The sequence below is a fragment of the Caulobacter endophyticus genome (assembly GCF_029543245.1).
GTDB classification, from domain to species: Bacteria; Pseudomonadota; Alphaproteobacteria; order Caulobacterales; family Caulobacteraceae; genus Caulobacter; species Caulobacter endophyticus_A.
The window spans coordinates 1-56013 of the sequence record NZ_JARQWV010000012.1 but is presented as its reverse complement, the minus strand read 5'-3'; the positions used below and the strand labels follow the sequence as shown (position 1 = coordinate 56013).

General features: G+C 69.2%; 51 protein-coding genes and 1 pseudogene (1 of these 52 only partly in view). 22 read left to right on the top strand and 30 right to left on the bottom strand.

Annotation, left to right across the window (positions count from 1 at the left end):
* The 6 genes from P7A99_RS13000 to P7A99_RS12975 form a co-directional block, all read left to right on the top strand.
* On the top strand, positions 1-907 hold the 3' portion of the coding sequence (locus P7A99_RS13000; protein WP_431307672.1) for an SH3 domain-containing protein. 44 nt of this gene lie to the left of the window's left edge; only the last 907 of its 951 coding nucleotides appear in the window; the start codon falls outside the window, past its left edge; the stop codon is at positions 905-907.
* Between the two features lie 97 nt (positions 908-1004).
* Positions 1005-1847 carry a thymidylate synthase gene (locus tag P7A99_RS12995; protein ID WP_277794258.1) on the top strand — a complete coding sequence of 281 codons (843 nt, stop codon included), beginning with the start codon at positions 1005-1007 and terminating at the stop codon, positions 1845-1847.
* A 39-nt stretch (positions 1848-1886) separates the two neighbouring features.
* On the top strand, positions 1887-2405 hold the full coding sequence (locus P7A99_RS12990) for a dihydrofolate reductase (protein WP_277794257.1): 519 nt from the start codon (positions 1887-1889) through the stop codon (positions 2403-2405).
* Positions 2402-2776, top strand: coding sequence for a hypothetical protein (locus tag P7A99_RS12985; RefSeq protein ID WP_277794256.1), 375 nt, complete (start codon positions 2402-2404; stop codon positions 2774-2776). The genes P7A99_RS12990 and P7A99_RS12985 overlap by 4 nt, the downstream gene beginning before the upstream one ends.
* Positions 2777-2790: 14 nt before the next feature.
* Positions 2791-3867, top strand: coding sequence for an NAD(P)H-dependent flavin oxidoreductase (locus tag P7A99_RS12980; RefSeq protein ID WP_277794255.1), 1077 nt, complete (start codon positions 2791-2793; stop codon positions 3865-3867).
* Positions 3868-4001: 134 nt separating this feature from the next.
* Positions 4002-4913 (top strand): SMP-30/gluconolactonase/LRE family protein, encoded by a 912-nt coding sequence (locus P7A99_RS12975; RefSeq protein ID WP_277794254.1) that lies wholly within the window; start codon positions 4002-4004, stop codon positions 4911-4913.
* 176 nt (positions 4914-5089) lie between these two features.
* Here P7A99_RS12975 and P7A99_RS12970 read toward each other — a convergent pair whose 3' ends face one another.
* The 5 genes from P7A99_RS12970 to P7A99_RS12950 form a co-directional block, all read right to left on the bottom strand.
* Positions 5090-6181, bottom strand: a complete 1092-nt coding sequence (locus P7A99_RS12970; RefSeq protein ID WP_277794253.1) for an NADH:flavin oxidoreductase — start codon at positions 6179-6181, stop codon at positions 5090-5092.
* Between the two features lie 134 nt (positions 6182-6315).
* Positions 6316-7374, bottom strand: coding sequence for a histidinol-phosphate transaminase (hisC, locus tag P7A99_RS12965; RefSeq protein WP_277794252.1), 1059 nt, complete (start codon positions 7372-7374; stop codon positions 6316-6318).
* Positions 7375-7448: 74 nt separating this feature from the next.
* The gene (locus P7A99_RS12960; RefSeq protein ID WP_277794251.1) at positions 7449-7739 is read right to left on the bottom strand and encodes a putative quinol monooxygenase; all 291 of its coding nucleotides are present in this window, start codon (positions 7737-7739) and stop codon (positions 7449-7451) included.
* Between the two features lie 130 nt (positions 7740-7869).
* Positions 7870-8169 carry a hypothetical protein gene (locus tag P7A99_RS12955; RefSeq protein ID WP_277794364.1) on the bottom strand — a complete coding sequence of 100 codons (300 nt, stop codon included), beginning with the start codon at positions 8167-8169 and terminating at the stop codon, positions 7870-7872.
* Positions 8170-8293: 124 nt separating this feature from the next.
* Positions 8294-8989, bottom strand: coding sequence for a J domain-containing protein (locus tag P7A99_RS12950; RefSeq protein WP_277794250.1), 696 nt, complete (start codon positions 8987-8989; stop codon positions 8294-8296).
* Between the two features lie 293 nt (positions 8990-9282).
* On the opposite strand from P7A99_RS12950, the gene P7A99_RS12945 reads away from it, so the two are divergent.
* Positions 9283-10110 (top strand): hypothetical protein, encoded by an 828-nt coding sequence (locus tag P7A99_RS12945; RefSeq protein WP_277794249.1) that lies wholly within the window; start codon positions 9283-9285, stop codon positions 10108-10110.
* Between the two features lie 62 nt (positions 10111-10172).
* Here the strand turns inward: P7A99_RS12945 and P7A99_RS12940 are convergent, their stop codons facing one another.
* From P7A99_RS12940 to P7A99_RS12895, 10 genes are all read right to left on the bottom strand, one after another.
* Entirely contained in the window at positions 10173-11621 is a 1449-nt protein-coding gene (locus P7A99_RS12940) for a GH1 family beta-glucosidase (RefSeq protein ID WP_277794248.1), read from the bottom strand.
* A 241-nt stretch (positions 11622-11862) separates the two neighbouring features.
* Positions 11863-14538, bottom strand: a complete 2676-nt coding sequence (metH, locus tag P7A99_RS12935) for a methionine synthase (RefSeq protein ID WP_277794247.1) — start codon at positions 14536-14538, stop codon at positions 11863-11865.
* On the bottom strand, positions 14535-14936 hold the full coding sequence (locus P7A99_RS12930; protein WP_277794246.1) for a DUF4259 domain-containing protein: 402 nt from the start codon (positions 14934-14936) through the stop codon (positions 14535-14537). Before P7A99_RS12930 ends, metH begins: the two co-directional genes overlap by 4 nt.
* A 2-nt stretch (positions 14937-14938) precedes the next feature.
* The gene (locus P7A99_RS12925; RefSeq protein ID WP_277794245.1) at positions 14939-15943 is read right to left on the bottom strand and encodes a D-alanine--D-alanine ligase family protein; all 1005 of its coding nucleotides are present in this window, start codon (positions 15941-15943) and stop codon (positions 14939-14941) included.
* Between the two features lie 14 nt (positions 15944-15957).
* A complete protein-coding gene (locus P7A99_RS12920) occupies positions 15958-17034 on the bottom strand; it encodes a homocysteine S-methyltransferase family protein (protein ID WP_277794244.1) in 1077 nt (358 codons plus the stop codon).
* Positions 17031-17891 carry a CAU/MBL1b family subclass B3 metallo-beta-lactamase gene (blaCAU, locus tag P7A99_RS12915; protein ID WP_277794243.1) on the bottom strand — a complete coding sequence of 287 codons (861 nt, stop codon included), beginning with the start codon at positions 17889-17891 and terminating at the stop codon, positions 17031-17033. Before blaCAU ends, P7A99_RS12920 begins: the two co-directional genes overlap by 4 nt.
* Positions 17888-18841 (bottom strand): methylenetetrahydrofolate reductase [NAD(P)H], encoded by a 954-nt coding sequence (gene metF, locus P7A99_RS12910; RefSeq protein WP_277794242.1) that lies wholly within the window; start codon positions 18839-18841, stop codon positions 17888-17890. The genes blaCAU and metF overlap by 4 nt, the downstream gene beginning before the upstream one ends.
* Positions 18838-19815 carry an ArsR/SmtB family transcription factor gene (locus P7A99_RS12905; protein WP_277794241.1) on the bottom strand — a complete coding sequence of 326 codons (978 nt, stop codon included), beginning with the start codon at positions 19813-19815 and terminating at the stop codon, positions 18838-18840. Before P7A99_RS12905 ends, metF begins: the two co-directional genes overlap by 4 nt.
* Before the next feature lie 153 nt (positions 19816-19968).
* Positions 19969-20334: a VOC family protein gene (locus tag P7A99_RS12900; protein WP_277794240.1), complete on the bottom strand. Its 366-nt coding sequence runs from the start codon at positions 20332-20334 to the stop codon at positions 19969-19971.
* A gap of 25 nt (positions 20335-20359) precedes the next feature.
* Positions 20360-21319: a 2-hydroxyacid dehydrogenase gene (locus P7A99_RS12895; protein ID WP_277794239.1), complete on the bottom strand. Its 960-nt coding sequence runs from the start codon at positions 21317-21319 to the stop codon at positions 20360-20362.
* Between the two features lie 255 nt (positions 21320-21574).
* On the opposite strand from P7A99_RS12895, the gene P7A99_RS12890 reads away from it, so the two are divergent.
* Positions 21575-22015, top strand: a complete 441-nt coding sequence (locus P7A99_RS12890; RefSeq protein ID WP_277794238.1) for a hypothetical protein — start codon at positions 21575-21577, stop codon at positions 22013-22015.
* 69 nt (positions 22016-22084) lie between these two features.
* On the opposite strand, the gene ettA is transcribed toward P7A99_RS12890, so the two are convergent.
* The gene (gene ettA / locus P7A99_RS12885; RefSeq protein WP_277794237.1) at positions 22085-23752 is read right to left on the bottom strand and encodes an energy-dependent translational throttle protein EttA; all 1668 of its coding nucleotides are present in this window, start codon (positions 23750-23752) and stop codon (positions 22085-22087) included.
* Between the two features lie 217 nt (positions 23753-23969).
* Here ettA and P7A99_RS12880 point away from each other — a divergent pair, with 217 nt between their 5' ends.
* Complete coding sequence (locus tag P7A99_RS12880) at positions 23970-26258, top strand: TonB-dependent receptor (protein WP_277794236.1); 2289 nt, start codon at positions 23970-23972, stop codon at positions 26256-26258.
* A 159-nt stretch (positions 26259-26417) separates the two neighbouring features.
* Positions 26418-27530, top strand: coding sequence for an alkaline phosphatase D family protein (locus tag P7A99_RS12875; protein ID WP_277794235.1), 1113 nt, complete (start codon positions 26418-26420; stop codon positions 27528-27530).
* Positions 27531-27575: 45 nt separating this feature from the next.
* On the opposite strand, the gene P7A99_RS12870 is transcribed toward P7A99_RS12875, so the two are convergent.
* Complete coding sequence (locus P7A99_RS12870; RefSeq protein WP_101716585.1) at positions 27576-27833, bottom strand: low temperature requirement protein A; 258 nt, start codon at positions 27831-27833, stop codon at positions 27576-27578.
* Positions 27834-27928: 95 nt separating this feature from the next.
* Here P7A99_RS12870 and pip point away from each other — a divergent pair, with 95 nt between their 5' ends.
* Positions 27929-28918: a prolyl aminopeptidase gene (pip, locus tag P7A99_RS12865; protein ID WP_277794234.1), complete on the top strand. Its 990-nt coding sequence runs from the start codon at positions 27929-27931 to the stop codon at positions 28916-28918.
* A 140-nt stretch (positions 28919-29058) separates the two neighbouring features.
* On the opposite strand, the gene P7A99_RS12860 is transcribed toward pip, so the two are convergent.
* On the bottom strand, positions 29059-29652 hold the full coding sequence (locus P7A99_RS12860) for an HAD family hydrolase (RefSeq protein WP_277794233.1): 594 nt from the start codon (positions 29650-29652) through the stop codon (positions 29059-29061).
* A gap of 91 nt (positions 29653-29743) precedes the next feature.
* On the bottom strand, positions 29744-30925 hold the full coding sequence (locus P7A99_RS12855) for a low temperature requirement protein A (RefSeq protein WP_277794232.1): 1182 nt from the start codon (positions 30923-30925) through the stop codon (positions 29744-29746).
* Positions 30926-30992: 67 nt separating this feature from the next.
* Here P7A99_RS12855 and P7A99_RS12850 point away from each other — a divergent pair, with 67 nt between their 5' ends.
* The 5 genes from P7A99_RS12850 (at position 30993) to P7A99_RS12830 (ending at position 36442) form a co-directional block, all read left to right on the top strand.
* Complete coding sequence (locus P7A99_RS12850; RefSeq protein ID WP_277794231.1) at positions 30993-31511, top strand: hypothetical protein; 519 nt, start codon at positions 30993-30995, stop codon at positions 31509-31511.
* A gap of 270 nt (positions 31512-31781) precedes the next feature.
* Positions 31782-33191: an O-antigen ligase family protein gene (locus tag P7A99_RS12845; RefSeq protein WP_277794230.1), complete on the top strand. Its 1410-nt coding sequence runs from the start codon at positions 31782-31784 to the stop codon at positions 33189-33191.
* Entirely contained in the window at positions 33188-34054 is an 867-nt protein-coding gene (locus tag P7A99_RS12840; RefSeq protein WP_277794229.1) for a 50S ribosomal protein L11 methyltransferase, read from the top strand. Before P7A99_RS12845 ends, P7A99_RS12840 begins: the two co-directional genes overlap by 4 nt.
* Positions 34055-34144: 90 nt before the next feature.
* Positions 34145-34597: a hypothetical protein gene (locus P7A99_RS12835; RefSeq protein ID WP_277794228.1), complete on the top strand. Its 453-nt coding sequence runs from the start codon at positions 34145-34147 to the stop codon at positions 34595-34597.
* 42 nt (positions 34598-34639) lie between these two features.
* Complete coding sequence (locus P7A99_RS12830) at positions 34640-36442, top strand: aminopeptidase P family protein (RefSeq protein WP_277794363.1); 1803 nt, start codon at positions 34640-34642, stop codon at positions 36440-36442.
* Positions 36443-36619: 177 nt separating this feature from the next.
* Here the strand turns inward: P7A99_RS12830 and P7A99_RS12825 are convergent, their stop codons facing one another.
* From P7A99_RS12825 to dapA, 4 genes are all read right to left on the bottom strand, one after another.
* Entirely contained in the window at positions 36620-37039 is a 420-nt protein-coding gene (locus P7A99_RS12825; protein WP_277794227.1) for a DUF2147 domain-containing protein, read from the bottom strand.
* A 98-nt stretch (positions 37040-37137) separates the two neighbouring features.
* Positions 37138-38298, bottom strand: a complete 1161-nt coding sequence (locus P7A99_RS12820; RefSeq protein WP_277794226.1) for an acyltransferase family protein — start codon at positions 38296-38298, stop codon at positions 37138-37140.
* Between the two features lie 249 nt (positions 38299-38547).
* The gene (gene smpB / locus P7A99_RS12815; RefSeq protein WP_058349779.1) at positions 38548-39006 is read right to left on the bottom strand and encodes an SsrA-binding protein SmpB; all 459 of its coding nucleotides are present in this window, start codon (positions 39004-39006) and stop codon (positions 38548-38550) included.
* Positions 39006-39890 carry a 4-hydroxy-tetrahydrodipicolinate synthase gene (dapA, locus tag P7A99_RS12810; RefSeq protein ID WP_277794225.1) on the bottom strand — a complete coding sequence of 295 codons (885 nt, stop codon included), beginning with the start codon at positions 39888-39890 and terminating at the stop codon, positions 39006-39008. The genes smpB and dapA overlap by 1 nt, the downstream gene beginning before the upstream one ends.
* 244 nt (positions 39891-40134) lie before the next feature.
* Between dapA and P7A99_RS12805 the strand changes: the two genes are divergently transcribed.
* Positions 40135-42255 carry a lytic transglycosylase domain-containing protein gene (locus tag P7A99_RS12805; protein ID WP_431307671.1) on the top strand — a complete coding sequence of 707 codons (2121 nt, stop codon included), beginning with the start codon at positions 40135-40137 and terminating at the stop codon, positions 42253-42255.
* 222 nt (positions 42256-42477) lie between these two features.
* On the opposite strand, the gene P7A99_RS12800 is transcribed toward P7A99_RS12805, so the two are convergent.
* From P7A99_RS12800 to P7A99_RS12785, 4 genes and pseudogenes are all read right to left on the bottom strand, one after another.
* Positions 42478-43455, bottom strand: coding sequence for an alpha/beta hydrolase (locus tag P7A99_RS12800; protein WP_277794224.1), 978 nt, complete (start codon positions 43453-43455; stop codon positions 42478-42480).
* 64 nt (positions 43456-43519) lie between these two features.
* On the bottom strand, positions 43520-44326 hold the full coding sequence (locus P7A99_RS12795; RefSeq protein WP_277794223.1) for a TrmH family RNA methyltransferase: 807 nt from the start codon (positions 44324-44326) through the stop codon (positions 43520-43522).
* A gap of 64 nt (positions 44327-44390) precedes the next feature.
* Positions 44391-44465 (bottom strand): annotated as a pseudogene (locus P7A99_RS25210) (hypothetical protein); the annotation flags it as partial.
* Positions 44466-44530: 65 nt separating this feature from the next.
* Complete coding sequence (locus P7A99_RS12785) at positions 44531-45787, bottom strand: MFS transporter (RefSeq protein ID WP_277794222.1); 1257 nt, start codon at positions 45785-45787, stop codon at positions 44531-44533.
* A gap of 234 nt (positions 45788-46021) precedes the next feature.
* Here P7A99_RS12785 and P7A99_RS12780 point away from each other — a divergent pair, with 234 nt between their 5' ends.
* Positions 46022-47086 (top strand): LacI family DNA-binding transcriptional regulator, encoded by a 1065-nt coding sequence (locus P7A99_RS12780; RefSeq protein ID WP_277794221.1) that lies wholly within the window; start codon positions 46022-46024, stop codon positions 47084-47086.
* A gap of 17 nt (positions 47087-47103) precedes the next feature.
* Here the strand turns inward: P7A99_RS12780 and P7A99_RS12775 are convergent, their stop codons facing one another.
* From P7A99_RS12775 to P7A99_RS12765, 3 genes are all read right to left on the bottom strand, one after another.
* Positions 47104-48732, bottom strand: coding sequence for an ABC-F family ATP-binding cassette domain-containing protein (locus tag P7A99_RS12775; RefSeq protein WP_277794220.1), 1629 nt, complete (start codon positions 48730-48732; stop codon positions 47104-47106).
* Positions 48733-48903: 171 nt separating this feature from the next.
* Positions 48904-50451: a globin-coupled sensor protein gene (locus P7A99_RS12770; RefSeq protein WP_277794219.1), complete on the bottom strand. Its 1548-nt coding sequence runs from the start codon at positions 50449-50451 to the stop codon at positions 48904-48906.
* Positions 50452-50575: 124 nt separating this feature from the next.
* On the bottom strand, positions 50576-52111 hold the full coding sequence (locus P7A99_RS12765) for a glucan biosynthesis protein (RefSeq protein ID WP_277794218.1): 1536 nt from the start codon (positions 52109-52111) through the stop codon (positions 50576-50578).
* A 221-nt stretch (positions 52112-52332) separates the two neighbouring features.
* On the opposite strand from P7A99_RS12765, the gene P7A99_RS12760 reads away from it, so the two are divergent.
* Genes P7A99_RS12760 through P7A99_RS12745 form a run of 4 tightly spaced genes read left to right on the top strand, consistent with a single transcriptional unit; the run spans position 52333 to position 55845 of the window.
* A complete protein-coding gene (locus P7A99_RS12760) occupies positions 52333-53448 on the top strand; it encodes an ABC transporter permease (protein WP_277794217.1) in 1116 nt (371 codons plus the stop codon).
* Positions 53445-54266: an ABC transporter ATP-binding protein gene (locus tag P7A99_RS12755; protein ID WP_277794216.1), complete on the top strand. Its 822-nt coding sequence runs from the start codon at positions 53445-53447 to the stop codon at positions 54264-54266. Before P7A99_RS12760 ends, P7A99_RS12755 begins: the two co-directional genes overlap by 4 nt.
* Positions 54266-55204, top strand: coding sequence for an MlaD family protein (locus P7A99_RS12750; protein WP_277794215.1), 939 nt, complete (start codon positions 54266-54268; stop codon positions 55202-55204). The genes P7A99_RS12755 and P7A99_RS12750 overlap by 1 nt, the downstream gene beginning before the upstream one ends.
* The gene (locus tag P7A99_RS12745) at positions 55201-55845 is read left to right on the top strand and encodes an ABC-type transport auxiliary lipoprotein family protein (protein ID WP_347276692.1); all 645 of its coding nucleotides are present in this window, start codon (positions 55201-55203) and stop codon (positions 55843-55845) included. Before P7A99_RS12750 ends, P7A99_RS12745 begins: the two co-directional genes overlap by 4 nt.
* The last annotated feature ends 168 nt before the right edge of the window (positions 55846-56013 follow it).

Genomic DNA, 56013 nt, shown 5'->3' with positions numbered 1-56013 from the left:
CGTCGCGACTCCGGTGGAGGCGCTCGCCCAGGCCAAGCCGACCAAGGCCCAGCAATTGCAGACCCAGGCCCAGGCCGAAGTGCCGCGTTGCACGCGCAAGCTGGGCACCCTGTCGATCATCGACGGCGACGATCCGCGCGGCTGGACCCAATACAACCTGGCCTCGCCGCAGAAGCTGCTGCGCGCCATCGTCCAGAAGTCGGGCTGCTTCAACCTGGTCGACCGGGGCGCGGGCCTGAACGCCGCCCAGATCGAGCGCAACATCGGCGGCAACCTCGGCCTGCAGCGCGGCTCCAACGTCGGCCAGGGCCAGATCAAGGCGGCCGACTACGTGCTGGTGGCCGAAGTGCAGGCCAGCGACAGCAACGCCGGCGGCGGCGCCGTGGCCGGCGCCATCGGCGGCCTGATCGGCGGTCGCGCCGGCGCCCTCGTCGGCGGCATCAAGACCAAGAAGCTGGAAGCCAACACCGTCCTGTCGCTGACCAACGTCCGCACCACCGAGACCGTGGCCGTCCAGGAAGGCTACGCCGTGAAGAACGACATCGGCTGGGGCGCGGGCGGCGGCATCGGCTTCGCCGGCGCGGTCGGCGGCGGCTACGAAGACACCGAGATCGGCCGCATCATCACCCTGGCCTTCATCAACAGCTATTCGAAGATGGTCGGCGAGTTGGGCCTGGTGGGCGACAGCGCCCAGGCCGCCCAGGCGGCTCCGACCAAGTCCTTCGTGGCCACCCGCGTCGTCAACATGCGCGCCACCCCGGTCGCCGCCGGCAAGCTGATCCGCGCCCTGCCCGCCGGCGCCATCGTCTACCCGACCGGCAAGAAGCAGGACCTGTGGTGGGAAGTGGCCGACGAGAACGACAACGTCGGCTGGGTGCTGAACACGGGTCTGGAGCCGGGCAAGTAAGCCTCTGCGCCATCTGAACGAGAACGCCCCGCCGGCTCGCCGCGCGGGGCGTTTTTGTGATTGGCCACCGGCTCGATTCGTCGCGATTGTGCGGCCCATGACCACCGCCGTCCTCGACGCCCCGAAAGCCGCCTCCGCCGATCATCCCGAGCGGCAGTATCTCGCCCTGTTGGCTGACATCCTGCAAAACGGCGTCGAGCGCGGCGACCGCACGGGCACTGGCACCCTGGGCGTCTTCGGCCGCCAGATCCGCTTCGACCTTTCCAAGGGTTTCCCGGTCCTGACCACCAAGAAGCTGCACCTGCGCTCGATCATCATCGAGCTGCTGTGGTTCCTGAAGGGCGAGACCAACATTGCCTATCTCAAGGACAACGGCGTGCGCATCTGGGACGAGTGGGCCGACGAGAACGGCGAGCTCGGCCCTGTCTACGGCAAGCAATGGCGCTCGTGGGCGGCGCCCAACGGCCAGTCGATCGACCAGATCGTCAATCTGGTCGAGGGCCTGAAGACCAACCCCAACAGCCGCCGTCACATCGTCAGCGCCTGGAACCCGGCCGACGTCGAGGACATGGCCCTGCCGCCCTGCCACTGCCTGTTCCAGTTCTTCGTCGCCGACGGCAAGCTGTCCTGCCAGCTCTATCAGCGCAGCGCCGACGTGTTCTTAGGGGTCCCGTTCAACATCGCCAGCTACGCCCTGCTGACCCTAATGGTGGCCAAGGTCGTGGGCCTGGAGCCGGGCGAGTTCGTGCACACCTTCGGCGACGCCCACCTCTATCTGAACCACCTGGACCAGGCCCGCGAGCAACTGACCCGCGAGCCCTACGCCTTCCCGACGATGAAGATCGCCGACAAGACCGATCTCTTCGCCTTCGAGTACGAGGACTTCACGCTGGAAGGCTACGAGGCCCACCCGCACATCAAGGCGGCGGTCTCGGTCTGACCTTCCGCTAGCGACGGCGGGCCGCTAAGACTCGCCGTCATGACCGCTCCCATCCTCACCGTCGGCCCCGTGGCCCGTTCGCTCAACGGCGTCATCGGCCGCGACAACGACCTGCCCTGGCGCCTGAAGTCGGATCTTCAGATGTTCAAGGCCGCCACCCTGGGCAAGCCGGTGATCATGGGCCGCAAGACCTGGGACAGCCTGCCGCGCAAGCCCCTGCCCGGCCGCCTCAACATCGTGCTGACCCGCGACCACAAGTTCGAGGCCGAGGGCGCGGTGGTCTGCGACACCTGGTCGGAAGCCGTGCAGATCGGCAAGGAGCAGGCCGCCGAAGACGGCGTCGAGGAGATCTGCGTGATCGGCGGCGCGGCGCTGTTCGAACTGGCCATGCCCCGCGCCAAGCGCATCTACGTCACCGAGGTGCAGGCGGAGGTTCAGGGCGACGTGCACTTCCCCGCCTTCGACGAGAACGCCTGGACCGAGGTGCGCCGCGAGGAACACCCCGCCGGCGAGGGCGACGACTTCCCGTTCGTCTTCCGCGTGCTGGAACGCAAATGACCGCCCTGCTGGCCGCTCTCGTCCTGGTCCAGGCGGCGTCCGCGACGTCGCCCCAGGCCGTCGACGCGCGCCAGCACGCCCGCGACAAGGCCGCCGAGATCGTCGTCCTGCAAGTCAAGCATGTGGGCGTGCCGCGCGGCGTGCGCGGCCGTTGCTTCGTGGCGGCCACCGTCGTCCGCGCCGAACCGGGGGTGAAGCTGAAGGTCGGCCGCAACCTTCGCCTGTCGGTGCCCTGCGCCGCCCCCGGCGCCAGCGGTTCCGACGTCGAGAACGGCGTCGACCAGGCCGCTCTGCAAAGGTCCAGCTACGGCCGAGCGTTCTTCGACGAACGCCTGAAGCTGATCGCCTACGATCTCTTTGACCTGAACTGACCGCGGAGCCCCGCATGAGCGCCTGGACCGACCGCCGGCTGATCGACCTGCTGGGGATCGCCGCCCCCGTCCTCCAGGCCCCGATGGCCGGCGCCACCACCCCGGCCATGGCCATCGGCGCGGCGCGTGGCGGCGGCCTGGGTTCGCTGGCCTGCGCCCAGTACACGCCCGACCAGGCCCGGGCGGCGGTGGCCGAGTTTCGCGCCGCCGTCGACGCGCCCCTGAACCTGAATTTCTTCGCCCACACGCCGCCCGCCGCCGATCCCGTCCGGAAGCTGGCCTGGCGGGCGCGCCTGGCGCCCTACTATGTCGAGGCAGGCCTCGACCCCGCTCCTCCGCCGCCCGCCGGCGGCCGCGCGCCCTTCGACGAGGCCTTCTGCGCCCTGGTCGAGGACCTGCGCCCCGAAGTGGTCAGCTTCCACTTCGGCCTGCCCGAGACCGCGCTGTTGGATCGTGTGAAGGCCACGGGCGCGAAAATCGTGTCCTCGGCCACCACCGTCGCCGAAGCCGTCTGGCTGGAGGCCCACGGCGTCGACGCCGTCATCGCCATGGGCGCCGAGGCCGGCGGCCATCGCGCCACCTTCCTGCCCGGCCATGGCGAGGCGATCGACAACCGCCTGGACAGCGCAAGCCAGCCCGGGCTCTTCGCCTTGCTGCCCCAGGTGGTCGCCGCCGTCGCCGTTCCGGTGATCGCCGCCGGCGGCATAGCCGAGGCCCGCGGCGTGGCGGCCGCCCGGGCCCTGGGCGCGGCCGGCGTTCAGGTCGGCACCGCCTACCTCTTCACGCCCGAGGCCAAGATCCCGCCTGCCCACCGCGCCGCCCTCGACGAGGCCCGCGACGACAACACCATGATCACCGACGTCTTCACCGGCCGCCCGGCCCGGGGCGTGGCCAACCGGCTGATGCGCGAGGTCGGGCCGATCGGCGGCGCGGTGGTGCCGCCCTTCCCGCTGGCCGGCGGCGCCCTGACGCCGCTGCGCCAGGACGGAACCAACGCCGACTTCACCAACCTCTGGGCCGGCCAGTCGGCGCGCCTGGCCCCGCGCGGCCTCAACGCCGAAGACCTGACCCGGCTGCTGGCTGACGCCTGAGTAGGTTGCGGCCTCGTTCAAACGATCGTTTACTCCACTTCCAGGCGTCCAGAGAGACGCCCATCAAGCGTGACAGCCGAAAGTGTGAGCGGTTTCGACGCCCGTCACGCGCAAGGAAATGGGAGCGAGACGACATGGACCTGACCCTCGTCGCCGAAGGCCTGCAGTTTCCCGAAGGCCCGATCGCCATGGCCGACGGCTCGGTGCTGCTGGTCGAAATCCAGCGCCGGACCCTGACCCGGATCGCGCCGGACGGTACGCGCAGCACCGTCGCCGATCTCCCCGGCGGCCCCAACGGCGCGGCGATCGGCCCCGACGGAGCGGTCTATGTCACCAATAACGGCGGCAGCTTCGAATTCTTCGACATGGGCGGCCTGAACATCCCCGGCCCCACCCCCGCCGGCTACGAGGGCGGCTCGATCCAGCGGGTGGATCTGGCGACCGGCGCGGTCACCACGCTTTACGAGGCCTGCGACGGCAGGCGTCTGGTCGGGCCCAACGACCTCGTCTTCGACCGCCAGGGCGGCTTCTGGTTCACCGATCATGGCTGCTCAACGCCGGACGGCCGCCGATACGGAGCGCTCTACTACGCCAGGACCGACGGCAGCCACATCGTGCGCCTTCGCGACCACCTGATCTCGCCCAACGGCGTGGGCCTGTCGCCGGCCGAGGATGTCGTCTACGTGGCCGACACCATGCTGGGGCGGCTGTGGGCCTTCGACGTCGTCGCGCCCGGCGAACTGACTCCGCCCGCCCCGCTACAGCCGGGCCGCGTGGTCTGCAACCTGCCGGGCTACCAGCTCCTCGACAGCCTGGCGGTCGAGGCCGACGGCCGGGTGTGCGTGGCCACCATCATCAACGGCGGGATCACCGCCTTCTCGCCCGACGGTTCGACGCAGCACGTGGCCGTGCCGGACGTGATCACCACCAACCTCTGCTTCGGCGGGGCCGACATGCAGGACGTGTGGATCACGGCGTCGGGCACGGGGAAGCTGTGGCGCGGACGATGGGAACGGCCGGGGCTGAAGCTGAATTACCGGGCCTGATCCTTCTCCCCTTGCGGGAGAAGGTGTCAGCGAAGCTGACGGATGAGGGGTCGCACCCACGAAAAACGCCGCGACGGCTGATCGGCTGTCGCGGCGTTTGATTTCTGAGAGACCCCTCACCCGACCTCGCCCTGCGAGGCCACCCTCTCCCGCAAGGGGAGAGGGATCGCAATCGACTAGTACAAAACTCCCAGCGCCTCGCGCGAGAAGCTCTGCAACTCGTCGTTCCGTTCCTCGCGGATTTTCACCACCCACTCGGGGTCCTGCAGCAGGGCGCGGCCGACGCCCACGAGGTCGAACTCGCCGCGGTCGAGGCGCTCGAGCAGGCCGTCGATCGAGGCCGGCTGGCTGCCCTCGCCGCCGAAGGCCGCGATGAACTCGCCCGACAGGCCCACCGAGCCGACGGTGATGGTCGGGGCCCCGGTCAGCTTCTTGGTCCAGCCGGCGAAGTTGAGGTCGGATCCCTCGAACTCCGGCTCCCAGAACCGCCGTTGCGAGCAGTGGAAGATATCGGCGCCGGCGTCGGCCAGGGGCTGCAGCCAGGCTTCCAGCAGTTGCGGCGTCTCGGCGTTCTTCACCGCATAGTCCTGCTGCTTCCACTGCGACAGGCGGATGATCACCGGATAGTCGGGGCCGACGGCCGCGCGGACGGCCTTGAGGATCTCGGCGGCGAAGGCGCTGCGCTCGGCGATGGTCGGGCCGCCGAAGGCGTCGCCCCGCAGGTTGGTGCCGTTCCAGAAGAACTGATCGATCAGGTAGCCGTGGGCGCCGTGCAGCTCGATGGCGTCGAAGCCAAGGCGCTTGGCGTCGGCTGCGGCCGTGGCGAAGGCGGCGATGGTGTCGGCCACGTCGGTGTCGGTCATCGGCTCGGTGAACTGGCCGCCGCCGGCCTTGGACACGCCCGAGGGGCTGTCGACCTTGCCCAGCTGCGCCGGACCCTTGGCCGAGCCCACGTGCCACAGCTGCGGGGCGATCAGGCCGCCGGCCGCGTGCACCTCGTCGACGACCTTCTTCCAGGCCGCCAGCTCCTTTTCGCCGTGGAAGCGCGGCACGTTAGGGTCGTTCAGCGAGGCAGGCCGGGCTACACCCGTACCTTCGGTGACGATCAGGCCCACCTGCGCCGTCGCGCGGCGGGCGTAGTAGGCGGCCACGTCGTCGGTGGCCACGCCGCCGGGCGAGAACGAACGGGTCATCGGCGCCATAACCACCCGGTTAGGCAGCTTCAGCGACTTGAATTCGAACGGCTTGAAAAGGGCGTCGAGGGCCATGCGGGCGCTCCAGCGGGAGTATGAACCAGCGCGATCCAAACATTTGTTCGGAGCAACCGCCATGCAGAAATACTGCAACGGACGCTGTATCCGGTGAAGAGCATTCGGAAAGAAAACCCCACCCTTCGAGCCGGCTACCCCAGGATCTCGTCCAGCGCCCCCAGCAGGCGATCGATCTGGCCGTCCGTGCCGACGGTGATCCGCAGGTGGTCGGCGATCCTGGGCGCGTCGAAGCGGCGAACGATCACGCCGCGGGCCCGCAGTTCCGCCGCCAGTTCGGCGCCGGGGCGCGAGGCGTGACGGGCGAAGACGAAATTGGCCGACGAGGTCGGGGCGGAGAAGCCGCGCGCCTCCAGCCCCTCGACCAGGCGGCGGCGGCCGGCGATCACCCGCGCGCGGCTGTCCTGGAAGAAGGCCTCGTCCTCGATGGAGGCGATGGCGCCGGCCTGGGCGGGACGGCCCAGCGGATAGGAGTTGAAGCTGTCCTTCACCCGCGTCAGCCCCTCGATCAGGGCCGCGTCGCCGACGGCGTAGCCCACGCGCAGGCCAGCCAGGGCCCGCGACTTCGACATGGTCTGCACGACCAGGAGGTTGGGATGGTCGGCGACCAGGGCAATGGCGCTCTCGCCGCCAAAATCGACATAGGCCTCGTCGATCACCACCGGCTTGTCGGGATGCTCGGCCAGCAGGCGGGCGATCTGCGCGCGGGTCAGGGCCACGCCGGTCGGCGCGTTGGGATTGGCGATGATGATCGCGCCGGACGGACGACGATAGTCGTCGGTCCTCACCGACAGGTCGTCGGCCAGCGGCACGGTCTCGTAGGCCACGTCGAACAGCCGGCAGTAGGTCGGATAGAAGCTGTAGGTGATGTCAGGGAACAGCAGCGGCGCGTCGTGGCCCAGCAGGGCGCGGAAGGCGTGGGCCAGCACCTCGTCCGAGCCGTTGCCGACGAACACCTGATCGACGCCCACGCCATGATAGGCCGCCAGCGTCTCGCGCAGCGCGCTCGAGGTCGGATCGGGATAGAGCCGCAGGGCGTCGTCGGCGCCCGCCGCGATCGCCTCGACCGCCTTGGGCGAAGGCCCGTAGGGGCTCTCGTTGGTGTTCAGCTTGACCAGGTCGGCGATCTTCGGCTGCTCGCCCGGAACATAGGGGTGCAGCGCGTGGACCAGCGGGCTCCAGAAACGGCTCAAGGTCTTGCTCCAGGCGGTTCAGGATCGCGGGGATGCGCGAACCGGCCCGGCCCCGTCAAGCTCCCGCGTGCGCCCTACTCCACCCCGTCGAGATATTCGATCTCCGGACGAGCGGCCAGGAACGGCGCCATGGCCGCGCCGGCGGCCTTGAAATAGTCCGTCCCGCCGTGGTGCTTCAGCGCGTCGGCCGAGGCGTAGAGCTCCAGCACCTTGTAGACCCCGGCCTCGGTCTTGGACCTGGTCAGCTGATAGACGATCGCGCCGGGCTCGTTGGCCTTCACCTTGGCCGCCAGGTCGAGGAACACCGCCTCGAACTCGGCCGTCTTGTCCGGCTGCACCTTCAGGGTCGCCACCACGCCGATCATGTCGCCTCCCAACATTTGTTTGAAAGGGAGGTTGGACGAGGTTGAACGGCAGGGCAAGCGCCAACGAAAACGCCGCGACAGCCTCTCGGCGATCGCGGCGCCTGAAACTCGATGAGACGGACGGGGCGCTCTAGCGCCGCTCGTTCCAGCCGTAGGCGACCCAGGAGTGGCCGCCGACGTTGCGGGCCTCGATCAGGTTGGGATCGCTGCTGGCCTTGGCGCGAGCATGGCGGCGGCCGCGCAGGGCGAAGGCCGCAAGGCCCAGCAGCGCGGTGGCCATGAAGCCGACCACCACCAGGGTCGCGGCGAACACCACCGCCACGATTGCGGCCACCGAGACCGCGATCGCCGTGGCCACGCCGCCGACCACCGCGGCCAGACCGCGCCAAGCCGAAGAGTGCGTCGCGCCGATGTTCGCGCCCAGGGTCATGGTCATCGTCGTCCTCGATCGGCGCCGGGGCGCCCAGAATCTCCGTCCTCGCCCCTTAGGTTGGCTCTGGAGGTCTGAACGTCAACTGAACACCCATTGGGTTCAATCACAAAGACTTTTCCGTTCAACCCGCGGCGGCCAGTCCCAGTTCCCGCCGCTCGCGCATGACGGTGCTGAAAGCCGCATTGATCGCGGCCGCCTTGGCCTCGGCCACCTCGATGAACTCGGCCGGCAGGCCGCGGGCCCGGGCCCGGTCGGGGTGGGCGTCCGACAGGGCCGACCTCCAGGCCTTGCGCACCACCTCGTCCTCGGCGTCGGCCGGCACGTCGAGGATCACATAGGGATCGTCCGCTCCCGCCCCCAGGTGGGTGGCGCTGAGACGGCGGAAGGCCAGCGGCGACAGGCCGAACAGCTCGGCCACCCGCTCCAGGTAGTCGAGCTCGTCCTGGGTCACCGCGCCGTCGGCCTTGGCGATGTGGAACAGGCCGTCGAGCACGTCCTCCAGCAGTTGCGGGCACGAGCGATAGCGCTTGGCCAGCCGCTTGGCGTAACTCTCGAAGCCGTGGGTGGTCTGGCGGGCCAGGTCGTACAGGCGGTGGATGTTCTGCTCGGAGGCGGGGTCCGGATGGAACACCTGCGCGAAGGCCTCGAACTCGTGGCCGTCGGCGCTGCCGTCGGCTTTGGCGAGCTTGGCGCCCAGCGCCGTCACCGCGGTCGAGAAGGCCGGATCCTGCCCCGGAGGCCCCGGGGGGCATTCGGCGCATTCCGCCAGGTCCAGTCGGCGGGCCGCGATGCTTGCGATGTTGCGCCAGAAGGTCATGCGGGAATTCTAAAGCCGGCGGGTCCTGGAAGATACGGATCCGGACAGCGCCAGGATGCCGCACCGGAAGGGCCTTCTAGCATACGCATCGCACGCGACCCACCCGGCGATTGCTGCATCGCACATGTAAACTTGTTCAGAATTGCCGCCATCTTCGGAGCCATCCGGCGTCTGCGTCGTTATGGCTGAGCTTGGCGCGCGACTTTGTCCATACGGCGCCATGCTGAGGTCCCATTGCGGCCCGAAATGATCTAGTCAGCTCTACTGACGCTACCGAAAGGATTCCCGGCCGTATGGCGACCGCCCTTCTCTTCGCTCTCGCCCTGATGGCGCAGGATGCGCCCGTGACCACCGCCGCTCCGCCCCAGCGCACCCAGCCCGCCGCCACGCCGCCCAGCGACGAGTACGGCTACATCGCCTGGTGCTACGGCGCGCTCGGCGGCTATGTCGACCTCTACGACAAGGTCATGCCCGAGGTGACGCGGATCGAGAAGGCCTTCCCCGGCCCCGACGGCGCGGCCGCCGCGCTGAAGGAATATCCGGCGATGCGCATCCAGGCGCGCGGCGACCTGAAGACCTATGCCGCGGCCATCACCGCCGCCGAGAAGGCCAGCCCCCGCCCGATCTCCGAATACGGCGCGTCGGCCATGAAGAAGGGCCGCTCGATCTGGGGCGGCTCGGAAGGCGTCGACAAGGCCCGCCTGGCCCAGGTTTGGATGAGCTGGTCGCCGCCCGGCGACTGCGAAACCCGCGCCAAGGCCCTGGAAAGCAAGTCGAACCTGTTCGGCCAGGCCCTGAACTACAACGTCAAGAGCGCCGTGCCGGTCGAGCCGGAAGCCGGTCCCGAACCCGAGGCCGCCCCGCCGCCGCCCGTCGAGCCCCCCGCTCCCGCGCCGGCCCCGGCCAAGATCGAAACCTCGGCGCCGAAGCCCGTCGCCAAGCCGGCGGTGAAGCCCGCCTCCGCGACCGCCAAGCCGCTGGCCCCAATCGGCGCGACCCCGGCCAAGCTGCCGGCCACCCGCGAGATCATTATCGACCCGGCCAATCCGCAGGCCTGCGCCGGCAGCCTCGTCCCCGCCAAGCGCGGCGGCAAGGACGTGCTGATCTGCAAGCCTGACTGACCCCCTCAATTCAGTCTCCCGTCATTCCCGCCCTTGTGGCGGAATGACGGGAGGACGAAAATTCAGGGCGCCGTCGGCAGCACCCCGCTCCGGGCCAGGCCCGAGTACCAGCCGTACGAGGCCTTGGGCTTGCGCTCCCCGCTCGCGCGGTCGTGGCTGACCAGGCCGAACTTCGAGCGATAGCCCAGCGCCCATTCCCAGTTGTCGACCAGGCACCAGGCGAAGAAGCCCTTCACCGGCGAACCGGCCTCCATCGCGCCCTTCACCGCCTGCAGGTGACGGCGCAGGAAGGCGATGCGGAAGGTGTCGGCCTGGATCGCCCGGCCGTCGCCGAACGGGTCCGAGCAGCCGTTCTCGGTGACGAACACCGGCGGATTGCCGTACTCGGTGCGTAAGCGAGCCAGCACTTCCAGCAGGCCCGACGGATCGATGTGCCGCCCGAAGGCGTCCAGCTCCACGCCCCTCGGCGGCGCGGCCGGCTTGACCCGTCCCGGCGACAGCGGCGCCAGCCGCATATAGGCCGGCGCGTAGTAGTTCACCCCCATGAAGTCGACCTTCTGGCGGATCGTCGAAAGGTCCTGCGGCTGCACGCGGTCGCCCAGGAACTCGTCCATGGCGTCGGGATACTCGCCCTTCAGCAGGGGATCGAGCCAGGCCCGGTTCCACAGGGCGTCGAGGCCGTCGGAAGCCAGGCGGTTCCAGAACGCCAGGCCCCCGCCCGCCGGCCGGCAGGGTTGCAAGGCCAGGGTCGTGCCGATCACCAGGTCGCCGTGGGCGGCGCGCAGGGCCTGGATCGCCATCCCCTGTCCCAGGTTCATGTGGTGGGTCACCGGCCCCAGCAGGGCTACGTCCTTCAGTCCCGGCGCATGCTCGCCCGTGACATGGCCGAACACGGTGTGAACCGCCGGCTCGTTCAGCACGATGATCTTCTTGAGCCGGTCGCCCAGCCGCTCGCCGATCAGGGCGGCGTAGTCGGCGAAGGCCTTGGCGCTGTCGCGCGCCGCCCAGCCGCCCCGGTCCTGTATCGCCTGCGGCAGATCCCAGTGGAACAGCGTGGCGTAGGGCGTGACGCCCTTCTCCAGCAACCGATCGACAAGGCGGCTGTAGTGATCCACGCCGGCCTGGGCCACGGCCCCTGCCCCGGCCGGCAACACCCGCGACCACGAGATCGAGAACCGGTAGGCCCCCATCCCCGCCCCAGCCACCAAGTCCACGTCCTCGGCCCAGCGGCGATAGCTGTCGGTGGCGACCTTGGCGTTGGAGCCGTCGATGATCTTGCCCGGCTGGTCCTGGAACACGTCCCAGACGCTGGGCCCGCGCCCGTCGGCCGTGGGCGAGCCCTCGGTCTGGAAGGCGGCGCTGGCCGTGCCCCAGACGAAATCCTGGGGAAAGTCCCGCGACCTGGGCCGCACATCGCCGCCCTTGGGTCCCGCGCATCCGGCCAGCCCCGCCGCCGTTCCCCCGACCGCCAACGCGCCCAGCGCGCGGCGGCTCATTCCACTCCCGTTCATCGCCCCACTCCCCAAGGCTCTTTTCTTGAGTGGAGGATGACCCGAAAGCGAAGAACTTGGCCAGAGCGCCCCTCTCCCCTTGCGGGAGAGGGTGGCCCGCGAAGCGGGCCGGGTGAGGGGTCGCACGCACAGAAACGCCGCGAAAGCCGTTCAGCTTTCGCGGCGTTTGGCGCCTGAGAGACCCCTCATCCGTCGCCGTACGGCGACACCTTCTCCCTCAAGGGGAGAAGGATGGCTGACATCACGCCGCCTCGCCGCGCGCCCGGGCCAGGGCGTCGTAGTTGAGGATCGGCGAGAGCCAGCGTTCGGTCGTGGCCAGGTCCCAGCCCTTGCGGCGGGCGTAGTCCTCGACCTGGTCGAAGTCGATCTTGCCGACGCCGAAATAGTGGCTCTTGGGGTGGCTGAAATAGAGGCCCGACACCGCCGCGCCGGGGCTCATCGCGAAGCTCTCGGTCAAGGCCATGCCGGTAGCGGCCTCGGCGTCCAGCAGGCGGAACAGCGTGCCCTTCTCGGTGTGGTCGGGCTGGGCCGGATAGCCCGGCGCCGGACGGATGCCGACATACTTCTCGCCGATCAGGGCGTCGGCGTCGAAGCCCTCGTCGGCGGCGTAGCCCCACAGCTCGACGCGGGCCTTGTAGTGCAGCCACTCGGCGAAGGCTTCGGCCAGGCGGTCGGCCAGGGCCGAGGCCATGATCGCCGAATAGTCGTCGCCGGCGTCCTTGAACTTCTTGACGATCTCGTCCTCGCCGTGACCGGCGGTGACGGCGAAGCCGCCCACATAGTCGGCCGGGCCGCCCACGGGGGCGACGAAGTCGGCCAGGGCCAGGTTCGCCTTGCCCTCGCCGGGACCCTTGTCCATCTGCTGGCGCAGGGTGTGCAGGCGGGCGATCTCGACCGTGCGGCTCTCGTCGGCATAGACGACCACGTCGTCCTCGACGGCCTGGGCCGGCCAGAAGCCGATCACGCCCTTGGCGCCGAACCACTTCTCGTCGATCACCTTGGCCAGCATGGCGCGGGCGTCGCGATAGAGGTCGCGGGCGGCCTCGCCGACCACGTCGTCCTCGAGGATCTGCGGATAGCGGCCGATCAGCTCCCAGCTGGCGAAGAACGGCGACCAGTCGATGAACGGCTCCAGCTCGGCCAGGCTCGGCTCGAACACCCGCGTGCCGGTGAACTGCGGCTTGGGCGGCGTATAGCCCTTCCAGTCGATGGTGAACTTGCGCTTGCGGGCTTCGCCGATGGCCGTGCGGGCCTTGACCGTCTGGCCGCGGGCGTACTGCTCGCGCACCTTGACGTACTCGGCGCGGGTGTCGGCCACGACCTTGTCCTTGTCGGTCGGCGACAGCAGCGAGGAGACCACGCCCACCGCCCGGCTGGCGTCGACGACATAGGTGGTCGGACCGCGGCGATAGGCCGGCTCGATCTTCACCGCCGTGTGGGTGCGGCTGGTGGTGGCGCCGCCGATCAGCAGCGGGATGTCGAAGCCCTGGCGCTCCATCTCGGCGGCCACGAACACCATCTCGTCCAGCGACGGGGTGATCAGGCCCGACAGGCCGATCATGTCGACCTCGTGCTTCTTGGCCTCTTCGAGGATGCGGTCGGCGGGCACCATGACGCCCAGGTCGACGACCTCGTAGTTGTTACACTGCAGCACGACGCCGACGATGTTCTTGCCGATGTCGTGGACGTCGCCCTTGACGGTGGCCATCAGCACCTTGCCGGCGGCCTTGCGCTCCTGGCCTTCCTTCTCGGCTTCCATGAACGGCATCAGCCAGGCCACGGCCTGCTTCATCACGCGGGCCGACTTGACCACCTGCGGCAGGAACATCTTGCCCGCGCCGAACAGGTCGCCAACGACGTTCATGCCGTCCATCAGCGGGCCTTCGATGACGTGCAGCGGACGCTCGGCCGCCAGGCGCGCTTCTTCGGTGTCGGCCTCGATGAACTCGGTGACGCCGTTGACCAGGGCGTGGGTGATGCGCTCGCCCACCGTGCCCTCGCGCCAGGCCAGGTTGACCTGCTGGGCCGCGCCCTTCTCGCCCTTGTAGCCGGGCGCCATGTCGACCAGCCGCTCGGTGTTCGACACGTTGGTCCGCTGCGGGCGGTTGAGGATCACGTCCTCGACGGCCTCGCGCAGCACGGGGTCGATGTCGTCATAGACCGGCAGGTCGCCGGCGTTGACGATGCCCATGTCCATGCCGGCGTTGATGGCGTGGTACAGGAACACCGAGTGGATCGCCCGGCGCACCGGCTCGTTGCCGCGGAAGCTGAACGACACGTTCGACACCCCGCCCGAGATCCGGGCGTGCGGGCAGCGGGCTTTGATCTCGCGCGTGCCCTCGATGAAGTCGACGGCGTAGTTGTCGTGTTCCTCGATCCCCGTCGCCACGGCGAAGATGTTGGGGTCGAAGATGATGTCCTCGGGCGGGAAGCCGACCTTGTTGACCAGGACGTCGTAGGCCTTGGTGCAGATCTCGACCTTGCGGGCGGCGGTGTCGGCCTGGCCGACCTCGTCGAAGGCCATGACCACCACGGCCGCGCCGTAGCGCAGGCACAGCTTGGCCTGCTCGATGAACTTGGCCTCGCCTTCCTTCATCGAGATCGAATTGACGATCGCCTTGCCCTGCACGCACTTCAGGCCGGCCTCGATCACCTCCCACTTGGAGCTGTCGATCATCACCGGCACGCGGGCGATGTCGGGCTCGGCGGCCATCAGGTTCAGGAAGGTGATCATCGCCTGTTCGGAGTCGAGCAGGCCCTCGTCCATGTTGACGTCGATGACCTGGGCGCCGGCCTCGACCTGCTGGCGCGCGACCGACAGCGCCTCGGGGAAGTTTCCTTCCACGATCAGCTTCTTGAACTTGGCCGAGCCGGTGACGTTGGTGCGCTCACCGATGTTAACGAAGACAGGTCTCATTGGGATACGCTCAAGATCGTTTGCAGGCCGGCGATATGGGTCAGCCAGGCGTCGTGATCGTCGCCTTCCTGCCAGAGTTCGTCGATTTCGGAGGCGGGGGCGACCACGCGGGTCAGGGCCGCGCGCGCCAGGCGGGCGGCGCCCTCGGGCGGCGGTCCCAGGGCGTCCTTCAGGCCGCGCTGGTCTTCGGGGAGCACCGCGCCGTCGCCGAGGCAGGCGGCCACCACGGCGGCGGCGGCCACGGCCATCTCGCCTTCGGGCGCTTCCAGATAGCCGGCGGCCTTGGTCACGTGCTCGAGGATCCGCACGATCGTGCGCCAGTCCGGCGCCTCGGCGAGATCCTCGATGAAGTCGGCGGCCTCGTCGTTGTCGAACGGGCCATGGTCCCAGGCGCCCATGATCAGGCCGCCGTCGCGGTTTGCTTGGCCCGCGCCTCGGCCAGCGCCAGCTGGCCGCGCAGGAAGTCGCCGAAGTCGATCCCCTGCGCCTTCAGCGCCTTGGGGAACAGCGACGAGGCGGTCAGGCCCGGCAGGGTGTTGGTTTCGAGATAGACGAGGCCGTGCTCGGAAACGATGAAGTCCGATCGCGAATAGCCGCGGCAGCCCAGCGCCTTGTGGGCCTTCAGCGCCTGGTCCTGCAGGGCGGCGTTGATCTCCGGCGCGAAGGTGGCCGGGCAGATCTCGACCGTGTCCTTGGCCAGGTACTTGCTCTTGTAGTCGAACTTGCCGGCCGACGGGCGGATCTCGACCGGCGGCAGGGCGATCACCTCGCCGTCGGCCAGTTCCAGTACGCCGCAGGTCGCTTCCAGCCCCTGTACGAAGGGCTCGATGACATAGGCCTGCTCGGCCGCCGCCTTGCGCGCCGCGTCGAGGTCGGCCGGCGTGTCGACGAAGATCAGGCCGTAGCTGGAGCCGTCCTCGGACGGCTTGGCGATCAGCCGGCCGTACTTGGCGAACGCCGCCTCGGCCTCGTCCAGGCCGATGTTCTGCGGGACCGAGACGCCGGCCTCGGCGACCACGTCCTTGGCGCGCGTCTTGCTGAACGCCAGCCAGCTGGCGTGCGAGCCCGAACCGGTGAAGGCCGCGCCTCGGGCCTCGCACAGCGTCTGCAGGCCGCCATCCTCGGCGAAGCCGCCATGCAGGCTCAGCAGCAGCACCCGCTCCTCGCGGACGGCCGCGTCAAGCGCCGCTTCGATGCCGCCGATCGGCGCGCCTTCGGTGGGCAGGTCCAGCTCGAACGGACGGTCGTGGCCCAGCAGCACCGCCTGGCTGGCCACATAGACCTGGCCGTCCGGAGCCCAGAACCACAGGTCGGCGTCCGGCAGCGTCCGCGACAGGCCCTGGGCGCTGGCCACGGCCACGAGGCGCTCGCGGCTGGGACCGCCGAAAAGGATGGTGGTGCGCATCGTCTCGTACTCGATCAGGCCAGCTCGAAGGGTTCGAGACCGGCCAGGCGCATGGCCTTCGGACGCGCAGGAATAGCGCGGGGCGTGACGCCGCGCACCTCTTCCGCGACGTGGCGAATGTGGTCGGGGGTCGTGCCGCAGCAACCGCCCAGGATGTTGACCAGGCCGTCCTTGGCCCATTCGTGCAGGGCGTGGCCGGTCTCGTGCGGCTCCTCGTCGTACTCGCCCATGGCGTTGGGCAGGCCGGCGTTGGGATAGGCGGCGACCAGGGTGTCGGCGATGCGGGCCATCTCGGCGATGTGCGGACGCATCAGATCCGCGCCCAGGGCGCAGTTGAAGCCCACGGCGAACGGCTTGGCGTGCTTGATCGAGTTCCAGAAAGCCTCGGCCGTCTGGCCCGACAGGGTGCGGCCCGAACGGTCGGTGATGGTGCCGCTGATCCAGATCGGCAGCTCCTCGTGGCCCTCGTCGCGCCAGTCGAGGATCGCCTTGACGGCGGCCTTGCAGTTCAGGGTGTCGGTGATGGTCTCGATCAGGAACAGGTCGACCCCGCCCTGATAGAGGGCGTCCACCTGCTGGCGATAGGCTTGATAGACCTGGTCGAAGGTCACCTTGCGCGCGCCCGGATCGTTCACGTCCGAAGACATCGACAGCATGACGTTCAGCGGACCGATTGAGCCGGCGATGAACTTGGGGCGTTCGGGGTTCTCGGCGTTCCAGCGGTCGGCCACCTGGCGGCCGATCTTCGCGCCTTCCAGATTGATGTCCCAGACGTCCTGCTCGCCCAGGTGATAGTCGGCCTGGGCGATGGTGGTGCCCGAGAAGGTGTTGGTCTCGGAGATGTCGGCGCCGGCCGCGAAATAGGCGTCATGAAGTTCCGCCACGAGATCCGGCCGGGTCAGGCACAGGATGTCGTTGTTGCCCTTCATCTGGCCGTCGAAATCGGCGAAGCGGTCGGCGCGATAGTCGGCCTCGGTCAGCTTCTTCTTCTGGAACATCACGCCCCAGGAGCCGTCGAGAATGAGGATGCGCTCTTTGGCGGCGGCCTTCAGGGCGGCGACGCGGTTGGATCGGATGGTAAGGTCGGTCATTTGGCGGATCCCTGCTGGCGCGCCAGTTCCTGGTTGAACCGGGTTTCGTAGCCGTCGACGAAGCGGGCCAGTTCGGCGGGGTCGATGAAAGCGTCGGCGTCGCCGCGCAGCTGTTGCTGGCGCTTGGCCAGAAGGCCGCCCTGCTCTTCGTGGCTGGGCAGCATGACGTCGGTGGGAATAGCACGCATCGCGGCGAAGGCGGCGCGATAGTCGGCGACGATCGACTTGTGGGTCTTGTTGCCGACCAGCACATTGCCGGCCACCGACAGCGAGCACGGGAAGGTCACGTTCAGCGGACGGCCCTTCTCGACCACCTGGGTGGTCCAGGTGGTGCAGCCGATGGTGTGGCCGGGCGTCAGGTGGGCGACGAGGGTCGTGCCGCCCATCTTCAGCTTGGTCTCGTCGCCGAACGCCTTGTCGACCTTCACCGCCGGAAAGGGCGTCAGCCCGTTGGCGTTGTCGCCGAAGTGCTGCCCCTTCTCCAGGGCCGGCTTGTCGCCGCGCGAGGCCCAGACCTTGGCGTCCGTGTCGGCCTTCAGTTGGGCCAGGCCGCCGGCGTGGTCATAGTGGGCGTGGGTGTTGATCAGCACCTTCACGTCCGTGGGCTTGAAGCCCAGGGCCTGGATGCTGCGCTCGATCAGCTTGCCGCCCTGCGCCGACGGGCCGCCGTCGAGCAGCACGTGCCCTTCAGAGGTCGTGATCAGCCAGGCCGACAGCCCCTCGGAGCCGACATAGTAGATGTTGCCGACAACGCGGTACGGCTTGATCGGCCGCGTCCAGTTGGCGTTGTCGTCAGCCTTCGCCCCACCGGCGACGACCGCTACGCCCAGCGCGAAAGCCAGGGCGAGCCGTTTCATGCGGCCGCCTCCGACGACGCCGGCGTGGTTTCGCGCACGCCCAGCACGCGGCAGATGGCGTAGACGAGGTCGGCCCGGTTCAGGGTGTAGAAGTGGAAGTCGTCGAAGCCCTGTTCCTGCAGCTTGGCGCACATCTCGGTGGCGACCGAGCAGGCGATCAGGCGGCGGGTTTCGGGATCCTCGTCCAGCCCTTCGAACAGATTGGCCAGCCACGACGGCACCGAGGTCTGGCAGGCTGCCGACATCTTCTTGAGGCCGTTGAAGTTGGTCACCGGCATGATGCCCGGGACGATCGGGATGGTGATCCCGGCGCTGCGCGCCTTGTCGACGAAGCGCAGGAAGGCGTCGATGTCGAAGAAGAACTGGCTGATGCCCAGCGTCGCCCCGGCGTCGACCTTGGCCTTCAGCACGTCGATGTCGTGGTCCAGCGACGGGCTCTCGGGATGCTTTTCCGGATAGACCCCGACCAGCACCTCGAAAGGCGCGATGCCGCGCAGAGCCGCGGTCAGCTCCGTGGCGTTCTTGTAGCCGTCCTCGCGCGGCACGTAGACGCCGCCGATGCCGCCTTCGCTGGGCGGCGGGTCGCCGCGCAGCGACACGATGTGGCGCACGCCGGTGTTCCAATAGTCGTGGATCACCTCGTCGACCTCGGCGCGGCTGGCGCCGACGCAGGTCAGGTGGGCGGCCGGCTTCAGCGAGGTCTCGTCGAGGATGCGCTTGACGGTGCGGTGGGTGCGTTCACGGGTCGAGCCGCCGGCGCCGTAGGTCACCGAGACAAAGGCCGGATCCAGCGGGGCCAGGCGGGTGATCGCCTCCCACAGGCTCTCTTCCATCTTCTCGGTCTTGGGCGGGAAGAATTCGAACGACACGCGCGGCCGGGTGGCGCCGACGGGGCGCTCGCCGGCGCGAGCCACCGGCCCGATCACGCGGCGGGTGGGCGGCAGGGTCATGCGGCGGTCCTTTCAGCGAGGGCCGCGCCGATACGACGGGCGGTCCAGATCTTGACGGTCAGGCCCTCGGCCGTGGTCGGCGGCAGGGCGATGTTGGTTTCGGGAACGAGGCCGGCGGCCTCGATCCAGGGCAGGATCTCGTCGTCGGCGAAGCCGAGACGGCGATGCTGGTGCGCCTCGCGCAGGAACTCGTGGTCGTGCGGGGCGAAATCGGCGATCAGCAGCAGGCCGCCGGGCGCCACCAGTCGGGCGGCCTCTTCAACGGCGGCGGCGGGATCGCCCAGATAGTGCAGAACCTGGTGCACGGTCACCAGGTCGGCGCAGCCGCCCGGCAGACCCGTGTCGAAGATGTCGCCGTGGCGCAGTTCGCAGGCCGTCAGCCCGGCCTTGGCCACCTCGTCCCGAGCGATGTTGAGCATCTGCTGCGACAGGTCCAGCCCGAGGGCGTTGACGGCCCGGCCGCCCAGAAGCGTCAGCATGCGCCCAGCCCCCGCGCCCAGGTCGACCAGTTCGTCGAAAGGCCCCTCACCCGTCGCGCGCAGGATGGCCGCCTCGACCTCCTTCTCGTCGACGTAGAGCGAGCGGATTTCGTTCCAGCGCGCGGCGTTGCGGGCGAAGTAGGCCTGGGCCCCGGCCGAGCGCTCGGTCCGCACGGCGGCCAGTTGGCCGGCGTCGCCCCGGATGACGGCGTCGTCAGCCTGGATCAAGGCCAGGGCCGAAGCGACCACCGCTCCGCCGCCGAAGGTTCCGGCCAGGCGGTAGAACACCCAGGCGCCGTCCGGAAAGCGCTCGACGAGGCCGGCTTCGGCCAGGAGCTTCAGGTGACGGGAGACGCGAGGCTGGCTCTGATCGAGGATCCGGCACAATTCGAGGACCGAAAGCTCCTCAGCGGCCAGCAGCGCGAGGATGCGCAGACGGGTGCTTTCGCCCGCCGCACGCAGCACGTCGACAACCTGTTCGCTGGATAGCGCCATAGGGATATAAAGATATCTTTATGTCCGATTTGGCAAGCGAATTCTGTTCGGCAGGCCGCGTCCTTACCTGCTTCGGCGGGGATCAAAAAGCCCCGATGTGGTCCGTCGCGACGGGCGACGTGGATAAATCTTCCAGCCCGTCCGCCACCTCGTTCAATCGCCGCCCGCCGGCTGCCAGAGCTCGACCTTGAAGCCGGCCGGATCGACCAGCCAGGCGAAGCGACCGTACTCCTCGTCCTGCCGCCCCGTCGGCTCGACGCCCTCGGCCGCGGCCCTGGCCAGCACGCCGTCGAGATCGTCGACGATCAGGTTGATCATGAACGGCGCCGTCGACGGCTCGAAATAACGGGTGTCGGCTGGGAACGGCGACCAGTTGGTCATGCCGACCTTGGGGTGGGCAAACATCGCCCCGCCCCAGTCCTCGACCTTGATCCCCAGCACCCGCGCATACCAGGCGGCCAGACCCTTGGGGTCCTCCGCCTTGAAGAACACGCCGCCCAGACCCAGCACCCTGGCCATGAGATCCCCTCCCCGCGAACCGACGTCAGGCCGCCACCGGGCTGGCCAGCGGCTCGCCGTGGAAGTAGCGGCGCAGGTTCTCCAGGGTCAGGTTGACCATGGCCGGAATGCTGTCGAGCGTGGCGCCCGCCATGTGCGGGGTCAGCACGGTGTGGGGCACGTCGACCCAGCGTCCCGGCGGCGTCGGCTCGTGCTCGAAGACGTCGAGCGCGGCCATGCCGAGGCGGCCGTCCTTCAGCGCGGCGATCAGGGCGTCCTCGTCGACCAGCGACCCGCGCGAGACATTGACCAGCAGGCCGTGCGGCCCGAGCGCCTCGATGACCTCGGCGCTGACCAGATGGCGGTTGGAGGCGTCCGGCCGGGCGCAGACCAGCAGGATGTCGCTGTCGCGGGCCAGCGCCGGCAGGCTCTCGGCGCGTGGCCAGTTGGCCTCCTTGGGACGCGGCCCCCACCAGGCGACCTTGACGTCGAAGGCCTCGAGGCGGCGGGCGACGGCTTCGCCGATGTGGCCAAGGCCGATGATCCCGGCCTTGCGGCCGCGCAGGCCGTGGCGCGCGCCCATGCGGTCCATCGAGGTCCAGCGCCCGGCGCGCACCCGGCGGTCGCCCTCGGCGATGCCCCGCCACGCGCTCAGCAACAGGCCCATCGCGTGGTCGGCCACGTCGCCGGCGTTAAGCCCCACCGAATGGGTCACCGCCAGGCCGTGGGCCCGGCACCACGGCACGTCGACGCCGTCATAGCCGGCGCTGACGCAGGCGATCAGGCCCAGGCGCGGCATTTCGGCCAGGAGGTCGCGCGGCAGCACCATCTCGCCGGCGTGGACGATGGCCTGCACCTGCTTGCCCGGCCCCTCCAGGAAGGCCAGGCGATCGGGATAGTCCCACAGCCGATGCACCTCGTAGGCGCCCTCGAGCAGCGGCTGCATCGGCAGCAGCATCTCGTGGGACAGGACGATGTGGGGCTTCACGACGGGGGTCTGCGACATACGGCTTCTCCGGTCCCGGCGCGCGGCGGAATGCCTCCGCCGCCGATCCGCGGGATGATCGTTCTTGCTGGGGTAAAGCTACTCCTCTGACGCTCGCGCGCCAGCACTAGAGCACGCGACGCACGAACATCTGAAGCGCCGCTCTCAACCCGCCATGGGCGGCGTCGGTTCCGTTCGCGGCCAAGCTGTGAACACCTTGACCGCCAAGGGGTTTTATCGACTGGCGCCGAGAACGGCGCTTTAGGGAGAGCTCCCATGTTCACGAAAACCCTCCTGGCGGGCGCAGCGCTCGCCATGATCGCGTCCGCGGCCGTCTGCGGCGCGGCCGTCGCCAACCCGAAGGTCAAGGCCTCGGCCGCCATGGCCTCGCCGAAGCAGCCGATCCCCTACAGCCAGCTCGAAGCCTATTCCAAGGCCACCCCCAAGCAGCGAGCGACCAAGGACTGGTGGGCCGGCGAAGCCGCAACCGGCGCGGCGGCGGACACCTCGGCCACCCTGCCGCCGGCCTCGACCACCGGTTCGATGTCGGGCGACGCGGCGGCGAGCACCGCGGTGAACCCGCCCACCACCGACGCCCCGCCCTCCATGCCGGTGACGCCGCCGACCAACACCCCGCCCGACGACATGATGGCCCCGAACCCGGGCTCTAACCTGCCCGGCTCGGACCCCGTCATGCCGCCGAAGGAACCCAAGTAGGCGCACAAGCAAAAGGGGCGGCCCCGATGGAGCCGCCCCTCTTTTTCGTCTTCGACTGAAGAACTCCGCTTAGCGGGCGAACTTCTGGAACTTGATCCGCTTGGGGATCAGGCTGTCGGCGCCCAGGCGGCGCTTCTTGTCTTCCTCGTACATCTCGAAGTTGCCTTCGAACCATTCGACGTGGCTGTCGCCCTCGAAGGCCAGGATGTGCGTGGCCAGGCGGTCCAGGAACCAGCGATCGTGGCTGATGACCACGGCGCAGCCGGCGAACTCTTCGAGCGCCTCTTCCAGGGCCTGCAGGGTTTCGATGTCCAGGTCGTTGGTCGGTTCGTCGAGCAGGATCAGGTTGCCGCCGGTGGCCAGGGTCTTGGCCAGGTGGACGCGGTTGCGCTCACCGCCCGACAGCAGGCCGACCTTCTTCTGCTGGTCGCCGCCCTTGAAGTTGAAGCTGCCGACATAGGCGCGGCTGTTGATCTCGCGCTTGCCGACGACCATCACGTCGGTGCCGCCGCTGACTTCTTCCCAGACCGTCTTGTTCGGGTCGAGAGCGTCGCGCGACTGGTCGACATAGGCCAGCTTCACGGTCTCGCCGACCTTGACGGTGCCCTGGTCGGGGGTCTCGCGGCCGGTGATCAGCTTGAACAGGGTCGACTTACCGGCGCCGTTCGGACCGATGACGCCGACGATGCCGTTCGGCGGCAGGCGGAACGACAGGTCCTTGAACAGCACCTTGTCGCCGTATTCCTTCTCCAGGCCGTTGACCTCGAGAACGACGTTGCCCAGGCGCGGGCCGGGCGGGATCTGGATGTGGGCCTGGGTCTGGGCGGCGCGGGCGTTTTCCTGCGCGGCGACCATTTCCTCGTACGAGGCCAGACGGGCCTTCGACTTGGACTGACGGGCCTTGGGCGAGCTGCGCACCCATTCCAGTTCGCGGGTGAGCGCGCGCTGGCGGGCTTCCGATTCCGACTGCTCCTGGACGACGCGCTTCTGCTTCTGCTCGAGCCAGCCCGAGTAGTTGCCCTCGTAGGGGATGCCCTTGCCGCGGTCGAGTTCCAGGGTCCACTTGGTGACCTGATCCAGGAAGTAGCGATCGTGGGTGACCAGGATCACGCAGCCCGGGAACTCTTCCAGGTGATGCTGCAGCCAGGCCACCGACTCGGCGTCCAGGTGGTTGGTCGGTTCGTCGAGCAGCAGCATGTCGGGCTTGCTGAGCAGCAGGCGGGCCAGCGCGATGCGGCGCTTTTCACCGCCCGACAGGCTTTCGATGTTGGCGTCGTTGGGCGGGCAGCGCAGGGCGTCGATCGCCATCTCGATCTTGGAATCGATGTCCCACAGATCCTTGGCGTCGATGATCTCCTGGAGCTTGGTCATCTCCTCCATCAGCTCGTCGGTGTATTCCTCACCGAGCTGGGCCGCGAGTTCGTTGTACTTGTCGAAGACCTTCTTGTCTTCGCAGTCGGCGATGACGTTGCCCCAGACGTCCAGGGTCGGGTCCAGTTGCGGCTCCTGCGGGAGATAGCCGCGCTTGACGCCGTCGGCGGCCTTGGCCTCGCCCGAGAATTCCTTGTCCAGGCCGGCCATCACCTTCAGCAGGGTCGACTTACCCGAGCCGTTGACGCCGACCACGCCGATCTTGGCGTCGGAATAGAACGACAGCCAGATGTTCTCGAAGACCTTCTTGCCGCCGGGATAGGCCTTGGTCAGGCCCTGCATCTGGAAAATGTATTGCTGCGCCATGAGGGGCTTTTCGTCTCTCGGGTCGGGTTCGGGATCGGCCGCTCAAATAGCGGCTGGGGCCGGTTTGCGCAATCTCGGCCCCTTCACAGGTTCGTCGCCGGACTGTCGGCCAGACGACAAAGAACCGTCGCAGCCGCGTCGCCGATCCACGTTAGGCGAACGGTCCCAGACGCGCCCCGGCGGCCTCCCCGCCCCCGGCGCACTAGGGGATAGTCCAATGAAGTCCGCCCTCCTGCTCAGCGCCGCCCTCGGCGCGCTCCTGTTCGCCGCGCCCGTCATGGCCGCCGAGAACCCCGCGCCGGAACCCGCGCCCGACGCCGCCGCCGAAGTCGAGGCCGTCGTCGTCATCGGCCAGGGCCAGAGCCGCCAGGTCCAGGTCCTCAACGAGGAAAGCATCGCCACCCAGGCCGCCGGCACGAGCCCGCTGAAGGCCATCGACAAGCTGCCGGGCGTCTCGTTCCAGTCGGCCGACCCGTTCGGCGCCTACGAGTGGTCGACCAGCCTGTCGATCCGCGGTTTCAACCAGAACCAGCTGGGCTTCACCCGTGACGGCGTGCCGCTGGGCGACATGAGCTACGGCAACCACAACGGCCTGCACATCAGCCGCGCCATCGCCAGCGAGAACATCGGCAAGGTCGAGCTGGCCCAGGGCGCCGGCTCGCTGGGCACCGCCTCGACCTCCAACCTCGGCGGCACGCTGCAATTCTATTCGCGCGATCCGTCCGAAGCGATGGGCGGCCAGGTCAACCTGACTGGCGGCTCGCAGAACATGCACCGCGTGTTCGCCCGCTTCGAAACCGGCGCCCTGGAACAGCTGGGCGGCCTGCGCGCCTTCGTCTCGGTCGCCGACCAGAAGACCGACAAGTGGAAGGGCGGCAGCGAGCAGAAGCAGCGCCAGTACGACGCCAAGGCCGTTCTGCCGCTGGGCGAAGGCTCGGTGACCGGCTTCTACACCCGCTCCGAGCGCCGCGAGCAGGACTACCAGGACATGTCGTTCGAGATGATCAAGCGTCTCGGCCGCGACTGGGACAACCTGATCCCCAACTGGAACCTGGCCATCGCCGCGGCCCGCGCCTACCAGACCGGCACGGCCCTGCCCGCCCCGTTCGCCACCGTCGACGACGCCTACTACGCCGGCGCCGGCGTGCGTGACGACGACCTCTACGGCGCGATCCTGGCCCTGCCCTTCGGCGACCGCGTCGACTTCAAGGCCACCGCCTACCAGCACAAGAACAAGGGCCAGGGCCTGTGGTACACGCCCTACCTCGCCAGCCCGGGCTTCGGCACGGCCGGTTCAAACGCCGCCCCGCTGTCGATCCGCACCACCGAATACGACATCGACCGCGGCGGCCTGACCGCCAGCCTGTCGGTCGACCTGGGCGCCCATAAGCTGAGCGGCGGCTTCTGGACCGAGACCAACCACTTCAACCAGGCCCGCCGCTTCTACGCCGAGACGGTCTCGCGTCCGTCGCGCGACCCGCTCGACTTCCAGCAGAACCCCTTCGCCACCCAGTGGCAGTACCGGTTCAAGACTGAAACCCTGACCGGCTACATCGAGGACAACTGGGCGATCACCGACGCCTTCAAGGTCAATTTCGGCTTCAAGGCCATGAAGGTCGAGAACAGCGTCGAGACCGTGGTCGGCAACCCGCTGGCCGGCACGATCAAGAGCGAGGAAACCTTCCTGCCGCAGGTCGGCGCGGTCTACGCCTTCGACGGCGGCCTGGAAGTCTTCGGCGGCTACACCGAGAACATGGCCGCCTATGTCTCGGCCGCCACCGCCGGTCCGTTCGCCTCGCAGAGCCAGACGGTGGTCAACTACGTCGCCAAGACCCTGGAGCCGGAAAGCTCCAAGACCTGGGAAGGCGGCGTGCGCTACCGCAACGGCCGCTTCCAGGGCGTCGCGGCGCTGTATGACGTGACTTTCGAGAACCGCCTGCTCAGCGCCTCGACCGCCTCGCCGATCCTGGGCCTGCCCGCCGTGCTGTCGAACGTCGGCTCGGTTAAGACGCAAGGCGTCGAACTGGCCGGCGAATTCCGCCTGACCGACGCCTGGTCGGTCTACGGCTCCTACACCTACAACAGCTCCGAATACGAAGACGACGTCATGAACGGCGACGGCACGATCGCCGCCCGCACCGCCGGCAAGACGGTCGTCAACACGCCCAAGAACCTGTTCAAGGGCGAGGTGAAGTTCGAGCAAGGCGGCTTCTTCGCCCGCCTCGGCGTCAGCTACACCGGCGAGCGCTACTACACCTACGAGAACGTCGGCGGCGAGGTCGACGGCTACACCGTCGCCGACCTGACCCTGGGCTATCGCTTCGACGGCGAAGGCTGGAGCAAGGGTCTGGAGATCCAGGCCAACATCACCAACCTGACCGACGAGGACTACATCTCGACCGTCGGCTCGGGCGGTTTCGTCAACCGCGACACCGCCGGCACGACCATGACCCTGCTGCCGGCCCCGCCGCGCCAGGGCTTCGTGACCATCAAGAAGGCGTTCTGATCAAGCCTCCTCCCTTCCCCCTCGATGGGGGAAGGGCCGGGGTTGGGGGTGACGCGGCGCTGGACAACAAGCGCTGCTTTGCCCTCTCCTGCCGCAAGACACCCCCATCCCAACCCTTCCCCCATCGAGGGGGAAGGGCTTTTTCGTGGAGGCTGCTCCGTGACCGACCTCTCCCGCCGCTCGGCGCTCGGCCTGTCGGCCGCCGCCCTGGCCGTCGCGCCCGCCGCCGCCCAGGCTGTCGTGGATGCGCCCCACCCGGCCCTCGACAAGCCGCTGACCCGCATCGCCTTTGGCTCCTGCGCCAAACAGGACAAGGACCAGCCGATCTGGGAGGCGATCTTCGCGGCTAAGCCCGACCTCTTCATGTTCCTGGGCGACAACATCTACGCCGACACCCGCGACCCCAAGGTGATGGCCGCCAAGTACGCGATGCTGGCCGCCAAGCCGCACTTCAAACGGCTGCGCGACGAGATCCCCGTGGTCGCCATCTGGGACGACCACGACTTCGGCGAGAACGACGCCGGCGGCGACTATCCGATGAAGGCCGAGAGCCGCCGGCAGTTCTGCGACTTCTGGGGCGAGCCCGAGACCTCTCCCCGCCGCACCCGCGAAGGCGTCTACGCCGCCTACGTCTTCGGTCCCGAGGGCCGCCGGGTGCAGATCCTGCTGCCCGACCTGCGCTGGAACCGCACGCCGCTTTCGGAAAAGACATTCAAGGGCGGCTACAAGGCCTGGGCCGTGGCCCGCGGCCTGCAGGGCAAGGAGACGCCCGGCCCCTACGATCGCATCGCCGACCAGGACGCCACCATGATCGGCGAGCCGCAATGGACCTGGCTGGAGGCCCAGTTGGCCCAGCCCGCCGACCTGCGGATCTTCGGCTCCAGCCTGCAGGTGCTGGCCGACTTCGCCGGCTGGGAAAGCTGGATCAACTACGCCCGCGACCACCAGCGCCTGTTCGAGGCCATTCGCCGCCAGCGCGCCGAGCGCCTGTTCTTCGTCAGCGGCGACACCCACTACGCCGAGGTCAGCAAGCTCGATCTCAACGTCCCCTACCCGATGTGGGACGTCACCTCGTCGGGCCTGACAGAGGTCTGGCCGGTGACCCCGCCCAACGCCCTGCGCGCCTCGGCGGTGCTGCGCGAGCGCAACTTCGGCCTGATCACCATCGACTGGTCGCCGCCCGCCCCCAAGGTCACGGTCGAGATCCGTGACGAGAAGGGCCAGGTGAGGATCAGCCAGGCGATCGATGCGGGAACGCTGAGGGTGGGGTGAAGCAGAAAACCCTCTCTCTTTGAGAGAGGGGACTTTCAGCCCCCCCTACTGCGGCCGCTGCATCAGCCGTTCCGCCCGCCGGCGCATGGCGGCGGCCAGTTGCAGCAGGGCCAGGGCCGAGGCCTCGTCGCGTTCGGCGGCGCGCATGGAATAGACCCTGGCCAGCACCAGCAGCGCCTCGGCGCGGTCCAGCCCCTCCGCGCCGAACATCTCGGCGATGGAATTGTCGAGCTCGGCCAACTGATCGTCGGTCAGCAGGTTCAGGAGGTCGTCGTCGGTCAGATCTTCGGGCGTGGTGCTCATGTCCGCGCACCATAGCGGGAATCGTGGCGGCTAGGCGACCTGTCGACGAACGAAGCGCCGTTCACACGGGCGAGCAAAGCGCCTAGGCTCGCGCCATGGACCGTCACGCTTCACTCGCAGCCATGTCCTCCATCGGCCGTCGCGGCCTCTATCGCGAGGTCGAGCCGTTCTCCTTCGGCTGGCTGCCCACCGGAAGCGCCCACGAAATCTATTACGAGGAATGCGGCGCGCCGCGCGGCAAGCCGGCGGTGATCCTGCACGGCGGCCCCGGCGGAGCGATCAACCCGACCATGCGGCGGTTCTTCGATCCGTCGCGCTGGCGCATGACCCTCTTCGATCAGCGCGGCTGCGGCCGCTCGCGCCCCAACGCCAGCCTCGAGGACAACACCACCTGGAGCCTGATCGCCGACATCGAGCGGCTGCGCGAGCATCTGGGCATCGAGAAGTGGACGGTGTTCGGCGGGTCCTGGGGCTCCACCCTCGCCCTCGCCTACGCCATCAAGCATCCCGACCGGGTCGAGGGTCTGGTGCTGCGCGGCGTCTTCCTGCTGACCGACAAGGAACTGCGCTGGTTCTACCAGGACGGCGCCTCGATGCTGTTTCCCGACGCCTGGGAACGGTTCCTGGCGCCGATCCCGCCCGAAGAGCGCGGCGACCTGATGGCCGCCTATCACAAGCGGCTCGTCCATCCCGACCGCCGGGTCCAGGCCGAGGCCGCCGGCGCCTGGAGCCAGTGGGAAGGCGACACGATCTCGCTGCGCGGCCCCGAGGCCCGCCCGCCGAAGTTCAACGAGGAAGACTTCGCCATCGCCTTCGCGCGGATCGAGAGCCACTTCTTCGTCAATCGCGGCTTCTTCCCGCAGGACGGCTGGATCCTCAACAACATCGAGACGATCCGGCACATCCCGGCCTGGATCGTCCAGGGCCGCTTCGACGTGGTCACGCCCCTGGCCAGCGCCTGGGCCCTGCACCGCGCCTGGCCCTCGGCCCATTTCGAGATCGTCTGGGACGCCGGCCACGCCTCGACCGAGCCCGGCGTCATCGACGGCCTGATCCGCGCTACCGAGGCGGCTTACGGGCGGTAACCCCGTCCCCTCAACCGCCTGCGTGGTCCTCGTCCTTCGACAGGCTCAGGAAGAGGACCATTGAAGGCCTCGGCGTTAGAAAAACCTCATCCTGAGCTTGTCGAAGGACGAGGTTTTTCTAACGCCGGGATGATCGCCCCCTAAACCGCCTCCTCCATCAGTTCGCGCACGTCGATCGCCTTGCAACCGGCCGCCGCGGCCGCCTGCAGGCCCTGGATGCTGTCCTCGAACACCAGGCAGTCGCCCGGCGCCACGCCCAGCCGGCGCGCGGCTTCCAGGAAGAGGTCCGGCGCCGGCTTGGCGGCCGTAACGTCCTCGATCGTGACGACGGTGTCGAACAGGACGTCCAGGCCGAGCGACTTCAGGCTCAGCCGAACGAAGTCCGACGGCCCGCTGGAAGCCACCGCCATGGGCAGGCGGCCGTGGAACGCGCGGGCGATGGCGGTGACGGCGGCGATCTCGGCCAGGCCGTCGATCCCTTCGCTGTACGTCGCCCACACCGCCTTCATCACCTGGGCCCGGTCCAGGGTCTGGCCGACCTCCTGCTCGAAGGCGTCCATCAGCATGTCGCCCGAGAAGCCGCCGCGCTCCAGGTACCAGGACGGCTCCATCGCATGGCCCGTGGACCGCAGGCCGGCCGGCCAGGCCAGGGCGTAGAGGCCCAGGCTGTCGACCAGGGTGCCGTCACAGTCGAAGATCAGGGCCTTGGTGTCGGGGAAACGCTCTTTGATCACTGGATGTCCCGGTTGCGCCGCTCGGGGGAGGAAGGCGGCGCTTCACGCGCGCTCCTATAGACGAGTCTTGCGGCGCCTGTGCGGCGCCGCGTCAGCCCCGCAACTGATGCCCCCGCCGGCGGATCGCCAGGCTCTCCCAGCCGCCCACCAGCGCCAGCACGCCAGTGGTCAGCAGCGACAGCACGAGCGGCGGGACCAGCGGCGACACCGGGATCAGCAGCAGCAGCGCGGCCACGCCCGCGCCGCGCGACGGCGACCAGATGCGGAACACCGCCCGCTTGAACCACACGCCGCCCAGCAGAAACAGCAGCGGTCCGCCGATCAGGGCGGCGGAAACCTTCGGGTCGGCGTGGCCTACCGGGTGGTGGATCACCCACTCGTCGCCCACGGCCGCCACGATGATCCCGGCCACCGGCAGCAGGTGGCTATAGGTATAGGCCAGCCGCGCCACCCGGCCCGGATCGTCCGAATGGCTGATCGCTTCGCTGGCCGCCTCGGCCGTGAACGAGAAATAGATCCACCACATGGCGATGCTGGCCACGAAGGCCGAGGCGAAAGACAGGATCACCGTCGGCGTCCAGTCCATGCCGGCGGCGGTGGCGCCCATGACCAGGATCGACTCGCCCAGGGCGATGATCGTGAACAGCGCGCAGCGCTCGGCCAGGTGGCCGCCCTCCACCGTCCAGTCGGCGGTCCTGCTGCGGCCCAGGCCCGGGGTCCAGAAGCCGGCGGCCGGCGAGGCGTACTCGATCGCGATCGCGGTCGCCCAGCAAGCCAGCCGCGCCTCGTCCGCCAGCAGTCCGCCGGCGATCCACAGCACGCCCGAGACGGCCAGCCAGGCGCTGACGCGGATGAAGTTCAGCTTCAGGCTCTTGTCGCCCCTCACGCACCAGACGGTGAACAGGCTGCGCCCCAACTGGATCGCCACGAAGGCCAGGGCGAAGGCCAGGCCCCGATCCTCGAAGGCCTGCGGGATCGAGGTGGCCAGCACCATGCCCGCGGCCATGATCAGGAACAGCATGATCCGCACTGGCGGCCGTTCGGGATCCAGCCAGTTGGTGACCCAGGCCGTATAGACCCAGGCCCACCACACCGCCATCAGCAGCAGCGCGGTCTCCAGCAGGCCCATCAGGCTGGGATGGCCGATCAGTCCGTGCGACAGCTGGGTGACCGCGAACACGAACACCAGGTCGAAGAACAGCTCCACATAGGTCACCCGCGCGTGGCCGCCCTCGCGGATCCGAAGCAGGCCCAAGGCCTTGGTCTTGCTCATGGTGGCCCCTTCGCCCGGAATCGAGCGGCAGCCTAGAACGAATCCGCGGCTGAAACGCTATCTCGGCATGAAGCCGCTCGACCTCTTGAAGACCCGGGCCGCCATCGTCGGCCTCCCCGTCGCCCTGACCCTCGGCGCGATCGCCGGCGTCGCCATGCAGATCGGCCCGCAGGAGCGAGAGCCCCAGCCCTACGCCGAGGTCCAGGGCACACAGTACGCGCAGGCCGCCCCCATGGTCTGGCCCGCCGGCAAGGTTCCCGACTACGTCATCGGCCAGGACTTCCTACGCCCGCCCGTCGACGAGACCCCCGTGGTGCTGACCTCGGCCGACATGGCCGAGATGGGCTTGATCGAGCCGGCCAGCTACGAGCCAGACCCAGCCGACGCCGATATCGTCTCGGCCTCGGGCGCCACCACCGTGGCGCTGGACGACCAGTCGGCCGTCCCCACCGAACCCGCCGACGCCCCGCCCCGCAGCTTCGCCTCGACGTCGGGAGACATCCTCGACACCCGTTTGCCGGAGGAGGTGGTGGCGGGTCCGCCGGCCCAGGCCCCGGTCCCGACGGAAGTGGCGCTGCGGTACTAGGCGACGTTCTTAGGGGCCTATCCACAACCCGTTCAATTGAACCGCTTCCCTCGCCCTTGTGGCGAGGGCCCATGGCGGCCGCTGCTCAGATCGCGCCCCCTCTCCAAGATTTGAGAAGGCTGAACGATGGATCCTGGGCACAGGGCCCAGGAAGGCAGCTGGTTTTTCCTTCTCCGAAGCCTCCTCCACCGCCACGTTCCGGCCTCCCCCTTGCAGCCTCCCGCGCATGCGACCGGTAACTGTGCCGTTTCGCGCCACACGGGAACGGACATGGACGCGGCCGCGCCGGACAGGATCGAGGAGGAAGGCGGGCTCTTGCGCACGCTGGAAGCCTGGGCCTGCGGCTTCGTGCTGTTCATGCTGTCCAACGCCCTGATCGGGCCCTTTCTCGATCCGGAACAGGCCGGCGGCGAGGACATGCCGATCCTCCGTCTGATGTGGCTTCCGGTCTATGCGCTGATCCTGGCGCTGGTGCTGTGGCGCGCGCCTCGCCTGATGAAGTTCTGGCTGCCCGCCGGTCTGCTGAGCCTCCTGGTCTTCTGGGTGTTCGCCTCGGCCTCGTGGTCGTTCGATCCGGGCACCACCAACCGCCGCGCCCTGGCCGCGGCCTTCACCACCCTGTTCGGCTTCTATTTCGCCGCCAGCTTCGACGGCCGGCGCATGGCCGAGATCCTGGCGACCACCTTCCTTATCCTCGGCGCCGGCGGCCTGCTGGCCGCGATCGCCTATCCGAAGATGGGCGTGCAGCACGACATCAACGCCGGCGACTGGCGCGGCCTGTGGTTCGAGAAGAACCAGATGGGCGCGATGATGGTCTACGGCGCCCTGGGCGCCATGGCCGCGATCCTGGCCGGCGCCAAGCATCGCAGGCTGTTCATCGGGGCCATCGTGCTGTGCGCCTTCATGATCGTGATGAGCAGGTCCAAGACCTCGCTGATGGTGCTGCTGATCGGCCTTACGGGTTCTGGCCTGCTGGGCATGATGCGGCGCGGGCCGGCCACGGCGATCACCATGGTCTGGCTGGGCGTCACCGTCGTCGGCGGCGCGGCCCTGATCATGTGGCTGGCGCCCGAACTGCTGTTCAAGGCTCTCGGCAAGGATCCCACCCTCACCGGCCGCACCGAGATCTGGGACGCCCTGATGCGCCAGTCCGCCAAGGCCCCGCTGACCGGCTACGGCTATGCGGTGTTCTGGCGCGACGACTCCGTGCCGGCCCTGTTCATCCGCAAGGAGACCGGCTGGAACGTGCCCACCGCCCACAACGGCTGGCTGGACGTGCTGGCCCAGCTGGGCTGGATCGGCGTGGGCCTGTCGGCCCTGGTGCTGGGCCTGCCGCTGCTGGTCGCCCTGTTCCGGTTCGACAAGGTCCGCGACGGCTACTGGGCCACGCTGTTCCTGGTCATCTTCCTGATCACCACCTTCTCGGAAAGCTTCATCCTGGAGCGCAACGGCATCGCCTGGGCCCTGGCCTGCGCGGCCGCCACGCGTCTTCTGGGCCCCGCTCTCGGCGCCGCCCGAAACGCCCGGCCTGCGCGTGAACGGCGCCCGCGCGAAGAGCCCCCTCTGACCTGGCGACTGGCGCCGCCCGACCCCGCGCCCGAAATTTGGAGCCCCGCCCCCGCTTTCGGACGCCGGACGGTCTCGCCTTTGGCCGCGCGTCCGACTATTGGAGCGGCATGACCGACTACACCCACCAGCAGATCGTCGCCCGCGGCGCGCGCGCCGAAGCCGAAGCCGCCGCCGACGCCATCGACAACATGCCCGGCCTCGAAGGCGCCACCTACTCGATCCTGGAAGAGGACGAGGACAAGGGCATCTGGCGCATCGACGCCTTCCCGACCAACGAGGAAGAGGACGCGGCCCTGCTGGAGCTGCTGGCCGGCTACGCGCTGAAGGTCGAGCGCGAGGCCCTGGCCGACGCCGACTGGCTGGCCATGGCGCTGTCGGGCCTGCCGCCGGTGCGCGCCGGCCGCTTCTTCGTCTACGGCATGCATGACCGCGGCCGCCTGCCGGCCAGCACGGTCAACCTGCGCATCGAGGCCGGCGCGGCCTTCGGCACCGGCCACCACGGCACCACCGTAGGCTGCCTCCAGGCCTATGACCGCCTGATCAAGGCCAAGAAATTCAACAAGGTGCTCGACGTCGGCGCCGGCACGGGCCTCTTGGCCATCGCCGCCGCCCGCACGGGCAGCAAGCTGGCCGTCGGCACCGACATCGACAAGCCCAGCGTGCGGATCTCCAAGGAGAACGCCAAGGTCAACATGGCCAACGCCAAGTTCGTCCACGCCTCGGGCCTGTCCAACAAGCTGGTGGCGCAGAACGCTCCCTACGACCTGGTGTTCGCCAACATCCTGGCCCGCCCGCTGATCAGCCTGGCCCAGGACATCAAGCGCGCACTCGTCCCCGGCGGCACGGTCATCCTGTCGGGCCTGCTGCGCACCCAGGAGCGGATGGTCAAGGCCGCCTACCTGTCGCGCGGCTTCAAGGTGGTCAGCCGCATCCACCGCGACGCCTGGGCGACCCTGGTCCTGCAACGCCCGTAAGACCTCCGGCTCCGCCCCTCGATCGCGAGGGGCGGAACGCCTCCGCTTGCCTCCACGTTTTCCCGGACAACATCGTTCGAGGAAACGACCATGACCTACACAGATCCTTCGCTTCACCCCGAGGCCCCGCGACAGCCCGAGCGCGTGGTCCCCGAACGCGTGGTAGAAGTCCGCCGCGAGTCCAGCCCGCTGGGCTGGCTGGTCGCCGGCGTCGTGGCCATCGTGGCCGTGATCGCCGTGGCCTTCATGCTGACCTCGCGCCCGATGGACGCCAGCTCCGACCAACTCGCCCAGGCCCAGGAACAGGGCCGCGCCGCCGGTCTGGTCGAGGGCGCGCAGGTGGGCTTGCAAACCGGCGCCGACCAGGCCCGCCAGGCCGCCGAGGCCTCGGCCCGCGAAGCCGCCTCCGCCGCCGAGAGCGTGCGTCGCCAGACCGAGATCCAGGCCCAGACCGCCGCCGACGCGGCGCAGGACGCCGCCGCCACGGCGCCGACTACGACCGACGGCACGGCTCCGTCGCCCCAGGCCGACGAACCGCGATAACTCCCCTTTCAAGTCTGGCGCATGCGGCATACATCGGTCGTCATGCGCCAGACCTTCGATGAATCCACCGATCCGGGCTTTGGCCCGCGCCACGTTCCGCTGATCCGCGAGGCCATGGCCCGCCAGGGTCTGGACGGCTTCCTCGTTCCGCACGAGGACGAGCACCAGAACGAGTACCTGCCCGCCGCCAATGACCGCCTGGCCTGGGCCAGCGGCTTCACCGGCTCGGCCGGGGCCGGCGTCATCATGAGCGACCGCGCCGCCGTCTTCGTCGACGGCCGCTACACGCTTCAAGTCCGCGAGCAGGTCGACCAGGGCGTGTTCGAGATCCGCGACCTCGTCGAGGGCGGCGTGCCGGCCTACCTGGAGACCGCCAGCAAGGGCGCGGTGATCGGCTATGACGCCCGCCTTCACAGCCCCGCCGCCCTGGACGTGCTGAAGGCCGCCGCCGCCCGCGCCGGCGCGACGCTGAAGCCCGTCGCCGCCAACCCTCTGGACGAGGCCTGGGGCGCTCAACGCCCTGACCAGCCGCAGGCGCCGGTCGTGCCGCATCCGGTGCAATACGCTGGCGAAGAGTCCTCGGCCAAGCGCGCCCGCGTCGGGTCCGGCCTCGGCGCCGATGCGGCGGTGATCACCGCCCCGTCCTCGATCGCCTGGCTGTTCAACATCCGCGGGGGCGACGTCATCCGCACCCCCCTGCCGCTGGCCCAGGCCGTGCTGCGCGCCGACGGCAGCGCCCGCCTGTTCCTCGACCCGGCCAAGGTCACCGAGGACCTGCCCGCCTGGCTCGGCAACGAGGTCTCGCTGGAAGCCCCCGAGGCCCTCGAAGGCGCCCTGGCCGAACTGTCGGGCAAGAGCGTCCTGGTCGATCCGGCCCAGTCCTCGGCCTGGTACTTCGACACCCTGGTCGCCGCCGGCGCCAAGGTCGTGCGCGGCATGGACCCCTGCACCATGCCTCGCGCCTGCAAGAACGAGGTCGAGCTGGACGGCACGCGCGAGGCCCACCGCCGCGATGGCGCCGCTTTGACCCGCTTCCTGCACTGGCTGGCCACCGAGGGCCAGGTCAGCCCACCGGACGAGAAGGAGGCCGTCGCCAAGCTGGAAAGCTTCCGCGAGGCCACCGGCGTGCTGAAGGACCTGTCGTTCGACACCATCGGCGCGGCCAACGGCCACGGCGCCCTGCCCCACTATCGCCCGACCGAGCGCTCCAACGAACGCGCCGCGCTGGGCTCGCTGCTGCTAGTCGACAGCGGCGGCCAGTACCTGGACGGCACCACCGACGTCACCCGCACCGTGGCCATCGGCGAGCCCACGGCCGAGATGGTCTCGCGCAACACGCTCGTTCTGAAGGGCCACCTGGCCATCGCCCGCCTGCGCTTCCCGGCCGGCACCACCGGCTCGGCCATCGACGCTCTCGCACGCATGGCCTTGTGGGCCCACGGACTGGACTACGACCACGGCACCGGCCACGGCGTCGGCGTCTATCTGGGCGTCCACGAAGGTCCGCAGCGGATCAGCAAGGCGCCCAACACCATCGCCCTGCAGCCGGGCATGATCGTCTCCAACGAGCCCGGCTACTACAAGGACGGCGAGTACGGCATCCGCATCGAGAACCTGGAAGTCGTCATGCCCGCGGAAGCCGTGGCCGGCGGCGATCGCCCCATGCACCGCTTCGAGGCCCTGACCCTGGCTCCTATCGACCGCCGTCTGGTCGACAAGGTGCTGCTTACGGCCGAGGAAGTGGCCCAGTTCGACGCCTACCACGCCCGCGTGCTGAAGGAGATCGGCCCGCGCGTCGAGCCGGAGATCCAGGCCTGGCTGGAAGAGGTCTGCGCGCCCTTGTGATCCCTCTCCCCTTGCGGGAGAGGGTGGTCCCCGCGAAAGCGGGGATCGGGTGAGGGGTCGCACGAACAGAAACGCCGCGAAAGCCGATCAGCTTTCGCGGCGTCTTGCGTCTGAGAGACCCCTCATCCGTCAGCTTCGCTGACACCTTCTCCCGCAAGGGGAGAGGGATCGGCGAAATTACTTCACCCGCGTCCAGGTCTGGGTCTTGCACAGCGGCGCGACCACGCAGCCCTTCAGCTTCAAGGTGTCGGCGTTGGTCATGGTGATGGTGCCCGAATAGGTCTTGCCGTCGTCGGCCTTGTAGACCTTGCCGCCGGTCCATTCGGTCGGACCGCCGCTGAAGCCCCACAGCAGTTGCAGGCCCTTCAGCGGGCGATTGCGCAGGGACGGGTCCTTGTTCTTCTCGTCCTTGAGGGCGGGGTTCTTCTTGATGTTGTCCGAGGTCAGCAGCTTGCCGCACAGGCTGTTGCCGCAGCGGCTGATCTCGACCTGGCCGCCGTTGGTCTCGGTCTGCCACAGACCGGAGATGTCGGCGGCCATGGCCGGCGCGGCGAAGGCGGCGCTGGCGACGGCGGCGAGGATGGCGGTCCTGAGCATTCGGTTTTCGACTCCCTTGGCGCGTTGCGTTTGGAACGCGCGTTTCATCCCTCGTCGCCTATCTCGCCGTGATCGGCAAGGCGATTTCAGGGCGCTCTTCAGCTCAGGGGCGTAACCATCGCTTGCGCCGCCTGGTTCCGCTCGCGCTTGCCGCCCCAGTCGGCGGTGACCTTGTCGAGACGCGGCTTGAGCCAGTCCTGCAGCGGCGCGTCGACCAGGCGCTCGAACAGCCAGGCGAACACCAGGGCCGCCGGGAAGGCCATGGCCCAGATCGCCCAGTGGGCGGCTTCATGCAGTTCGACCTTCTGGTCCAGCAGGCGCTGCATGGCGAACCACACCGCGCCGACGAACTGGTTGGTCAGATAGAGCGAGAACGACAGCCGACCGCCGGTCTTGGCCCAGCCCCAGCCGTTCCGGGCCGAACCGCTGGCGGCGAAGATCAAGAGGCCCAGCAAGGCCAGGCTCGGATAGGCGTACTCGCCCACGACGTTCAGCACCACGAACCCGACCACCGCGAACACGGCCAGGGCGTCGGCCAGCTTCGGGCCGATCACCACCTCGCGGGCCAGGCGGGCGATCAGCACGCCCATCAGGAACAGCGGAATGGCGCGATAGAGGCCGTTCTTCAGATGCAGGTGGAACGACGGCATGCCGAACATCTGGCGCGAAAAGACGTCCACCGCCACGAACACGGCGGCCCCGACCAGCAGCGCCGTCCACGGCGAGGCGATCTTGCCGAACAGCCGCCACAGGGTCGGGAACAGGGCGTAGCAGACCAAGAGGGCCGATAGCGTCCAGGTCGGCATGTTCCAGCCCGACGGCCCCTGGAAACCCCAGGTCTGGATGAGGAAGACCTGCTGGGGCAGCTGGTCCCACTGGTACCATTGCGGATTGCGCGGCTGCATGCCCAGGGCCGTGGCGCCCAGCACCAGCACGACGAAGGCGGCGATCATCACCAGATGCGCGGGCCAGACGCGGCCGATGCGCTTGATCAGGAAGGCGCCGTCATGGATCCGGCCGTCCGCCACGCGCGAACCATAGGCCCGGCCCAGCACGTAGCCCGACAGCAGCAGGAAGAAGTCGGTGGCCAGATAGCCGCGCCCGAACGCCGGGTGGATCGCGAACAGCGAAACCGGCGCCTGCTCGGCATAGTGATAGACCACGATGAAGAAGGCCGCGAAAAACCGCAGCGCGTCCAGCGGCCCGCCGCGGGACAGCGGACGCGCGACCTTGGCCGTGTTTGCACCAGTATCGGACATGGCGGACTCCTTCAGCGAAGAAGGAGCAAGAGCGGCGCCAGTAAGAAGATCCTCCCCCTGAAGGGGGAGGTGGCCCGAAGGGCCGGAGGGGGAAGTATCTGATGAGGTCAGAGCAGCCCAAAGGCGGCAGTCACTTCCCCCTCAGTCGGCGGAGTTTATCCTCGGGCCGGCCTTTGGCCGGACCCGGGGGCGACAGCTCCCCCTTTCAGGGGGAGCATCTATCGCGCCGGTCCTTCCCGACCAGAAGGATCAATCCCCCCGGTCGCCCTTCATCAGCCGCGCCTTGTCGCGCGCCCAGTCCCGCGCGGCTTCGGTCTCGCGCTTGTCGTGGTTCTTCTTGCCCTTGGCCAGGCCGATCTCCAGCTTGGCCAGGCCCTTCTCGTTCCAATAGAGCTTGAGCGGGATCAGCGTGCGGCCGTCGCGCTGCACCGCCCCGATCAGCTTTTCGATCTGCTTGCGGTGCAGCAGCAGCTTCCGGTGGCGGCGCGGCTCGTGGTTGAAGCGGTTGGCGTGGCCGTAGGGGGGGATGTCGGCGTTGATCAGCTTGATCTCCCGCCCTTCGACCGACGCATAGGACTCGGCGATGTTGGCCCGGCCGACGCGTAACGACTTCACCTCGGTGCCGGTCAGCATGATGCCGGCCTCGAAGGTCTCCTCGATGAAGTAGTCGTACCGGGCGCGCCGGTTTTCCGCGATCGGCTTGGTCATCAGACCAGACCCGCCTCGCGCATGGCCTCGACGATCGCCGGACGCACCGCATCGCTGCACGGCGTGATCGGCAGGCGCACGTCTTCGGTCGACAGGCCCAGTTGGGCCAGGGCGAACTTGGTCGGGCCGGGCGAGCTGTCGAGGAACAGGGCCTTGTGCAGCTTGATCAGGCGGTCCTGCCAGTAGCGGGCCGTCTCCCAGTCGTTGCCGACGCAGGCGTTCATGAAGGTGGCGCAGGCGTCCGGCGCGACATTCGAGGTCACCGAGATCACGCCGTGGCCGCCGTGGGCCATGTAGCCCAGAGCCGTCGGATCGTCGCCCGACAGCATGACCCAGTCCGGACCGCAGGTGACGCGCTGCAGGCTGATGCGGGTCAGGTCGCCGGTGGCGTCCTTGATGCCGACGATGTTGGGCAGCTTCGACAGGCGCACCAGGGTGTCGTTGGAGATGTCGACGCCGCTGCGGCCCGGCACGTTGTAGACGAACACCGGCAGCTCCACCGCGTCATTGATCGCCTTGTAGTGCTGGTACATGCCCTCTTGGCTGGGGCGGTTGTAGTACGGGGTGACCACCAGGGCGGCGTCCGCGCCCACGGTCTTGGCGTGGCGCACGAAATCGATGGCCTCGTCGGTCGAGTTCGAACCGGCGCCGGCGATCACCGGCACGCGGCCGCGGGCGGTCTGCACGCAGAGTTCGACGACTCGCTTGTGCTCGTCATGCGACAGGGTCGAGGTCTCGCCCGTCGTGCCCACCGGCACCAGGCCGTGCACGCCGCCGGCGATCTGGCGCTCGACCAGGGCGACGAACCCTTTCTCGTCGACCTCGCCGTTCAGGAACGGGGTGACCAGGGCCGGGATGACGCCCTTGAAAGGGGAATGGACCATGACTTGCAATTTGCCGTGAGCAGACGCCGCGAGAGTTGCGGCTGAAACGTGGGGGCGGACAATATGTCTCCGCCCCCCTCGACCGCAACTGGTCGTTCCGACCTTTTCGTCGCTCTGCGGCGTTGAAAGGCGGGTCGATCAACCGGCGAACCGGGCTATACGGCTGGTGCGGTCAAAAATCGGCCGCCGGACGCCCGCATCAAGGGCATGGAACACTGCCTCGACACTGCAAGGAGACCGCGTTTTGGCTTTTGGGATTCGTCGGCTTCTTCTCGGTTGCATCAGCCTGACCCTGGTCGCGAGCGTCGCCGACGCCCAGACCGAGCAGATGGATGACGAGGGCCTGCCGAGCGCGCCCCAGCCCTATACCGGCAACGCCCGCCCCGGCCTGGTCAACACCCCGCCCACCGCCTACGCCGGCACGCTCAGCGAAACCGACGCGGCCAACCTGCGCGCCGCCGTCATGGGCCAGCGCTCGGCCTCGACCGTGCGCGCGGCGATGAGCAGCATCTCCGATCCCCTGGCCCGCAAGATCGCCCTGTGGGCCCTGGCCGACGTCGGCGCCGAGAGCATGAGCTTCTTCGAGCTGGACCAGGCCCGGCGCGACCTCAACGGCTGGCCCCGCAGCTCGCGCCGCGACCTGCCGGCCGAAAAGGCCCTGTCGACCTCGGGCCTGACGCCCGCCCAGACCATCGCCTGGTTCGGCGGCGCCGAGCCCCTGACCGCCGAAGGCGCCATGGCCCTGGCTTCGGCCTACCAGGCCAGCGGTCGCGCCCAGGACGCCACGAACCTGATCCGCCGGTTCTGGCGCGGCAAGACCTTCGAGGCCGACGCCCAGCGCGCCATGCAGGCCCGCTTCGGCGCGATGCTCACCGCCGACGACTACGCCCAGCGCGCCGACATGCTGCTGTACGGGCCGCAAGGCCCCGCCGCCCGCGACATGGTCGCCCTGCTGCCCTACGACCAGCAGGCGGTCGCCCAGGCCCGCATCGCCCTGCGCTCGAATGCGTCGAACGCCAACGACCTGGTGGCCGCCCTGCCCCCGGCCCAGCAGGTCTCGCCGGGCGTGGCCTTCGAGCGCGCCGCCTATCTGCGCCGCAAGGGCATGGACGTGATGGCGCTCGACCTGGTGCGCTACTTCCCCGTCCGCCCGCCGTCGGACGACACCGCCGGCCCGATCTGGCGCGAGCGCAAGCAACTGGTCATGTCCGCCATCAAGAACGGCGACAGCCGCGGGGCCTATGCGGCCGCCAACGCCGGCCTGCCCAGCGGCGCCGACGCGGCTGAGGCCGAGTTCTTTGCCGGCTGGATCGCCCTGTCGCGCCTCAAGGACGCCAACGCCGCCGCCGCCCACTTCGGCCGCATCAACGAGATCGGCGCCTCGCCGATCACCCGCGGGCGGGCTCTCTACTGGCAGGGCCGCGCGGCCGAGGCGCAGGGCGACGTCATCGCCGCCCAGGCCTTCTATGCCGAGGGCGCGCGCCACATCACCACCTTCTACGGCCAGCTGGCCGCCGAGAAGGCCGGGATCAAGGAAATCCGCCTGGAGAAGGACCCGGTGGTCACCGCGGCCGACCGCGCCCGCTTCGAAAGCCGCGAACTGGTCCGCGCCGCCAAGCTGCTGCGCGACGTCGGCGCCAACGACGCCTTCCGCTCGCTGGTTCTCTACATCGACGACCAGCTGCCGACCGCCCAGGAGCAGGCCCTGCTGGTCGACTTCGCCCGCAACACCGGCGACCAGGACCTGGCCATGCGCGCCGTGCGCACCGCCGCCCAGCGCGGCTTCATCCTGCCCGAGCGCGGCTATCCCCTGCTCGACCACCACTTCACGCCCATTCCAGGCGCGGCCGAGACCGCCTTCGTCTATTCGATCTCGCGCCAGGAGAGCAATTTCGACCCCCGCGCCCGCTCGTCGGTCGGGGCGCGCGGCATGATGCAGCTGATGCCGCCCACCGCCGCCGGCGTCGCCCGCAAGCTGGGCGAGAGCCACAGCGTCGATCGCCTGTTCGAGCCCGACTACAACATGCGGCTGGGCTCGGTGTACCTGGGCGACATGATCAACCGCTTCAGCGGCTCCTACATCATGGCCGCCGCGGCCTACAACGCCGGCCCCGGCCGCCCGCCGCAGTGGACCGCTCTGTGCGGCGACCCGCGCGGCGCCAGCACCGACCCGCTCGACTTCATCGAGTGCATCCCGTTCAGCGAAACCCGCAACTACGTGATGCGCACGCTTGAGACGACCATGGTCTACCGCGCCCGCCTCAACGGCGGCGTCGCCCCCCTCACCCTCTCGGCCGACCTCAAGCGCGGCGGCTACAGCTACGCGCCAGCCTCGGGGACGATGGCGCCGATCGGGGGACGGTAGGGGGGTATCGTCCCCTCTCTCTTTGAGAGAGGGAGGGGCCCACGCCGCAGGCGTGGGAGGGTGAGAGGTAACAACCTCTCCGACTGAAACGCGGCAGTTTGGCTGCCAGCGTTGATGAAACGCACCGGGATCTACCGGCCAATGGTGAAACCTCTCACCCTCCCACCGCTTCGCGGCGGGCCCCTCCCTCTCTCTTAGAGAGAGGGGTCAAAGGAGCCTCCCTCAGATCCCCTTCTTCTTCGCATAGGCCTCGAACAGGGTCGGCCAGACCTCGACCGGTTTGCCGGCGATCGAGCGCAGGCCGAAACCGTGGCCGCCCTCCTCGAAGACGTGCAGTTCGGCCGGGATCGCCTTGGCCTTCAGGGCGGCGAACATCATCAGGCTGTTCTCGACCGGCACGGCCTTGTCGTCGGCGGCGTGGACCAGGAACACCGGCGGCGTGCGGCCGCCCACCCCGGTTTCGGCCGAATAGGCCTGCACCGCCTCGAACGACGGACTGGCGCCCAGCAGCTGCTTGCGCGAGCCGGCGTGGGTGGTCCCGGCCACCATGGTGATTACCGGATAGATCAGGGCCGACAGATCCGGGCGCGCGGAAAGATCGTCGGCCGCGTCGACACGGTCATAGACCCGGGCCTCGAAGCGGGTGGTCAGGCTGGCCGCCAGGTGCCCGCCGGCCGAGAAGCCCATGATGGCGATACGGTTGGCGTCGAACTTCATGCCCGGCCCCCACGAGCGCACCAGGCGCAGGGCACGCTGGGCGTCCTGCAGCGGCGCATCCGGCCCCGCGCCCCAGCCGTCGCCCGGCAGGCGGTAGAGCAGCACGAAGCAGGTGTAGCCGCGATCGGCCAGCCACTGGGCGGTCTCGAAGCCCTCCTTGTCCATCACGACGCGCTCGTAGCCGCCGCCGGGGATCAGGATCACCGCCGCCCCGTTGGGCTTGCGCGGACGGAACAGGCTGAGCGTCGGCTTGCGCGTGTGGGTCACGGCCCGGTCGCGCGGGCCCTTGCCGTCGCTGCGCTCGGTCACCGTCTCCTGCGCCGTCACCCCCGCCGAGCCCGGCGGATCATTGGGCCACAGCGGCCGCACCTCGCTCGGCTCGGGCACGGCCGGCTTGCGCGCGGCGCTGGCCATGCTCGCGGTCGACAGGGCGGCGAGGCCCGTCAGCAGGGCGAAGGCGCTCCGGCGGTTCAGTTGCGGCATGACGTTCCCTCCAAGCTTTACAAATCGCGGGGACCTTAAGGCCCTCGGTAACCGGTGGACAAGCTCAGCGACCGCCGAACCTCAGGTGATGCAGCACGATCCCGCTGGTGGTCGCCACGTTCAGCGAGTCGAAGCCATTGGCCATCGGGATGCCGATCCCCTCGGCCCTGGCGATGACGTCGGCCGACAGCCCCGGCCCCTCCGCGCCCAGCAGCGCCGCCGCCCTCGCCGGAGGTTCGAGCTCGGCGAGCATGCGTCCCGCCGACGGCGTCAGGGCCAGCGGCGTGAAGCCCGCCCTGCGCAGAAGGTCGACCGCGTCCTCGCCGCGCGCGATGTAGCCCGTGGGCACGCTCAGGGTCGCGCCCACCGAGACGCGGATGGCCTTGCGGTAGAACGGATCGCAGCAGTCGGCGTCCAGCAGCACCGCATCGGCCCCGAAGGCGGCGGCGTTGCGGAAAATGCCGCCCAGATTGTCGTGGTTGGCGATGCCGAACAGCGCCAGCACCACCGCCCGCTCGGGCAGGCTCGCCAGCAGGTCGGCGGCCGGGATCGCGTCGGGCTTGCGCCCCACCGCCAGCACCCCGCGATGCAGGTGAAAGCCGGCCACGGCGTCCAGCACCGCCTGCTCGACCAGGTAGACCGGGGTCTCGTCGGCCAAGCCGGCGAACACCTCTGACAGCTTGTCGCGACGCTTGGGGTCGATCAGCAACGATTCCACCCGATCGGCTGCGTCGCGCACGAAGGCCCGCAGCACCGTCTCGCCCTCGGCGATGAACCGCCCTTCCCGGCCCACCAGGTCGCGCTCCTTGATGTCGCGATAGGCGGCCACGCGCGGATCGGCGGGATCGGTGATGGTCAGGAACTGGGGCACGGCGGATCTGGCGAAGTCTGCTCAATTCAATGCGGCCCGCAACACGCGACCAACCCCATCCGTCGTCATCCCGGCCGCAGCGAAGCGGAGAGCCGGGACCCAGGGGCCGGCGCACTGCGGTTGCTCCTGGGTCCCGGGTCTACGGCGCTTTGCGCCTTCGCCCGGGATGACGATCGAAGAGGACGATCTTGATCGAATCCGAACCTAACGCACGCCCCGTATCGGAAGGATCGCCAGACCGCCAGCCATGGCCAGCCCCGCGGCCACCAGGAACAGCGCGTGATAGTCGGTGCGGCTGGGCCCCAGGAACCACACCGCCAGCACCGGCGCCAGGGCCTGGGGCAGCGTGTTGGCGAGGTTGATGACCCCCAGATCCTTGCCCGCGTCGTCCTGCGAGGGCAGCACCTGGCTGACCAGGGCGATGTCGACGGCGTAGTAGCAGCCCGCCCCGCAGCCGAAGACCACGAAGCCGACCAGCACCACCGCCCAGCCAGGGGTCAGCGAAAAGGTCACCATGGCCGCCGCCAGAATCATCGCCGCCCCGGCCGCGAACAGCTTTCGCCGTCCCAGGCGGTCGCTCAGCATGCCGAACAGCATCGCGCAGGTCACGTTGGCGACGGTCGCCACGGTGGTCAGCAGCGCCAGCCCCTGCTCGGCCCGCCGGCCGGGAAACAGCGCCGGATAGTTCAGCGCGTCCTGCAGGTAGTAGAGCATGTAGCACTGGGTCAGGGTGATCGCGACCAGCACCATGAACCGGCTGACCCAGGCCAGGGCGAAGTCGGGATGCTTGCGCGGGTCGACCCACAGTCCTTTCAGGAACCCTACCAGGCTGAAGCGCTCGGTCGCGTCGGCGGTGATCGGCGGATCCTTCAGGCGCAGGGCGAAGGGCGCGATGGCCAGCACCAGCACCACGCTGATGGCGGCATAGCGCGAGGCCTCCGAGGTCAAGAGGCCGCCGACCAGAACCGCCCCGGCCACGGCTCCGATCGGATGGCCAAGGCTCAGGAAGGCCGCCACCCGGCCCTTCTGGGCGTCGGGCACGCGGTCGGGCAGCAGGGCCAGCAGCGCGGCGAACAGCATGTTGAAAGCCAGCTGGAAGACGATGACCCCGAGGATCAGCTCCAGCCGGCTGTCGGCCAGCATGATCGCGCCATAGGCCAGCACGGTGCCGACGAGGCCGATCAGCAGCCACGGGCGCCGACGGCCGAAGCGCGAGGTGGTGCGGTCGCTGATCGCGCCGGCCAGCAGGTTGGCGATGCTGGCGATGAGCGCGCCCCAGAACGCCGTCTGGCTGAGAACCACGGCCTTCTGGGCGGGATCCAGCGCGGCGGCCTTCAGCGGCAGCAGCACCTGGATCAGCGGCATGAAGCTGATGAACGCGCCCATCTGGGCGATGGTGAAGGCGGCGATGAAACTCGGCCGAACCGGTTCAACCGGCCGGCTGGCGCCGCTCCGCGACATGGCTGCTCCCTGTGACCGACGCGGTCATTTAAAGCCGCCGCGTTCGCCTGCCCGGCGACCTTCGCCGCGCCGCCTGCGCCCGGCAAGGGGCCATCGGCGCCGTCCCCGAGTTTTTTCGTCGCCGCCGGGGTCGCGTTCCGTGCGACAAATGCTCTAGGCTCGGACAAACGGTTGAGTCCGCGTCCGCGGGCTCGATCCGACCAGTGAGTTCGAAGCGGGGGAAGCGGCAAACCGATGGCGTCGGTGACCATCTACGACGTGGCGGCGCGCGCCGAGGTTTCGATCAAGACCGTCTCGCGGGTCATGAACAACGAGCCGAACGTGCGCCCGATGATGCGCGAACGCGTGCTCGAGGCCGCCCAGGCCCTGGGCTACAGCCCCAATCTTTCAGCCCGCAGCCTGGCCGGTTCCAAGAGCTTCGTCATCGCCGTCTTCGTCGACGCGGCCCTGACCATCGACCACTGGCGCAGCGAGCGCGGCGCCGACTATCTGTCGCGCATCCAGCTGGGCGCCACGCTGCAATGCCGCGACGCCGGCTATCACCTGCTGGTCGAACTGATCGACCACGAGGCCCCGCAGATCCGTCAGGAGGTCGGCGCCCTGCTCGCGGCCCTCAAGCCCGACGGCGTGATCCTGACCCCGCCCAGCTCAGACAACGAGATCGTGCTGGAGCTGCTGAACAAGGCCGGTACGCCCTATGTGCGCCTGGGTCCGGAAGAGGCCGACGGCCCCGGTCCGCGCGTCCACATGGACAATTTCGCCGCCGCCCGCGACGTCACCGAACACCTGGCGGGCCTTGGCCACAAGCGCATCGGCTTCGTGGTCGGCGAGCCGCGCCACGGCGCCAGCCAGGCCCGCCGCGCCGGCTATGTCGCCGCGATGGAGGCCCGCGGCCTGACCGTCGACGAGGCCTGGATCCGCCAGGGCGACTTCACCTTCCAGTCGGGCCACGACGCGGCCAAGGCCCTCTTGGCGCTGCCCGACCGCCCGACGGCGATCTTCGCCTCCAACGACGACATGGCGCTGGGCGTGCTGGCCGCCGCCGCCGAGGCCGGCGTGCTGGTGCCCGGCGAGGTCTCGGTCGCCGGCTTCGACGACAGCCCCAGCGCCCGCTTCTCCCGCCCGCAGCTGACCACCGTCCGCCAGCCCGTCGCCGAGATGGCCGAACTGGCCACGCGCATGCTGATCAAGGGCCAGGTCAAGGGCGGCGCGGCCGGGGCGATGGCCCAGCCGATCGACGAGCTCCTGCCGTTCGAGCTGATCCACCGCGCCTCGACCGCCCCGCCGCCGGTGGCGTAGGGGCGGCCCAGGCTGGCCTAGCCGCCCGGATGCAGGCCCGGCGCTTCCTGGCCGGTGCGGGCGACATATTCGGTATAGCCGCCGCCATACTGGTGGATGCCCTCGGGCGTCAGCTCCAGCACGCGGTTCGACAGCGCCCCCAGGAAGTGGCGGTCGTGCGAGACGAACAGCATCGTGCCCTCGAAATCCGCCAGGGCCGCGACCAGCATCTCCTTGGTCGCCATGTCCAGGTGGTTGGTCGGCTCGTCCAGCACCAGCAGGTTGGGCGGATCGAACAGCATCTTGGCCATCACCAGGCGGGCCTTCTCGCCGCCTGACAGCACGCGGCAGGGCTTTTCGACGTCGTCGCCGGAGAAGCCGAAGCAGCCGGCCAGCGTGCGCAGGGCCCCTTGGCCGGCCTGCGGGAACGAACGCTCCAGCGACTCGAAGATCGTCTCCTCGCCGTCCAGCAGGTCCATCGAGTGCTGGGCGAAATAGCCCATCTTGACGCTGGCGCCGATGCTGACCGCGCCCTGGTCGGGCTTGGTGTCGCCGGCCACCAGCTTCAGCAGCGTCGACTTGCCGGCCCCGTTGGCGCCGAGCACGCACCAGCGCTCCTTGCGGCGCACCAGGAAGTCGAGGGCCTCATAGATCGGCTTGTCGCCATAGCCCTTGTGGACGCCCCGCAGGCTGATCACGTCCTCGCCCGAGCGCGGCGGGCTCTGGAACTCGAACTGCACCGTCTGGCGACGGCGCGGGGCCTCGACCCGTTCGATCTTGTCGAGCTTCTTGACTCGGCTCTGCACCTGGGCGGCGTGCGAGGCGCGCGCCTTGAACTTCTCGATGAACTTGATTTCCTTGGCCAGCATCGCCTGCTGCCGCTCGTACTGCGCCTGGCGCTGCGCTTCGCTGAGCGCCCGCTGCTGGTCATAGAAGTCCAGGTCGCCCGAATAGGTGATCAGCGAGCCGGCGTCGATCTCGACCACCTTGCCGATGATGCGGTTCATGAAGGCGCGGTCGTGCGAGGTCATCAGCAGCGCGCCGTCGTAGTTCTTCAGGAACGCCTCCAGCCAGATCAGGCTTTCCAGGTCCAGGTGGTTGGAGGGTTCGTCCAGCAGCATGCCGTCGGGGCGCATCAGCAGGATGCGGGCCAGCGCCACGCGCATCTTCCAGCCGCCCGACAGCAGGCCGACGTCGCCGTCCATGCGTTCCTGGCTGAAGCTCAGGCCGGCCAGCACCTCGCGGGCGCGGGCTTCCAGCGCGTAGCCGTCCAGCTCCTGAAAGCGCTCCAGCACCTCGCCGTAGCGTTCCATGACGGCGTCCAGCTGATCGGCCTGGTCCGGATCGACCATGGCCGCCTCCAGCGTCGCCATCTCGGCGGCCAGGGCGCTGACGGGGCCGACGCCATCCATCACCGCGGCGACGGCGCTCTGGCCCGCCATCTCGCCGACGTCCTGGCTGAAATAGCCGATCCGCATGCCGGGATCGATCGAGACCAGCCCGTCGTCGGGCTGCTCCTGGCTGGTGATCATGCGGAACAGCGTCGTCTTGCCGGCGCCGTTCGGGCCGACGAGGCCGACCTTCTCACCCTTCTGGATGCCCATCGAGGCTTCGATGAACAGGATCTGGTGGCCGTTCTGCTTGGAGATGTTGTCGAGGCGGATCATGGGGCGGTCTGCTAGCTCGGCTGGCCCAAGAACGCCAGCCTCGGCGCCGCAACAATTGCGGGCGCGACGATCGGTCCGCCCTCCCCGTCCCGCCGCGCGGTCGGCCAAACGAAAAAGGGGCGCGACCTTCACGGCCGCGCCCCTTCCGAAACCCGAAGGTTGGAACCGGCCTTAACGCCCGGGACGGGCGAAGGCGGCGACCTTGGCGCGGGCGGCGTGCACCGGATGTTCCGGCTCGGCGTAGCGCTGAGCCGGCGCGGCATGGCTCGATCCGATCCGGAAGCCGCCCACATGGTTGGCCAGGTCGGCGGCCTCGGCGCGCAGGGCGCGGGTGGCGTCGGTCGAGCGCTGGGCCATGGCGGTGTTGCGCTGGGTGACCTGGTCCAGCTGGCCGACGGCGCTGTTGACCTCGGTCAGGGCGCTGGCCTGCTCGTTGGCCGAGGCGGCGATCTCGTTGACCAGGCTGTCGATGGCGCCGACCTTGTCGACGATGCCGCGCAGGGCGTCGCCTGTTTGGCGCACCAGCTCGACGCCCTCGCCGACCTGGCGGCTGGAATCCGAGATCAGGCTCTTGATCTCCTTGGCCGCTTCGGCCGAGCGCTGGGCGAGAGCCCGCACTTCCTGGGCCACGACGGCGAAGCCCTTGCCCGCGTCGCCGGCGCGCGCGGCCTCGACCCCGGCGTTCAGGGCCAGCAGGTTGGTCTGGAAAGCGATCTCGTCGATGACGCCCAGGATGTGGTTGACCTGGTTGGACGAGCTTTCGATCTGGCTCATGGCCTCGGCGGCGCGGGTCACGACCGCGCCCGAACGCTGGGCCTCGGTGGCGGCCTCGCCGACGCGCGAGGAGACCTCGCGGGCGCTCTGGGCGGTCTTGGCGACGGTCGAGGTCAGCTGTTCGACGGCGGCGGCGGTCTGCTCCAGGGTGGCGGCCTGCTGCTCGCTGCGCATGGCCAGGTCGTCGGCGGCCGAGGCGATCTCGTCGGCGCCCGAGCGGATGCCGCGGGTGGCGCGGTCGACCGCGCCCATGGCTTCGGCGAGGGCGGCCGCGGCCTGGTCGAAGTCGGACTTCAGGCTGACGAACTCGGGCGACAGGGCGCCGTCGACGCGGGCCGACAGGTCGCCGGCCGCCAGACGCGACAGGGCGTCGCCGACCGCGCGCACGGCGTCGGCCTGGCGCTGCTCGGCGCTGGCGCGCTCGGCTTCCAGCTGGTCGCGCTCGTCCTGCAGCAGCTCCAGATAGGTCGAGATGGCCAGGTCCATGTCCAGCATGATCGCCTTGTTCAGCGCCACCAGCCCGTCGGCCAGCTCGCCGTCGTTCTTGGCGTTGGTGAACAGGCCCTTGGCGCGCTTTTCGACCATGGCGCGGATCAGCTTCTCGGCCACCAGGGCGTAGCCGCCGATGTACCAGCGCGGTTCCAGGCCGATGACGGCGTGGGCCTTGCCGATGCGGGCGACGTCCTGCTGGTAGTCGGCGCCGTACTCGGCGGTCGCCAGGCGGCGCCAGTGCGAGGACTGCCGGCCCTGGGCGTTGCTGATGTGGGCGTCGCTCGAGAACATGCGACGCGTCTCGGGATAGGCGCGCACCTGGGCGTAGAACGAGTCCAGCGCGCCGTTGATCTCGGCGTCGATGATCGGCTTGGCGGCTCGCAGCGCGGCGCGGTCCTTGTGGTCGAAGCGCATGAAGCTCATGCGCTGGTCGAGCTGGTTCTGCGCGCTCATGCCGCCACCCCTGGTCACTGGAATCCTGATCGGAAGAGCCGTGACGGCAATTCATTAACCAAGATTGAAACCCAGGCGGGTTCTTACGCAAAAGCCGTATAGGCCGCCGCCCTGCGACGTCCCGTCACGCCGTCCAGAGGTAGCGCCAGGTCTCCGAGATCGGCTTGCCGTCACGCGTCAGGCGCAGGCTCAGTTCCGCCTGCTTGCCGTTGGGTTTCAGGCCGAAGGCGGCCCGCGCCGTGGCCGCGCGCGGATAGGGCGTGATGTTGCTCCAGGTGGTCTCGCCGCCCTTGGCCTCGATATCCAGCTTAACGCCGTCCAGCCCGTCGGCCAGCATCGGACCCGACAGGTCGATGGTGAACATCCGCAGGCCATCCTGCGCGTCGGCGCCGGTGCGGGTGCGCACCACCCTCGCCTCTCCGTCGCCCAGACGCTCGCCGCCCCAGTGCAGGCGGTAGGACAGGTCCACGCGCGAACCGGCCTCCCAGGGCGCGTCGGGCCGCCAGAAGACGGCGATGTTGTCGTCGCTCTCCTTGCGGGTGGCCAGTTCGGCCAGCACCACCGCGCCCTTGCCCCAGGGGCCCAGCGGCTCGACCCACAGGCTGGGCCGCAGGTCGTAGCGGGCCTCGAGGTCGCCATAGTCCTCCAGCCGCCGCGCCCGCTGCACGAGGCCGAAGCCCCGGGGGTTCTCGTCCTGGAAGTACGACAGGCGGTGGGCCGTCGGGTTGGTCAGCGGCCGCCAGATCTGCTCGCCGGTCCCGGTCAGCATGGCCAGGCCGTCGCTGTCGTGCACGGCGGTGCGGAAATCATCGCCGCGCGGCCCGTCCGAGACGTTGAACAGGAACATGCTGCTCTGCGCCGCCACGCCCATCTTCGTCATCTTCACGCGCGGAAAGATGGTGGCCGCGACGTCGAAGGTCACCTGCTGGCCCGGCCGGATCGTGAAGCTGTAGGCCCCCGTGCAGCTGGGGCTGTCCATCAGCGCGTGAACGACCACCGTCTCGGCGCCGTCGGCCGGACGCTCCAGCCAGAAGCGCTCGAAGCTCGGGAATTCCTCGTTCGGCTCGCCGGCGCCGATGGCCAGCCCCCGCGACGAGAGGCCGTAGAACTGGTCGCGACCCAGGCTGCGGAAATAGCTCGCGCCCTGGAAGACGGCGATCTCGTCCAGCTTGTCGGCGCGATTCAGCGGCCACAGCAGGCGCAGGCCCGAGAAACCGCCGATCGCCTTGGCTGCGTCGCCGTGCTCGCCCGGCACGTCGAACATCTCAGGATCGAACGGCACCGGCCGCGCCACCCCGCCCTCGACCTCGTAGATCGGGAAGACGCGCGGATAGAGATAGGCCGGCGGGAAGAACTCGGCGCGGAACGGCGCCGGCCGGTCGGCCCACAGCGCGTGCTCGCCGCGGAACCGGATGCGGAAATATTCGTCGTAGGTCAGGCCGGCCAGCCCCCCGCCACCGCCGGCGGCCGGCGCGCGATAGGGCTTCCTGGCCAGCTGCTCGGCGATGCCGCGCAGAATGTCGGGCGAGAACGCCTCGCCTCCATTGTCCGAAGAAGGCGACGCCGGTTGCGCCGCAACAAGCCGAGGCAGCATGGCCATCAGCGCTCCGAGAGACAGCGTGCCGAGCGCGCCGCGCCGGCTGACAGAAGCAAATTCCATGCGGCCCTTCTATGCCGCGCGCCCATGCGACGCTACAAACCAAGCGTTGGATTATCGCCTGTTGACGGCGCCTTTGCGGCGGCGCCGCATAAAGCTGCAAGCGAAGTCTTCCGTGTTCGGCCATGATGATGACGCAACAAGCTACGCCTTGAAGCGTTTGAGCCCGCGACACAGTCCCTGCTAGGCTGGGTGTTCGTGGCAACGAGGGGTAAGCGCAGTAGATGGGCGTGCCGGCGGAATTCACCCTGGACGACAAGGACGGCGGCAAGTCCGTCGTGCTTTCCGGGGACTGGACGGCGCGCGGCATGGCCGACGCCGGCCTGCGACTCGCCGAGGCCATGAAGGGCTCTGAGTCGTTCGACCTCGACCTCACCGGCATGAACCGCTGCGACACGGCCGGCGCCTACGCCATCATCCGCGCCGCCGACGGCCGGCTGTCGGCGGGCAGCATCAAGGCCCGCCCCCAGACCCTGCGCCTGCTGGAACTGGTCGGCGAGGCCACCCAGGCCGAATGCCCGCCCGACAACCGCCTGCACGGCGTCGTCGCCCTGCTCGACCGCATCGGCCGGGGCCTGTTCGACCTGCTGCGCGACGGCTACGGCACGCTGATCTTCCTGGGCCACCTGCTGACCGCCCTGGCCCGCTGCGCCATCAACCCGCGCAAGATCCGCTGGGCCCCGATCGTCTCGCTGGCCGAGCGCGCGGGCCTGGACGCCATGCCGATCGTGGCCACCACCACCTTCTTCATCGGCGCGGTCGTGGCCCTGCTGGGCGCCAACCTCTTGACCGACTTCGGCGCCCAGGTGTTCAGCGTCGAGCTGGTCGGCGTGTCGGTGCTGCGCGAGTTCAACATCCTGATCACCGCCATCCTGCTGGCCGGCCGCTCGGCCTCCAGCTTCGCGGCCGAGATCGGCTCGATGAAGATGAACCAGGAGATCGACGCCATGCAGGTGATCGGCGTCGATCCCTACGAGGCGCTGATCCTGCCCCGCTTCGCCGCCCTGCTGCTGACCATCCCGCTGCTGACCTTCGTGGCCACCCTGGCGGGCCTGGCCGGCGGCATGGTCGTGGTCTGGGTCGCGCTGGACCTGTCGCCCGGCTTCTTCCTGCAGCGGATGAGCGACTATGTCGGCGTCACCCACTTCTGGATCGGCATGTCCAAGGCCCCGGTTATGGCCATGGTCATCGCCGCCATCGGCTGCCGCCAGGGTATGGAGGTCGGCAACGACGTCGAGTCGCTGGGCCGCCGCGTCACCGCCGCCGTCGTCCACGCGATCTTCGCCATCATCTTCATCGATGCGGTCTTCGCCCTGCTCTACATGGAGCTCGAAGTATGACCGCCGCCTCCTCACACGCTGCGGCGCCCGACGCGGCCGAAGCCGCCCCGCCCATCCAGGTCGACGGCCTGGTCTCGCGCTTTGGCGACAACGTCGTGCATGACGACCTCGACCTCACCGTCGAGCGTGGCGAGGTGCTGGGCGTCGTCGGCGGCTCGGGCACCGGCAAGTCGGTGCTGCTCAACAGCATCATCGGCCTCAAGGCCCCCGACGGCGGTGTCATCCGCCTGTTCGGCGAGGACATGCAGGAGGCCTCGCGCCGCAAGTGGACGGCGCTGGAGCGCCGCTGGGGCGTACTGTTCCAGCAGGGCGCGCTGTTCTCGAACCTGACCGTGCGCGAGAACGTCGCCGCGCCTTTGTTCGAGCATACCCGCCTGCCCAAGAGCGAGATCCTGGAGCTGGCCGACCTGAAGATCGCCCTGACCGGCCTGCCGCCGCGCGCGGGGGCCCTCAAGCCGGCCGAGCTGTCGGGCGGCATGCGCAAGCGCGCGGGCCTGGCCCGGGCGCTGGCGCTCGACCCCGAACTTCTGTTCCTCGACGAACCCACCGCCGGCCTCGACCCGATCGGCGCCGCGGCCTTCGACGAGCTGATCAAGGACCTGTCCGACAGCCTCGATCTTACGGTGTTCATGATCACCCACGACCTGGACAGCCTCTACGCCATCACCGACCGCGTCGCCGTCCTGGCCGACAAGAAGGTGATCGCCCAGGCCCCGGTCGAGGAGCTCGAACACTCCGACCACCCCTGGATCAAGGAATACTTCCTGGGCCCGCGCGGACGCGCGGCCGGGAAAGGCGCTACGGCGAGGAGCCGCTGATGGAAAGAAACGCCAACTACGCCCTCGTGGGCGCGGCCTGCCTGATCCTGTTCATGGGTCTGGTGGTGTTCGTCGTCTGGCTGGCCAAGCTGCAGTTCAACAAGGACTACGACCTCTACGACGTGCTGTTCGTCGGCCCGGTGCGCGGGCTGTCGGAGGGCGGCGAGGTGCACTTCAACGGCATCAAGGTCGGCGAGGTCACCAAGATCGAGCTCGACAAGGCCGACCCGAACCGCGTCATCGCCCATACCCGTCTGACCTCGGACGTGCCGGTCCGCGTCGACAGCTACGCCACGCTGGAGCCCCAGGGCATCACCGGCGTCAACTACATCCAGCTGACCGCCGGCACCTCGACCAAGCCGCTGCTGAAGGACACCGTCGAAAAGGGCGACATCCCGATCATCCGCAGCCAGCGCAGCGCCCTGTCCGACCTGCTCGAGGGCGGCGGCACGGTGCTGACCCGCACCATCGAGGCGCTCGACCGCGTCAACCGCGTGCTGTCCGACCGCAACATCAAAACCTTCAGCGCCGGCCTGTCCGACGTCCAGGCCGTCACCGCCGAACTGCGCGAGCGCAAGGCGGTCATCGCCGACGCCCAGAAGGCGCTGCAGAGCATCGACGCCACCGCCCAGGAGATCGCCAACCTCTCGCGCTCGACGCAAGGGGTGGTCGACGGCGACGGCCGCAAGGCGATCAAGGACCTCGGCGCGGCCGCCGACGAGATCAAGGCCGCGGCCAAGGACGTCCGTTCGATGGTCGGCCGCCTGGAGGGCCCGACCAGCGACTTCGCCTCTACGGGCCTGCCGCAGCTGTCGTCGGCCATCGTCACCCTGCAGTCGGCCGCCGAGTCCCTCGACCGCCTGGTCGGCGAGGTCGAGCAGAACCCGCGCGGCCTGGTGGGCAAGGCCCCGGCCAAGGAAGTGGAGATCAAGCCGTGAGCGCGTCGATGAAGAAAATCGCCTCGGGCCTCGCCGTCGCCGGCCTGGCGCTCAGCCTGTCGGCCTGCATCAGCGTGTTCCCCAAGGCCAAGCCCTCGGGCATGTACCGCTTCGGAACCACCGCCCCGGCCGCCTCGAAGGGGCCGCCCGGCGCGATGTTCGGCGTGCTCAAGGCCCCGACCGTCTTCACCCGCCCCTCGGCCGGCGACCGCATCCTGACCACGGCCCCCGGCGGCGAAGCGGCCTATGTCGCCGGCGCCCGCTGGATCGCCCCGGCCAGCGTGCAGTTCGACGAAGCCCTCTCGCGGGCCTTCGACGCCGATCCGGGCCGCGCCCGCCTGATCGGCCGCGGCGAGGTGGCAAAGGCCCAGATGGTGCTGCGGCTCGAGGTCCGCACCTTCGAGGCGGCCTATGTCGACGGCCCCAAGGCCCCGCCCGAGGTCATCGTCCAGGTACGCGGCGTCATCAGCCGCACCGGCGACCGCGCCCTGGTCGGCGACCAGGTGTTCGAGGCCAAGGTGAAGGCCGCCGACAACCGCGTCGGCCCCATCGTCGCCGCTTTCGACCAGGCCAACGCCAAGGTCATCGGCGACCTGGTGGGCTGGATCAACGCGGCCGGCGCCGGCCTGCCGGCGGAGTAAAGATCCTCCCCCTGAAGGGGGAGGTGGCCCGAAGGGCCGGAGGGGGAAGTGTCTGCCGAGGTCGGTTTCCCGCACCTTCAGCCCACCACTCCCGCCTCCCTCGCCCCTGTGGCGAGGGCCCATGCCGGCCGCTGCTCAGGCGGCGGCTGGGCTCGAAAGGTCTGAGCA

Coding starts and splice junctions, on each gene's coding strand:
- P7A99_RS12995 (WP_277794258.1), top strand. CDS start 1,005: ATGACCACCGCCGTCCTCGACGCCCCGAAAGCCGCCTCCGCCGATCAT.
- P7A99_RS12990 (WP_277794257.1), top strand. CDS start 1,887: ATGACCGCTCCCATCCTCACCGTCGGCCCCGTGGCCCGTTCGCTCAAC.
- P7A99_RS12985 (WP_277794256.1), top strand. CDS start 2,402: ATGACCGCCCTGCTGGCCGCTCTCGTCCTGGTCCAGGCGGCGTCCGCG.
- P7A99_RS12980 (WP_277794255.1), top strand. CDS start 2,791: ATGAGCGCCTGGACCGACCGCCGGCTGATCGACCTGCTGGGGATCGCC.
- P7A99_RS12975 (WP_277794254.1), top strand. CDS start 4,002: ATGGACCTGACCCTCGTCGCCGAAGGCCTGCAGTTTCCCGAAGGCCCG.
- P7A99_RS12970 (WP_277794253.1), bottom strand. CDS start 6,181: ATGGCCCTCGACGCCCTTTTCAAGCCGTTCGAATTCAAGTCGCTGAAG.
- P7A99_RS12960 (WP_277794251.1), bottom strand. CDS start 7,739: ATGATCGGCGTGGTGGCGACCCTGAAGGTGCAGCCGGACAAGACGGCC.
- P7A99_RS12955 (WP_277794364.1), bottom strand. CDS start 8,169: ATGACCCTGGGCGCGAACATCGGCGCGACGCACTCTTCGGCTTGGCGC.
- P7A99_RS12950 (WP_277794250.1), bottom strand. CDS start 8,989: ATGACCTTCTGGCGCAACATCGCAAGCATCGCGGCCCGCCGACTGGAC.
- P7A99_RS12945 (WP_277794249.1), top strand. CDS start 9,283: ATGGCGACCGCCCTTCTCTTCGCTCTCGCCCTGATGGCGCAGGATGCG.
- P7A99_RS12940 (WP_277794248.1), bottom strand. CDS start 11,621: ATGAACGGGAGTGGAATGAGCCGCCGCGCGCTGGGCGCGTTGGCGGTC.
- metH (WP_277794247.1), bottom strand. CDS start 14,538: ATGAGACCTGTCTTCGTTAACATCGGTGAGCGCACCAACGTCACCGGC.
- P7A99_RS12930 (WP_277794246.1), bottom strand. CDS start 14,936: ATGGGCGCCTGGGACCATGGCCCGTTCGACAACGACGAGGCCGCCGAC.
- P7A99_RS12925 (WP_277794245.1), bottom strand. CDS start 15,943: ATGCGCACCACCATCCTTTTCGGCGGTCCCAGCCGCGAGCGCCTCGTG.
- P7A99_RS12920 (WP_277794244.1), bottom strand. CDS start 17,034: ATGACCGACCTTACCATCCGATCCAACCGCGTCGCCGCCCTGAAGGCC.
- blaCAU (WP_277794243.1), bottom strand. CDS start 17,891: ATGAAACGGCTCGCCCTGGCTTTCGCGCTGGGCGTAGCGGTCGTCGCC.
- metF (WP_277794242.1), bottom strand. CDS start 18,841: ATGACCCTGCCGCCCACCCGCCGCGTGATCGGGCCGGTGGCTCGCGCC.
- P7A99_RS12905 (WP_277794241.1), bottom strand. CDS start 19,815: ATGGCGCTATCCAGCGAACAGGTTGTCGACGTGCTGCGTGCGGCGGGC.
- P7A99_RS12900 (WP_277794240.1), bottom strand. CDS start 20,334: ATGGCCAGGGTGCTGGGTCTGGGCGGCGTGTTCTTCAAGGCGGAGGAC.
- P7A99_RS12895 (WP_277794239.1), bottom strand. CDS start 21,319: ATGTCGCAGACCCCCGTCGTGAAGCCCCACATCGTCCTGTCCCACGAG.
- P7A99_RS12890 (WP_277794238.1), top strand. CDS start 21,575: ATGTTCACGAAAACCCTCCTGGCGGGCGCAGCGCTCGCCATGATCGCG.
- ettA (WP_277794237.1), bottom strand. CDS start 23,752: ATGGCGCAGCAATACATTTTCCAGATGCAGGGCCTGACCAAGGCCTAT.
- P7A99_RS12880 (WP_277794236.1), top strand. CDS start 23,970: ATGAAGTCCGCCCTCCTGCTCAGCGCCGCCCTCGGCGCGCTCCTGTTC.
- P7A99_RS12870 (WP_101716585.1), bottom strand. CDS start 27,833: ATGAGCACCACGCCCGAAGATCTGACCGACGACGACCTCCTGAACCTG.
- pip (WP_277794234.1), top strand. CDS start 27,929: ATGGACCGTCACGCTTCACTCGCAGCCATGTCCTCCATCGGCCGTCGC.
- P7A99_RS12855 (WP_277794232.1), bottom strand. CDS start 30,925: ATGAGCAAGACCAAGGCCTTGGGCCTGCTTCGGATCCGCGAGGGCGGC.
- P7A99_RS12850 (WP_277794231.1), top strand. CDS start 30,993: ATGAAGCCGCTCGACCTCTTGAAGACCCGGGCCGCCATCGTCGGCCTC.
- P7A99_RS12845 (WP_277794230.1), top strand. CDS start 31,782: ATGGACGCGGCCGCGCCGGACAGGATCGAGGAGGAAGGCGGGCTCTTG.
- P7A99_RS12840 (WP_277794229.1), top strand. CDS start 33,188: ATGACCGACTACACCCACCAGCAGATCGTCGCCCGCGGCGCGCGCGCC.
- P7A99_RS12835 (WP_277794228.1), top strand. CDS start 34,145: ATGACCTACACAGATCCTTCGCTTCACCCCGAGGCCCCGCGACAGCCC.
- P7A99_RS12830 (WP_277794363.1), top strand. CDS start 34,640: ATGCGCCAGACCTTCGATGAATCCACCGATCCGGGCTTTGGCCCGCGC.
- P7A99_RS12825 (WP_277794227.1), bottom strand. CDS start 37,039: ATGCTCAGGACCGCCATCCTCGCCGCCGTCGCCAGCGCCGCCTTCGCC.
- P7A99_RS12820 (WP_277794226.1), bottom strand. CDS start 38,298: ATGTCCGATACTGGTGCAAACACGGCCAAGGTCGCGCGTCCGCTGTCC.
- smpB (WP_058349779.1), bottom strand. CDS start 39,006: ATGACCAAGCCGATCGCGGAAAACCGGCGCGCCCGGTACGACTACTTC.
- dapA (WP_277794225.1), bottom strand. CDS start 39,890: ATGGTCCATTCCCCTTTCAAGGGCGTCATCCCGGCCCTGGTCACCCCG.
- P7A99_RS12800 (WP_277794224.1), bottom strand. CDS start 43,455: ATGCCGCAACTGAACCGCCGGAGCGCCTTCGCCCTGCTGACGGGCCTC.
- P7A99_RS12785 (WP_277794222.1), bottom strand. CDS start 45,787: ATGTCGCGGAGCGGCGCCAGCCGGCCGGTTGAACCGGTTCGGCCGAGT.
- P7A99_RS12780 (WP_277794221.1), top strand. CDS start 46,022: ATGGCGTCGGTGACCATCTACGACGTGGCGGCGCGCGCCGAGGTTTCG.
- P7A99_RS12775 (WP_277794220.1), bottom strand. CDS start 48,732: ATGATCCGCCTCGACAACATCTCCAAGCAGAACGGCCACCAGATCCTG.
- P7A99_RS12770 (WP_277794219.1), bottom strand. CDS start 50,451: ATGAGCGCGCAGAACCAGCTCGACCAGCGCATGAGCTTCATGCGCTTC.
- P7A99_RS12765 (WP_277794218.1), bottom strand. CDS start 52,111: ATGGAATTTGCTTCTGTCAGCCGGCGCGGCGCGCTCGGCACGCTGTCT.
- P7A99_RS12760 (WP_277794217.1), top strand. CDS start 52,333: ATGGGCGTGCCGGCGGAATTCACCCTGGACGACAAGGACGGCGGCAAG.
- P7A99_RS12755 (WP_277794216.1), top strand. CDS start 53,445: ATGACCGCCGCCTCCTCACACGCTGCGGCGCCCGACGCGGCCGAAGCC.
- P7A99_RS12750 (WP_277794215.1), top strand. CDS start 54,266: ATGGAAAGAAACGCCAACTACGCCCTCGTGGGCGCGGCCTGCCTGATC.